At 62.3% G+C, this 57671-nt stretch carries 42 protein-coding genes and 2 tRNA genes (1 of these 44 running past the window's edge); 10 read left to right on the plus strand and 34 right to left on the minus strand.

Going from position 1 to position 57671, the window contains the following annotated elements; genetic code table 11:
• Positions 1-78 precede the first annotated feature (78 nt).
• From Q5Q88_RS04215 to Q5Q88_RS04240, 6 genes are all read right to left on the minus strand, one after another.
• A complete protein-coding gene (locus tag Q5Q88_RS04215; protein WP_302741933.1) occupies positions 79-525 on the minus strand; it encodes a GatB/YqeY domain-containing protein in 447 nt (148 codons plus the stop codon).
• A gap of 9 nt (positions 526-534) precedes the next feature.
• Positions 535-1743 carry a peptidylprolyl isomerase gene (locus Q5Q88_RS04220; RefSeq protein ID WP_294123362.1) on the minus strand — a complete coding sequence of 403 codons (1209 nt, stop codon included), beginning with the start codon at positions 1741-1743 and terminating at the stop codon, positions 535-537.
• A gap of 214 nt (positions 1744-1957) precedes the next feature.
• On the minus strand, positions 1958-6898 hold the full coding sequence (locus Q5Q88_RS04225; RefSeq protein ID WP_302741935.1) for a discoidin domain-containing protein: 4941 nt from the start codon (positions 6896-6898) through the stop codon (positions 1958-1960).
• 518 nt (positions 6899-7416) lie between these two features.
• Positions 7417-8073 (minus strand): phosphoribosylglycinamide formyltransferase, encoded by a 657-nt coding sequence (gene purN, locus Q5Q88_RS04230; protein ID WP_233546015.1) that lies wholly within the window; start codon positions 8071-8073, stop codon positions 7417-7419.
• A gap of 154 nt (positions 8074-8227) precedes the next feature.
• Entirely contained in the window at positions 8228-9334 is a 1107-nt protein-coding gene (purM, locus tag Q5Q88_RS04235; RefSeq protein ID WP_302741937.1) for a phosphoribosylformylglycinamidine cyclo-ligase, read from the minus strand.
• A 260-nt stretch (positions 9335-9594) separates the two neighbouring features.
• Positions 9595-11244 carry an amidophosphoribosyltransferase gene (locus Q5Q88_RS04240; RefSeq protein ID WP_118652171.1) on the minus strand — a complete coding sequence of 550 codons (1650 nt, stop codon included), beginning with the start codon at positions 11242-11244 and terminating at the stop codon, positions 9595-9597.
• Between the two features lie 279 nt (positions 11245-11523).
• Here Q5Q88_RS04240 and Q5Q88_RS04245 point away from each other — a divergent pair, with 279 nt between their 5' ends.
• Both Q5Q88_RS04245 and Q5Q88_RS04250 read left to right on the plus strand, forming a co-directional pair.
• The gene (locus Q5Q88_RS04245; RefSeq protein ID WP_302741940.1) at positions 11524-11979 is read left to right on the plus strand and encodes a hypothetical protein; all 456 of its coding nucleotides are present in this window, start codon (positions 11524-11526) and stop codon (positions 11977-11979) included.
• A gap of 14 nt (positions 11980-11993) precedes the next feature.
• Complete coding sequence (locus Q5Q88_RS04250; RefSeq protein WP_294123370.1) at positions 11994-13454, plus strand: cysteine desulfurase family protein; 1461 nt, start codon at positions 11994-11996, stop codon at positions 13452-13454.
• A gap of 440 nt (positions 13455-13894) precedes the next feature.
• On the opposite strand, the gene Q5Q88_RS04255 is transcribed toward Q5Q88_RS04250, so the two are convergent.
• On the minus strand, positions 13895-15589 hold the full coding sequence (locus tag Q5Q88_RS04255) for a phospho-sugar mutase (RefSeq protein WP_118652162.1): 1695 nt from the start codon (positions 15587-15589) through the stop codon (positions 13895-13897).
• A gap of 281 nt (positions 15590-15870) precedes the next feature.
• On the opposite strand from Q5Q88_RS04255, the gene Q5Q88_RS04260 reads away from it, so the two are divergent.
• Positions 15871-16737 carry a pyridoxamine kinase gene (locus tag Q5Q88_RS04260; protein WP_302741943.1) on the plus strand — a complete coding sequence of 289 codons (867 nt, stop codon included), beginning with the start codon at positions 15871-15873 and terminating at the stop codon, positions 16735-16737.
• A 115-nt stretch (positions 16738-16852) separates the two neighbouring features.
• On the opposite strand, the gene Q5Q88_RS04265 is transcribed toward Q5Q88_RS04260, so the two are convergent.
• The 14 genes from Q5Q88_RS04265 to Q5Q88_RS04330 all read right to left on the minus strand — a co-directional run bounded on the left by Q5Q88_RS04265 (position 16853) and on the right by Q5Q88_RS04330 (position 35348).
• The gene (locus tag Q5Q88_RS04265) at positions 16853-17761 is read right to left on the minus strand and encodes a hypothetical protein (protein ID WP_118652156.1); all 909 of its coding nucleotides are present in this window, start codon (positions 17759-17761) and stop codon (positions 16853-16855) included.
• 3 nt (positions 17762-17764) lie between these two features.
• Entirely contained in the window at positions 17765-19540 is a 1776-nt protein-coding gene (locus Q5Q88_RS04270; protein ID WP_118652154.1) for an ABC transporter ATP-binding protein, read from the minus strand.
• Positions 19541-19723: 183 nt separating this feature from the next.
• Positions 19724-20374 (minus strand): NUDIX domain-containing protein, encoded by a 651-nt coding sequence (locus tag Q5Q88_RS04275; RefSeq protein WP_118652635.1) that lies wholly within the window; start codon positions 20372-20374, stop codon positions 19724-19726.
• 133 nt (positions 20375-20507) lie between these two features.
• Positions 20508-21815 (minus strand): phosphoribosylamine--glycine ligase, encoded by a 1308-nt coding sequence (gene purD / locus Q5Q88_RS04280; protein WP_118652152.1) that lies wholly within the window; start codon positions 21813-21815, stop codon positions 20508-20510.
• A 187-nt stretch (positions 21816-22002) separates the two neighbouring features.
• Positions 22003-23289: an adenylosuccinate synthase gene (locus tag Q5Q88_RS04285; RefSeq protein WP_302741947.1), complete on the minus strand. Its 1287-nt coding sequence runs from the start codon at positions 23287-23289 to the stop codon at positions 22003-22005.
• A 262-nt stretch (positions 23290-23551) separates the two neighbouring features.
• Positions 23552-24946: a replicative DNA helicase gene (gene dnaB / locus Q5Q88_RS04290; protein ID WP_199588915.1), complete on the minus strand. Its 1395-nt coding sequence runs from the start codon at positions 24944-24946 to the stop codon at positions 23552-23554.
• Between the two features lie 579 nt (positions 24947-25525).
• On the minus strand, positions 25526-30904 hold the full coding sequence (locus Q5Q88_RS04295; RefSeq protein ID WP_118654074.1) for a discoidin domain-containing protein: 5379 nt from the start codon (positions 30902-30904) through the stop codon (positions 25526-25528).
• Positions 30905-31386: 482 nt separating this feature from the next.
• A complete protein-coding gene (rplI, locus tag Q5Q88_RS04300; RefSeq protein WP_118654073.1) occupies positions 31387-31911 on the minus strand; it encodes a 50S ribosomal protein L9 in 525 nt (174 codons plus the stop codon).
• Between the two features lie 11 nt (positions 31912-31922).
• Positions 31923-32189: a 30S ribosomal protein S18 gene (gene rpsR, locus Q5Q88_RS04305; protein WP_006721901.1), complete on the minus strand. Its 267-nt coding sequence runs from the start codon at positions 32187-32189 to the stop codon at positions 31923-31925.
• A 62-nt stretch (positions 32190-32251) separates the two neighbouring features.
• Positions 32252-32731, minus strand: coding sequence for a single-stranded DNA-binding protein (locus Q5Q88_RS04310; RefSeq protein ID WP_118654072.1), 480 nt, complete (start codon positions 32729-32731; stop codon positions 32252-32254).
• 55 nt (positions 32732-32786) lie between these two features.
• A complete protein-coding gene (gene rpsF / locus Q5Q88_RS04315) occupies positions 32787-33080 on the minus strand; it encodes a 30S ribosomal protein S6 (RefSeq protein WP_118654071.1) in 294 nt (97 codons plus the stop codon).
• Positions 33081-33479: 399 nt separating this feature from the next.
• A complete protein-coding gene (locus Q5Q88_RS04320) occupies positions 33480-34739 on the minus strand; it encodes a DUF4013 domain-containing protein (protein WP_118654070.1) in 1260 nt (419 codons plus the stop codon).
• Positions 34740-35113: 374 nt separating this feature from the next.
• Positions 35114-35204 (minus strand) — tRNA-Ser (locus tag Q5Q88_RS04325).
• 53 nt (positions 35205-35257) lie between these two features.
• Positions 35258-35348, minus strand: a tRNA-Ser gene (locus tag Q5Q88_RS04330).
• Between the two features lie 720 nt (positions 35349-36068).
• On the opposite strand from Q5Q88_RS04330, the gene Q5Q88_RS04335 reads away from it, so the two are divergent.
• The gene (locus Q5Q88_RS04335) at positions 36069-36923 is read left to right on the plus strand and encodes a trimeric intracellular cation channel family protein (RefSeq protein WP_294122266.1); all 855 of its coding nucleotides are present in this window, start codon (positions 36069-36071) and stop codon (positions 36921-36923) included.
• A gap of 230 nt (positions 36924-37153) precedes the next feature.
• On the opposite strand, the gene Q5Q88_RS04340 is transcribed toward Q5Q88_RS04335, so the two are convergent.
• The gene (locus Q5Q88_RS04340) at positions 37154-38050 is read right to left on the minus strand and encodes an aldose 1-epimerase family protein (RefSeq protein WP_294122264.1); all 897 of its coding nucleotides are present in this window, start codon (positions 38048-38050) and stop codon (positions 37154-37156) included.
• Between the two features lie 407 nt (positions 38051-38457).
• Between Q5Q88_RS04340 and Q5Q88_RS04345 the strand changes: the two genes are divergently transcribed.
• From Q5Q88_RS04345 to Q5Q88_RS04355, 3 genes are read left to right on the plus strand one after another with little or no spacing between them, the layout of a single operon-like run.
• Positions 38458-38934, plus strand: coding sequence for a MarR family winged helix-turn-helix transcriptional regulator (locus Q5Q88_RS04345; RefSeq protein ID WP_302741956.1), 477 nt, complete (start codon positions 38458-38460; stop codon positions 38932-38934).
• Positions 38927-40690: an ABC transporter ATP-binding protein gene (locus tag Q5Q88_RS04350; protein ID WP_302741958.1), complete on the plus strand. Its 1764-nt coding sequence runs from the start codon at positions 38927-38929 to the stop codon at positions 40688-40690. The genes Q5Q88_RS04345 and Q5Q88_RS04350 overlap by 8 nt, the downstream gene beginning before the upstream one ends.
• On the plus strand, positions 40683-42602 hold the full coding sequence (locus Q5Q88_RS04355) for an ABC transporter ATP-binding protein (protein WP_294122259.1): 1920 nt from the start codon (positions 40683-40685) through the stop codon (positions 42600-42602). Before Q5Q88_RS04350 ends, Q5Q88_RS04355 begins: the two co-directional genes overlap by 8 nt.
• 91 nt (positions 42603-42693) lie before the next feature.
• On the opposite strand, the gene Q5Q88_RS04360 is transcribed toward Q5Q88_RS04355, so the two are convergent.
• From Q5Q88_RS04360 to Q5Q88_RS04390, 7 genes are all read right to left on the minus strand, one after another.
• Positions 42694-43062, minus strand: a complete 369-nt coding sequence (locus Q5Q88_RS04360) for a type II toxin-antitoxin system Phd/YefM family antitoxin (protein WP_147352853.1) — start codon at positions 43060-43062, stop codon at positions 42694-42696.
• Positions 43063-43243: 181 nt separating this feature from the next.
• Positions 43244-43435 carry a hypothetical protein gene (locus tag Q5Q88_RS04365; RefSeq protein WP_118654063.1) on the minus strand — a complete coding sequence of 64 codons (192 nt, stop codon included), beginning with the start codon at positions 43433-43435 and terminating at the stop codon, positions 43244-43246.
• Positions 43436-44317, minus strand: coding sequence for a cytochrome c biogenesis protein CcsA (ccsA, locus tag Q5Q88_RS04370; RefSeq protein WP_294122257.1), 882 nt, complete (start codon positions 44315-44317; stop codon positions 43436-43438). It abuts the gene before it with no gap.
• A gap of 45 nt (positions 44318-44362) precedes the next feature.
• Positions 44363-45199, minus strand: coding sequence for a heme exporter protein CcmB (locus tag Q5Q88_RS04375; RefSeq protein ID WP_302741962.1), 837 nt, complete (start codon positions 45197-45199; stop codon positions 44363-44365).
• On the minus strand, positions 45200-45979 hold the full coding sequence (locus tag Q5Q88_RS04380) for an ABC transporter ATP-binding protein (protein ID WP_302741964.1): 780 nt from the start codon (positions 45977-45979) through the stop codon (positions 45200-45202).
• Positions 45976-48174 carry a heme lyase CcmF/NrfE family subunit gene (ccsA, locus tag Q5Q88_RS04385; RefSeq protein WP_118654060.1) on the minus strand — a complete coding sequence of 733 codons (2199 nt, stop codon included), beginning with the start codon at positions 48172-48174 and terminating at the stop codon, positions 45976-45978. Before ccsA (Q5Q88_RS04385) ends, Q5Q88_RS04380 begins: the two co-directional genes overlap by 4 nt.
• Positions 48175-48255: 81 nt before the next feature.
• On the minus strand, positions 48256-48939 hold the full coding sequence (locus Q5Q88_RS04390; RefSeq protein WP_118654059.1) for a cytochrome c maturation protein CcmE: 684 nt from the start codon (positions 48937-48939) through the stop codon (positions 48256-48258).
• Between the two features lie 153 nt (positions 48940-49092).
• Between Q5Q88_RS04390 and Q5Q88_RS04395 the strand changes: the two genes are divergently transcribed.
• Entirely contained in the window at positions 49093-49857 is a 765-nt protein-coding gene (locus tag Q5Q88_RS04395) for a type III pantothenate kinase (RefSeq protein ID WP_118654058.1), read from the plus strand.
• Between the two features lie 111 nt (positions 49858-49968).
• On the opposite strand, the gene folP is transcribed toward Q5Q88_RS04395, so the two are convergent.
• On the minus strand, positions 49969-51699 hold the full coding sequence (gene folP / locus Q5Q88_RS04400; RefSeq protein ID WP_302741967.1) for a dihydropteroate synthase: 1731 nt from the start codon (positions 51697-51699) through the stop codon (positions 49969-49971).
• A 173-nt stretch (positions 51700-51872) separates the two neighbouring features.
• Between folP and Q5Q88_RS04405 the strand changes: the two genes are divergently transcribed.
• Positions 51873-52709: an exodeoxyribonuclease III gene (locus Q5Q88_RS04405; RefSeq protein WP_302741968.1), complete on the plus strand. Its 837-nt coding sequence runs from the start codon at positions 51873-51875 to the stop codon at positions 52707-52709.
• On the opposite strand, the gene Q5Q88_RS04410 is transcribed toward Q5Q88_RS04405, so the two are convergent.
• The 4 genes from Q5Q88_RS04410 to Q5Q88_RS04425 all read right to left on the minus strand — a co-directional run bounded on the left by Q5Q88_RS04410 (position 52687) and on the right by Q5Q88_RS04425 (position 57105).
• Positions 52687-53667, minus strand: a complete 981-nt coding sequence (locus Q5Q88_RS04410; RefSeq protein ID WP_302741969.1) for a cation:proton antiporter — start codon at positions 53665-53667, stop codon at positions 52687-52689. The two genes, Q5Q88_RS04405 and Q5Q88_RS04410, sit on opposite strands and share 23 nt — an antisense overlap.
• 65 nt (positions 53668-53732) lie before the next feature.
• On the minus strand, positions 53733-54494 hold the full coding sequence (locus tag Q5Q88_RS04415; protein WP_302741971.1) for a DUF6580 family putative transport protein: 762 nt from the start codon (positions 54492-54494) through the stop codon (positions 53733-53735).
• A 5-nt stretch (positions 54495-54499) separates the two neighbouring features.
• Positions 54500-56083, minus strand: a complete 1584-nt coding sequence (locus Q5Q88_RS04420; protein ID WP_302741973.1) for an ABC transporter ATP-binding protein — start codon at positions 56081-56083, stop codon at positions 54500-54502.
• Positions 56080-57105 (minus strand): energy-coupling factor transporter transmembrane component T, encoded by a 1026-nt coding sequence (locus Q5Q88_RS04425; RefSeq protein WP_302741975.1) that lies wholly within the window; start codon positions 57103-57105, stop codon positions 56080-56082. Before Q5Q88_RS04425 ends, Q5Q88_RS04420 begins: the two co-directional genes overlap by 4 nt.
• Before the next feature lie 131 nt (positions 57106-57236).
• On the opposite strand from Q5Q88_RS04425, the gene glmU reads away from it, so the two are divergent.
• Positions 57237-57671, plus strand: partial view of a bifunctional UDP-N-acetylglucosamine diphosphorylase/glucosamine-1-phosphate N-acetyltransferase GlmU gene (glmU, locus tag Q5Q88_RS04430; protein WP_302741977.1) — the beginning only. It continues 966 nt past the right edge of the window; only the first 435 of its 1401 coding nucleotides appear in the window; the start codon lies at positions 57237-57239; its stop codon lies off the right edge, out of view.

Consider the following 57671-nt stretch of genomic DNA (forward strand, 5'->3'; position numbering starts at 1 on the left):
ACCTCCCATCTCGAGGACTTTATTTTCCAGTCCAAGAAATGGGAGGCAGTTCATTTGCACGTGCCCTTTTTACACGCGCTATGCCAGGCGGGCTCCCACCATCTGCGCGGCGGCGGACTTGTCAAAGTTCCCGTTCGTCGCCTTGGTAAGCGCACCCATCACACGACCCATATCCTTCTTGGACTCCGCGCCGATCTCGGCGATAACCTGGTCAATCAGGGCCGCGAGCTCGTCGCCGGACACCTGAGCGGGCAGCAGGCTCTCGAGCACGGCCACCTGCTCGCGAAGGTTCTCGGTGCGCTCGGAGTTGTTGCCCGCCTTCTCAGACATCTCGAGTGTCTCGTTGGTCTGCTTGAGCGTGCGCTTGATCTGGGCGGTCGTCTCCTCCTCGGTGATCTCATGCGCCCCGCCGCGCGATGCGGCGTTCTTGAGCTCGCCCAGCACCAGACGGGTGACGCCCAAACGAACCTTATCCTTCGCCTTCATAGCGGCGACCATCTCGGCATGAAGCTCTTCGTACGTCATTACTATCCCCTACTCCTCGGAATCCGTGTCCTCGTCCGCTTTCGCCTTGCTCATATCGACGTTATACGGAGCATCCTCGGGCATCTCGTTAATCTTGATGTCGGCCTTGTCAATGTAATCATTCAGCCACGTGGAGTACTTCGCACTCTCCTCCTCGGTCTTGATCTTGCTCGAAATCGCATCACGGATAGCCTCGGGGATCTCGTCAGCGGAAGAAACGCTCTCGACGTTGAACTGATCGGTGCACAGGATGATGTGGTACCCGTAGGTCGTCTTTACCAGACCGCTCATCTGCCCCGTGGAGAGCGCGCTGAGCGCATCCTGATACTCGGTCACAAAGGTGGTGAGCTTATCCCAGCCCACGTCGCCACCGTCATCGGCGGATGAGTCCTCGGAGTACTCTTTCGCCGCATCGGCGAACTCGACCTCGCCGGCGTTCAGCTTGTCAAGCACCTCCTGAGCCTTGGCCTCAACCTCAGCGCTCTCTTCATCAGTTGCATCGTCGGCGACCTTGAACAGGATGTGGGACGAACGACGGGCATCGTTGTAGGTGTCGAGATTCTCATTGATGTAGGAGACGATCTGGTCGTCGGTGGGGTCCTCGACAGATGCGACCTTCTCACGCAGCTTCTCTTGAGCGAGCGAGCTCTTGGTGTTCTCCTGGTAGGTCTCTTTGGTGAACCCGAACTGGGTAATCATATCAACAAAGGTGTCCTCGTCGCCGCCGTAGTTTTCAACCGCCTCGTCCCAGGCCTCGTCAAGGTCATCTTGGGAGACGGTGATGTCGTACTCCTTCTCCGCCTGCGTGAGCAGGTACTGGCGGGCGATGGAATCGATGACGTTCTCGCGATAGCTCTCGGGCGTAAGCCCCTGTTGAGACAAGTACGTCGCCCAGTCTTCATCGCTCTCATACGAGCTCTGGCGCAGGCTCATGATCTGCTCGGTGACGGTGTCTTCCTTAATGTTGACGCCGTTCACGGTTGCCGCGACGCCACCCGTGAGCTTATAGTCCTCCTGGCTCTGCACCTGGTTGAGCACGCCGGAACACGCCATCGCACTCACGGAAAGCAACATGGCGGCGATGCCAATCACCACGAGCACAATCTTGCCTGCTTTGGAAAGCTTTTCCTTGCGCGCCTGCTTCACCTGCTTTTTGCTTGGCGCCGCCTCGGGCACCGGGTCGCGCTTGATCTTGGCGCTTCGTTTACTCACTGCCATTTGAGGTCTTCTTTCGTAGCTCTGTATGGTTCGTCGCTTGGGCGACGAGTCCCGTGTTCACACATTTGGTTATTGTCTCACACGCACTTTTAGATGCGGATGGTATTCGAGCATTCCCACACACTTCCCTTTACGGGGCCCTCAGCACACAAGGCACGGGGCCCTCCGCATGCGCAGAGAGCCCCGTGCCACCAAGGGAGTGCGGGGGACGACGCTAGCGCGTCTTGCGGCTGTGGGCAATCATGACCGCACCTGCCGCAACTGCGATGACGGCAGCTGCGCCCACACCCACCACCAGGAGCATGGAATTGTCTCCGGTGGTCGGCAGTCCGCCGTTGGGCTTGTTCGCGCCAGGCTCATCGGAAGGATCATCGGGCGTCTCGGGAGCAACGGGAGCATCCCCGTCCTCGACCCACTTGGCCGTGAGCATAAGGTCGCTCGTGACCGGCGTGTCGAAGTCCCACTTGTTCTTCCAACCGCCCTTATAGCCATCGGTGAACCAGCCGTCGAACAGATATCCGGCAAGCTCGGGCATGGGCTGAACGGGGACCTTGTCACCCCTCTTGACCACGATTACACGATCCTCATGTCCGGGAATGCGATCGTCGAAGGTGACGGTGAACTCGTCCTCGTCGGGATCGGCTGTCTTCTCGTCAAGACGCAGAGACTCAATTGCCTGAGCGAGCTCGCCCTTGAGTGCGAAGACGGAGTTGACGTCGCCGCTCTGATCGGCAATGACCTTCTCGGCCTCGGCGATCTTGGCCTGCAAGGCATCCCATGTCTCGGCCGTGAAGGCATCGTGCTCGCACGAACCGTCCTTCTGAATGGCCTTCGCGGCGTCAACCAGCGTCTGCAGGGTCGTGTAGTCGGGCTTTACATCGGCGTTGATCAGATTGAGCTCGGCGGCGCTGCCAAAGCCGCCCTTGCCCTCATCGACAACGAGCTTGATCGCCTTTGCCCTGACAGGCTTATCGAAGGTGATGGTTTGCGCACCATCGGCATCCTTCAAAGAACCCTTAGCCACCTCAACCATCGATTCGTCAGTGCCAGCTTCTGATGCCATAACCGTATACTTGAGAACCGTACCGTTACCGTGGCCGCTGCGAGCGGTGTACACCAGTCCGCCAAGCGTCATGACGTCCTCTTTGCTGGTCAGAGTAATGCTATGTGGGCCACTGGGCTTGCTGGGGCTGTACATGCTGTGCCAGTACGTACCAAGGTTGCCATCGAGAACATTTGAGGCCTTACCGTTTTCTCCTTCAGTCTGCTCCGAGTTGGCGGTTGCTGCAAGCTTGCCCTGATCAACAAGCGTGAGGTCGCCTCCCGTCTTGAGCTCGAGCGCGTCAAGCGCGCTCACGATGGCACTCTCATACGAATCGACCGTGGACTGCATGCCCGCAGGCAGGTTCTCGCGGACTTGAGCCCATGCGGCCTGAACGCGCGCAACAGACGCGTCGGTAAAGAGCTCGTTCAACAGTGCTGCGGCGTCACCGTCAAGCTGAAGCTGCGCGTAGGCGTCAAGGCGACAGTAGTCGGCAGCCTCGTAGGAAGGCTTGCCGTCCTGGTCGGTTAGCAGAGCGTTGATCTGCGCAACCAGGTTGTCAATGTCTGCCTTGGCCGGATTGGCGTTCAGGAACAGGGCATATGCCTGCTCAAGAAGTGCGCGCAGCCCGGGGACGTCCTGCTCGGCAAGAACCTTCTCAGCGGTGATGACCGCGTAGTCGAGAGGCATTGTCGAAGCAAGCGGCTCTTCGGAGGCTTCGGTCACGCGTACATCGTCCACATAGCCCTCAAAGGCGTTCGTGGCAGAGCCCAGCGTATTGACCGGGAGCATGCACGTGGCCTTGAGCTTGCCGCGGCTACCGTTACCGGTCGAGCCGATAGTCTCTACTTTCTCGCCGTTGACATACAGCGTAGTGACTTCGAACTCGTTCTTGAACTCAAGCTCAACCCACTCGTCGACCGGCAGGGTGTAGTTGAAGGAGTAATCGCGGTTCTCGCGGGTGATGCCGACCTTGCCGGTGTCCTTCTGAACCGCCTTGATAGCACCGTACTCGGACTCGAACAGAACCTGCTCGTCAGTCGACGCGCTCGTACGCTTAACTTTCACGCGCAGATCGCTGCCCAAACCGAGGGTGGTAAGGGCGTCGTCCTTGACGGACACGTAGGATTCGCCGCCGTTGAGCTTGAGGGCACTGCGGCCGTCAACCTTCTCAATCTTGGCGTTCTCGCCCTCGACAAGGTCGCGTTTCAGGCCAGAGGCGTCCGACAAGTCGTCCATGTTCCACTGAGCGATGGTGCCATCCTCGGTAGTTGCGACGTCGTAACCAAAGTTGCTACCGGGGGCGTCACCGAGCTTGGCAACGATCTCCTTGGCGGCAGCGGTATCAATCGAGCCGCTCTTGCCCCAACTGTTGGCACCGAACAGACCAGCGGAGCGGTTGATGCGGTCATAGATGTCATACTCGGACATGCCGTTTTCCTGGTTGTCGCACATGTCGTTCCAGACGGCAAATGCACCACCGATCATCTGCGGATCGCCAGCGGGAACAGAGTACCCACTAATGCTGTTCAGTCCGTCGGTGTAAGCAGCATCGCCCAGGTAGTCGTAGTAGTACGTTGCATTCGGAACGACGTAGAAGACACCGTCCTGACAGTCGATAAGCTCGAAGCCCAAATCGTACATCTGCTTAAGATCGGCCCAACCAGGGTTCCAAAGATTCATCTGGCGGCGCTGGCCAGACTCGGAGATGCCGCTGACATTAACTGTACCCTTGATGCTCGTGAGGGAACCCCACACACGAGCAGTCTTTCCGTTCCCTTCGGCATACTTGAACATATCGTTCACGAACGTGCGGTATGCGTTGCCGTCGGCACTGTACTCATCCGCGCCAATATGAATGACATCTGAGCCGGCGAAAACGGCATTTTCGCCACCCTTCACGTACTCGTCAAAGATGCTCTGGACGAACTTGAGGCTATCGTTATACAGCGTAGTGAGATTGAGATGGTCGTTCTGGCGTCCATCGGTGCCGTGACGCAGGTCGGGACGCACCTTGGTCAGCGCCAGCGAATGCGCCGGGGTATCGATCTCGGGAATGATGTTCACGCCAAGCGCCTTGGAGTGCTCGATGTACTCCTTGAAGTCGGCCTTGGTGTACCACACGTCGGTGGAGGTGAGGTCGGCCTGGTTCTTGCCGTCGTTGCCGCCCTTCTTGATGTCGGACTCAAGACGGAAGCCAGAGTACGCCTGGAAGACATCCTTCCCCGCTTTGGTGTACTCCTCGAGCGGAATATAGTTGTCGTTCAGGTGAATCTGGAAGTCGTTCAGCTTGAACCATGCCATCTGCTCGGTCATCTGCTTGAGCCAGTCGAGCGTGAAGGTCTTTCGACCCACGTCGAGGATGAGACCGCGCACCTTGTAGAGGGGGTAGTCGCGGGTGGTGCCCACCGGGAAGGTGGAGTTGCCCGTCTTCATGCCCTGGAGGATGGTCTTGCCGCCCCAGTTGGCGCCCGCCACGGCCTCGGCCTTGACGGTGATGCTGTTGGCGCTCGCCTCGAGCAGGTAGCCCTCATCCTTGAGGCCCTGAACCTTGTCGGCGCCGAGCGTGAAGAAGATGTCGCCAGCTTGGGCTGCGGTGCCCTGGACCACCTCGAGCTTAACGCCCGTGATGATTTGGAAATCCGCGGCAAAGTCCTCGGCCATGACCTTGAGCGAGTCCTGACCGTACACTACGCGCTTGGCGGCAGATGCGGCGAACTGTCCCTCGCCACCAACCCACTCGCGGAGCTCAGGCAGAATCTGCGGCGCGGCATTAGCCTCGGCCTTGGCGGTCATGCTGCCGGGGACCTTGACGTCGAACTCCTTGAACGCGTAGTCCGTGTTGTCCTTGGTGTTCTCGATCTTGAAGGAGGCCTTGACGGTCACGTCGGAGATCGGACGGTAGATGGTGCCATTCAGATCGATGACCTGCTCGTAGTCGGTGCCGTTGTACTTGATCTTGTAGCCCTCGGGAACGTCTTCAGGCAGGGTATAGGAGAGCGTCTTGGTGTCGGCAGTGACCTCGGCGACCTTGATGTCGTTGAGGTAGTCCGCAGGCTGCTTCTCGGGCGCAGCGGGCACTTGGTTCCATGCCTCGAACTCCATGCAGGAGACACCATACCCTGTGCTCATACCGGTGACGCGCAGTAGGAGGTAACGACCGGTCGCAGGAGTCTTCAGGGTAATCTCATTGAGACCCTTAGTGTTGTTCTGCTCATTGACAACCGGGGCGCCCCAGCTCTGGTAGTTGTCGCCCTCGGCGTTCCAGACGCTTTCATCGTTGGAGACGTACACCTCGAACTTGGTTGCGTAGTTGGAGGCATCTTCCCACTGGATGTTGAAGTGCTTGATGGTTTCTTCCTTACCCAGATCAACGCGCAGCCACTGGGTCGGCGCGGTCTCGGTCATCCAGCGATCGTTGCTCTTGCTCTCCTTCTTGCCATCGACTGCACGGGCACCGTTCTTGTTGTGGTAGTCCTTGCTGGCCTTGGTGGCCTTCTTGAGTGCGAGGTTGGTTGCCTCGGTAGTCGGCTCATCAGGCGTCTCTGTCTGCTTGTCGGCATATACCTCGAGCTCGTAAATGGAGACCGCATCCCAATCGACGGCATCGCCATACGGGTCATTGCCCGTGAAGCCGGTGATCAGAAGCCGAACATAGCGCGCAGACGTCGTATCGAAATTGATGACGCTCGTCTTGTCCTTGGGGCGCTCGGTCGTCGTATAGACGTCCTTCCAAGTCCACTTGGTCGAGTCGTTATCCTTTGCATCTTCGGCCTTCGCGACCTGGATCTTGAATCCCGTGGCCTTGCGGGCCTCCCAGTAGACCTTTGCGGACGAGACCTTCTCGTCCTTGCCCAGATCAACGTAAATCCAATGCTCGCCATGGCTGGCGTCAACCGCACTACCCCAACGAGACGACTTCGAAGTCGTGTCGCCATCGGTCGCGTTCTTCGCCTTAACCGAATCGGCCTCTTGGCTGTCGGCAACGGCGTTTTTGTTCAGCGCCAAGTTGCCTTCGGCGGCGTACACCTTCTGCGCAGGCAGGAGCATCGTCGCGGCACACAGCGCCGAAAGGCACCACGCGACGACTCCTCCCCAGCGTAGCTTCTTCATACGCATCCCCTTCCGTTTGCGTATCCCCGTCTCGGCAAGGAACCTTACCGGCTGGCGTCCGAGCGCCAATCCGCAGCAACCAACGCCTTGCCGATCCATGGGCATCCCCAACATAGATTGCTTCACTGTACGGATTCACGTTGGTGCGCGTGAAGGAGAAATCCACTCGGATTATGCATCTTCTATTCGATTTTATTCATTTTCTATTGGTTTTTTCAGAAAGATACCAGCTTTGTTGTTATGCATATACAAATGTGCATTTGACACTGAGGGTCTTTCGCCCCCCAATTGTTTAACCCACTAGACAGGAAGGCATTCTAGGGGCTTTCTTCCGATTTTTCTGATTCCCGCCACATTTATGTGAAATGGCAGACGGACGGAATACATCGGTAAACGGCGCACCTTATGGAAGAGCGGTGCTTCAGAAGGAAGCGAGAAGAGAGCTCGAAGGGTCGACCATGGCGAGTTGCAAATAACGCGCGCCGGATAAGACACCGGCGCGCGCTTCTCGTACACGACTAACGCACTTCGACCGTAAGGTTCTCCCGCACGTGGACACGACCATCGGCGAGCATTTGCACCACCTCGGGATACAAAACATGCTCGATGGCGTGGATGTGCTCTTCGAGGGTATCGACGTCCCAGCCCTCCTCGACCACGAGCGCACGCTGGGCGATGATCGGGCCCATATCGTACACCGCGTTGGCAATGTGCACCGTAACGCCCGTCACCTTGACACCGCGATCGAACGCGTCCTGGATACCATGGGCACCCTGGAAACTGGGAAGTAGGGCGGGGTGGATGTTGATCACTCGATCAGGGAACGTGACGAGCAGTGGTGCATGCACCATGCGCATATAGCCCGCCATGATCACGTATTCGCAACCGGCAGCCAGAAGCTCGTGCGCGATGACTTCATCCGCCTGGATGGGGTCGGCATAGGTCTCCTTGGAGAGCGTGAGGGTCTGAATACCCGCAGCCTCGGCGCGCTTGAGGCCGTACGCGGAAGGACGACTCGCCACCACGAGCTTGATCTCCGCGTTGAGCTCGCCGGCATCGATTGCGTCAATAAGCGCCTGGAGGTTGGTGCCCGAGCCCGAGAGCAGCACACCAATGGGCAACGGGGCACGGTCCGCCTGGTCCTGCGCGGCGCGTTCGTCTTGCAGCTCGTTGATACCGGGTCGCGCATGCGAAGCGGCGGTATTTCCGGCATCCACTTCGCGCTCTGCGGCATCGCCAAAAAACGCGTCGCTCGGAAGCGCCTCGGGGGCGAGGGCCGCCTCCTCGATGAGGCGACGGTACTCGTCGGCGGCCGCCTGGGCCTCGTCCCTACTGCTCATCTGCGTACTTCACCTCGCCGGAGCCCGCAACGCAGGTGCCCACGCGGAAGGGCTTCTCGCCCATGGCGACGAGGGCCTCGGTGACTGCGGCCTCATCCTCGGCAGAGACGATGAGCATCAGGCCGACGCCCATGTTGAAGGTCTTGCAGGCCTCGTTGGGCGCGAGCTCCGCATGCTCGGAGATGTAAGTGATGACCGGCGGGACGGCCCAACCCATCTTGGCACCGTCGCGCAGCACGAGGGCGTCAACGTCCTTGGGCAGGGCGCGGTTAAGGTTCTCGGTGATGCCGCCGCCGGTGATGTGGGCGATGGCGTGCACATGCTTGCCGGCCTCGCCGCGGAGCAGCTCGAGGATGGGCTTGACGTAAATGCGGGTGGGAGCCAGCAGCGCGTCGGCGAGGAGGACGCCGGGCGCGACCTCGATGGTCTCGAGCTCAGCCTTCTTGGCCTCTGCCTCGGGCGTGCCCGGCACGATGCCGTCGACGCCGATGACCTTGCGCACGAGCGAGTAGCCGTTGGAGTGGACACCCGTGGACGGCAAGCCGATGATGACATCGCCCTCGCGCACGTTGGCTGGATCGATCATCTTGGGGCGGTCGACGACGCCGACGGTGAAGCCAGCGAGGTCGTAGTCGTCCGGACGCATGACGCCGGGGTGCTCGGCCATCTCGCCGCCCACGAGCGCGCAGCCTGCGAGCTTGCAGCCATCGGCGACGCCCTTGACGATCTTGGCCATGTGCTCAGCCTCGATGTGGCCGATGGCGACATAGTCGAGGAAGAACAGGGGCTCGGCGCCGGAGGCGAGGATGTCGTTCACGCACATGGCGACAAGATCCTGGCCCACAGTCTCGTGACGGTCGAGGATCTGGGCGAGCACGAGCTTGGTGCCCACGCCGTCCGTGCCGGAGATGAGGATCGGATCCTCCATGTCCTTGAGCGCCGCGGCGGAGAATAGGCCGCCAAAGCCGCCGATACCGCCAATGACCTCGGGGCGGTTGGTCTCCGCGACCATCTGCTTGATCGCATCGACCGCGCGGCCGCCCTCGGCGGTGTCGACGCCGGCGTCCTCGTACGTAACGTGCTTGCTCTCGGCCATGTGAGGTTCCTTTCGACCCAGGGAATTCCTAGTACAGCATGATAGCAGGGCACAGCCCGCATCGACCAAACCCCTCAATTGGGAGCGGATGCGGCCAGTCGCGGGCGCCTCGTTGCAGGGCCGCGCGTGCAACGTCGAAAAAATCGCGATTGAAGCGCGTCATTTTCGACATTACACGCGCGCACCCGTTCTATTCGCATTACGCGTGACGCGTGCCAAAGGGACACGTCCCCAATTGGCACGCGACGGCACGCCTCGTCTTAGCCCTCGTGCGCCTCTTCCCAGCTGCGGTCCTCGGCCTTATCAACAACGCACGTCTCGGTCACGAGCTCGGGCTTGGTCAGGTTGCGCGGCACGTATCCCTTGATGAACTTCTCGCGACCGAAGCTCTCGGGAATCGCGACCGGATACTCACCGGTGAAGCAAGCGGTGCAGTAACCCGCCTTGGGTACGCATTCGAGCAAAGCGTCCACAGACAAGAATGCGAGCGTGTCGGCGCCGATGAACTCGCAGACCTCCTCGACCGACTTGGTCGCGGAGATGAGCTGGCTCTGCTCGCCGGTGTCCACGCCGTAGAAGCACGGCCAGATGTCCTCCGGGCAGTTGATGCGGATGTGAATCTCCTTGGCGCCCGCCTGGCGCAGCATGCGGACAAGCTGGACCATGGTGGTGCCGCGCACAATCGAGTCGTCCACGACAACGATGCGCTTGCCCTCGATCACATCGCGCAGAGGATTGAGCTTGAGGCGCACGCCCATGGCTCGCAGCTCCTGCGTGGGCTCAATGAACGTGCGGGCAACGTAGCGGTTCTTGATAAGGCCGGTGCCGTAGGGGATGCCGCTCTCGAAGGCGTATCCCTCGGCGGAGGGCAGGCCGGAGTCGGGCGTGCCGATGACCATGTCGGCTTCAACGGGGCACTCGAGCGCCAGTTTGCGACCCATATCGTAGCGGCAGGCATAGATGGACTTGCCATCCACGATGGAATCGGGACGGGCGAAGTACACCTGCTCGAAGATGCAGTGGGCGCTCTTCTCGGCGGCAGGGACACCCTGCTCGGACACGAGACCCTCGGCGCTGATGCGCAAGATCTCGCCGGGACGGATATCGCGCACGTACTCGGCGCCAATGATGTCGAGCGCGCAGGTCTCGGAGGCAACGACCCAGCCTGCGGTGGAGGCGAGCACCTCATCGCCCACCAAGTCCTCGGCGGACGCGGCATCACTCGGCAGCGCGGAGGCCGCGGCGGCGGCATCGGCGGCGGCGAGGCCCTCGTCGCTGGTCAGACGGCCGAGCACCAGCGGACGAACACCGTGCGGATCGCGGAAGGCGTACAGTGCCTCCTCGTTGATAAGCGCCATGGCGTAGCCGCCACGAATGAGCTCCATCGTCTTGCGGATACCCTCGCGCAGGTGATGCGTCTCCTGCGTGAAGTAGCCGATGAGCTTGACTGCGACCTCGGAGTCGGAATTTGAGTTGAAGGGAACGCCGAGCTCGATGAGCTGACGGCGCAGCTCGTCGGTGTTGACAAGGGTGCCATTATGGGCAAGGGCGACGATGACCTCCCCGATAGTGGCAAGGTGGGGCTGCGATGCCTCCCAACTCTTAGCGCCGGCGGTGCCGTAGCGCACGTGACCCACAGCGAGTTGACCGGGCAGCGAGCAAATGTCGGCGTTGGAGAAAACGCGGCTCACCAGGCCCAGGTCCTTGCGGACCATGACGGTTCCGCCATCGCCCACGGCGATGCCGGCGGATTCCTGGCCGCGGTGCTGCAGAGCGCGCAGGCCGAAATAGGTGAGACGGGCGACGTCGCGGTCGGGCGCCCAAACGCCGAACACGCCGCACTCGTCGTGCGGATGATCGGTGTCGGAATCGAACGCGGTGAATTCGGACAGGTTGGTGTCGAGAGACATGCGGCTTCCCCTCTGGATACCATGCGCGGTCATACGTTGGGAATTATACGCTCGCAAAGCGTTCTGCCTGCGCGCACGCCGAAACGACATGGCTTCGCGACTCAAATCCCATTCATTCAAATCCCATTCATGGCCTCAATTTAGCGCCTGTCCCTCAATTGAGGTCGCGGCGGTATGGTGAAACGGGGCGTTTTGGAACGAACAGCGGCACCACGGGCGCACTCCCGCATGATTCACCATACAATGGCGGTATTACACCCGCTATCCCACGAGGTGGACATGGACGAGCAGAACGCACCGCGCCCAACGGCAGTCCCGCGCGGAGTCTCCGAGGGCGCGCACCAGCGACCCGGTCGCAAGCACATGGGTATCGCAACCAGCGACCCCACCTATCTGCCGCCCGTCGACAACCCTCGAGCACCTGCGAGCAATCGCGAGACGCACACACCCAGACGCAAGGCATCGCTTGGAAAGGGTGGTTCCGCCCAGGCGAGTGGCGGCACGGCACGCACGGGCGGATACATCCCGCCGAGCAGTCCCACGCTGCAGGTTCGCGGGCGCGGCGGCGAGCAGGGCCTCGGCCAGCCGAGCAGCTATATTTCTCAGCCTAAAAAAGGGCGATCCATCTTCGTGTCCCGGCATGATCGCGCACGCAAACGCGTGCAGCTCCTCCTGTTCATCTTGATACTTGCCGCCATCGCCCTCGCCCTGTTCTGGTTCTTCGTTCTTCGATAGCGCCATTGACCGCCATGACCAACGCCAACGAACCCTATGTGTACGCCGACAGTGCGGCAACCACACCGCTCTCGCCCCGTGCGCTTGAGGCGATGATGCCGTACCTGACCACGAAGTTCGGCAACCCAAGCGGGATCCATCGCATGGCGCGCGAGACGGCCAGCGCGCTCGACGGAGCACGCAACGACATGGCGCGCCTCCTTGGGGCGGCGAACGCGTCGGACATCTTCTTCACGAGCGGCGGATCCGAGTCGGACAACTGGATACTACGCGGCGCCGTGCAGCGCTACCGGGACCTCTACGGAGCGGCTACGCCCGTTCGGATTGTCACGAGCGCCATCGAGCACCATGCGATCCTCCACTGCTGCGAGGCGCTCGAGCGGGAAGGAGTCCAGGTGACGCACCTGCCCGTTGATCGCCAGGGGCTCGTGCACGCCGAGGATCTCGAAGAGGCACTCACCGCCAACGAACGCGCCGCCGCATGCGGTATCGAGGCTCCCGGATTCGCCGCGGCTCCCGGGCACACCACTGCCTCCGCGGGCGGCGATGCCCCTGGACTCGCCACCCCGCCCGCCACCGCCTTGGTCTCGATCATGCTTGCGAACAACGAGGTCGGCACCATCGAACCCATCCGCGAGCTCGCCGCCGTTGCCCACGCCCACGGTGCTCCCTTCCACACCGATGCGGTGCAGGCCGTGGGGCACATCCCCGTCGACGTGCAAGAACTGGGCATCGACGCCCTTTCGCTCTCCGCGCACAAGTTCCACGGCCCACGTGGCGTTGGGGCGCTCTATCTGCGCAAGGGCTTCTCCATTCCACCGCTCATCACCGGCGGGGCCCAGGAACGCGGTGAGCGCGCCGGTACCGAGAACGTCGCAGGCATTGTGGGCATGGTCACCGCCCTCGAGGAAGCGTGCGAAACGCTCCGGTCCGACATCCTGCGCATCTCATCCTTACGCGATGAGCTCGTTCGCCACCTTCTCGGCGAGGTCGAGGACATGGCCCTCACCGGCACGCCAATCAAATGCACCTCAGCCGATGGCACGAAAACTCCGTGCACCCCGGCCTGCGATGCGTCTGCCCTCCCGGACCGCAATGCACCAGTCTCCCGCGCCACGGATGACGGCGCGACCGGCGAACCCAGCGGTGCCTCCGACGGAGAGGCCCTAGACTGCTCTCCCTCAATCGGCCGTCTCCCCTCGATCGCATCCTTCACCTGCGACGACGTTGACGGCGAGCTCCTCGTGGTCCTGCTCGACCGGGCAGGCGTCGCGGCGGCAACCGGTTCTGCCTGTTCCACCGGCTCAACCGAACCTTCGCACGTACTCACTGCCATGGGGATTCCCGCGCAGCGCGCCCGCGGTGCGCTGCGCCTTTCGCTCGCGAGCGACATCACCGCCGAGGACGTCACCCTCCTCAGCAAGCGCATCCCCGCCTGCATCCGCAAAGCGCGCCTCATCAGCTCCATACGGTAAAGGACGGTGGTCGAAAGCGCGGTTGCCGAACGGGCAGCTGTCGGACGACGGCCCTCCGTCCATCAGCTCGCCCATCAACCCGCTCTCATCATCGGGCTTCACAGCCCCTCGCGGTCGGCATGGCCACGCCGACCGCCAAGTTCGATGAGGTTTTTCGTATCAATTTTGCAATTCCGCGAGTACAAGGTAATTTCAGCTGAGTCCGACCTGCGTTTTTCATTGCAAACCATGTCTGCTACCAACCGAAATTAAAAATCAATACGAAAAACCTCACCCAACTCGCGCTCGGCGCGTCTCAACCGCCCGCCACGCGCCCCAAGCGCAGCCGAACATCAAAAGACGGGCCGCCCGCAAAAGCGAGCGGCCCGTCTTCAGTTCCAGGACACGCGCGAAAACGCATGTATAAAACGCACCCGTCCCTAATTGCACATCACTGCGCGCTAGGACAGCAGCTTGCGGCCATCTTCCTCGATTGCGGCAATGAGTGCATCGGCGGCCGCGGCGTCCTCACCCTTGGCAAAGATGTAGAGCTTGATCTTGGGCTCGGTGCCGGAGGGACGCACGATGGCCTTGTTGCCGCCCTCGAGGTCGAACTCGATAACGTCGGCCTTGGGCAGGCCATTCACGCAGTTCGCGTAGTCCACGACCGCCTCGACCTTGGCGCCGGCGATCTCAGAGGGGGCCTCAGCGCGCAGGGCTTTCATGATGCCTGTCATCTTGGCGGCGCCGTCGGCGCCGGGATAGCTCAGCGAGACGGTCTTGTTGTGATAGTAGCCGTACTTCTCATACAGCGCGCGCATGGCCTGAACCAGGTTGAGGCCCTGCAGTTTGTAGTACTGGGCCATCTGGCAGATGAGCATGGAGGCATTGACGGCGTCCTTGTCGCGCACGTGGTCGCCGGACAGATAGCCGTAGCTCTCCTCGAAGCCAAAGATGAAGCGGTCGACCTCGCCGGCATCGGACAGACCGGTGATGATGTCGCCGATGTACTTGAAGCCGGTGAGGCAGCGGCGCAGCTCAAAGCCGTACTCCTCGGCCAGCGCGTCAACCATGGCAGAGGACACGATGGTGGTGACGGCGACCTTGCGGGAGAGATCCTCGCCACGCTCGGCGCGCATCTTGCAGATGTAGTCGAGCAGCAGGACGCCCATCTCGTTGCCGGTCAGCAACGTGTAGTCGTCACCATCGGCACAGGCCACGCCCACACGATCGGCGTCGGGGTCGGTCGCGAGTAGCAAGTCGGGTTTGACCTCCTGGCACAGATCGATGCCCTTCTGCATGGCCTCGCGGATCTCGGGGTTGGGATACGGACAGGTGGGGAAGTCGCCGTCCGGGTCGCGCTGCTCGGGGACCACGGTGATGTCGGTCACGCCAACCTTATTGAGGACGGTGGTGACCGGAATCAGACCCGTGCCGTTGAGCGGCGTGTACACGAGCTTGAGCGGGGCGTTGGCGATCTGCTCGGGCGTGAGGTTGTTCACGGACTTGGCGGCCACGGCGTCGTAGTAGGCGTCCAGCACCTCGTCGCCAATCCACTTGACCAGGCCCTGCTCGACGGCGGCGTCGAAGTCCATGGTCTTGACGTCATGGAACGGGTCGCACGCGTTCATGGCGGCGGAGATGGCGTCAGCGGCCTCAGAGGTGATCTGGCAGCCGTCGGGGCCGTAGGCCTTGTAGCCGTTGTAGGCGGCGGGGTTGTGGCTCGCGGTCATGCAGATGCCGCCGGAGCACTCGAGGTAGCGGGTGGCCCAGGAGAGCGTGGGCACCGGGGAAATCTTGGGGTAGACGTAGGAGGTCACGCCGTTGGCGGCCAGAATAGCGGCCGTGGTCTTCACGAACAGCTCACCGTTATTGCGGCTATCGCGCGCGATAGCGACCGTGGGGTTCTCGAAGTTCTTCACCAGGTAGTCGGCGAAGCCCTGCGTGGCGCGGCCGACGGTGTAGATGTTCATGCGGTTGGTGCCGGCCCCCAGCGTGCCGCGCAAGCCCGCAGTGCCGAATGCGAGGTCCTGGAAGAACGCATCGGTGATCGCGCTCTCGTCGCCCGCCTCCTTCATCGCCTTCAGCTCGGCGAGAAGCCCTTCATCAGTGACATTCTCGATCCACGTGGCGAGAAGCTCATGCACATCAGCCATGGTCTTACCTTTCCCAATCCAACTTACCGTGCGGCGCCCGCCCAAAACGGGCGCGGATATCTGCATCATACGCCCTCATGCCGCCAGGCGTGGCAAATTCCCCGAGTCGCAAGCGGAATATTCGGTGAGGGGTCAAAAGGGTAAATGGCGCGATTTTCCCAACTCACATCTAGCCCAAATGCAAGATGAACATTTGTAAAACTCCTACGTACCTTATCGGGAATTGACCTATCCTGTTGAGCCGTACGCTGGTCCATAAGTCCGCGGAAAGGAATTGAATCATGACCAAACTCTATCAGCGTGAAGGCGCGTACATTCCGCGCGTGGCGGCCGTGCACGACATGTGCGGTTACGGCAAGTGCTCACTCGGCGTGGCGATCCCCGTGCTCAGTGCGGCGGGCGTCGACGTCTGCCCGGTGCCCACGGCCCTCTTTAGCGCCCACACCAAGTTCCCCGTCTTCCACATGCACGACACCACCGACATGCTCGAGGCCTACCTCGACGCCTGGCGCGAGGAGAACGTGGAGCTCGACGGCGTGTATTCGGGCTTCCTTGGCTCGGCCGAGCAGGTCGCCGTCATCCAGCGCCTGTACCGCGAGTACCCGAACGCCCTGCGCATCGTCGACCCCGTCATGGGCGACGGTGGCGTGAAGTACCCCACCTACACCGACGAGTTGTGCAAGGCCATGTCCGCGCTCGTCGACGGCGCCGACGTCCTCACACCCAACCTCACCGAGGCGTCCATCCTCACGGGCATCCCCTACGAGGATCAGGACGTCTCCATTGATTTCGTGCAGAAAAACGCCAGCGCCCTACTCGACATGGGCGCCAAGACCGTCGTCATCAAGGGCGTCGTGCACGAGGGCGAGCCCATCATCCGCAACTACATCGCGAGCGCAGCCGACGGCGGCGCCGTGGAGGAGGTCTCCAGTGAGCTTCTCCCCTACATGCTCCATGGCACGGGTGACCTGTTCGCCAGCGCGCTAACCGCCGCCATCTACACCGGCCGTACCACGCGCGAGGCCGTTGAGTTCGCGGGCGACCTCGTCCGCGACGCCATGCGTGTGACCGTTGAGCAGCCCGATTTCGAGATGCGCGGCGTCTCCTTCGAGCCCACCCTCGGCAAGGTCGCAGCTCTGCTGGGCTAAGCCCGCGTGCGCCGCACCCGCGGTGCACCCCTGGGTGTGCCAAAGGGGCACGTCCCCAATTGGCACGCCAAATGCCCCGGACCGGACTGGCACGGCCGACGCCGCGGCCCGCTCCCTACTCCGCCAACAGGGCGTCTTTGTCGCGCAGGGTGAGTTCCTCGTCGATCTCGCTCTGCGTGGCGCCGGGGTTCTCCGTGAGCGAGCTCACCGAATTCACCTGCTCCTGAATAGCCTCGGCAAGGTCGTCATCCATACCGATGATCTTGAGCTCCCAGTCGATGTTCGTCGGCGTGCTCGACTGCGACTTGGTCCACACAAACGTGAGCATCGCGCGACGCGTTCCACGCGCGGGAACAAAGCCGAACAGGCTATCGTGCTGATACGCGCCTTTGCTATCCACAAGCGCGTACACGTTGTAGACAACACGGTTGATCTTATCGTTGAGCAGCGCGTTGGTCGCCAAGGCGCTCGCCTGAATCTGCGAGTTCGACAGAATCTCAAGCTCGTTGCGCGAATCCGTGTCCACCACGGAGACCTCGACCGCTCCGGTCTTCTCGCTCGCCTCATCCACCGTGAAATCGTCGGGAAACTGCGTGAAGCCGTTACCCCACTCCACGCCCGATTCCATTGCGTGCGAGACCGTGTCGACGTTGGTGCGCTCGGACAGGTTCGCCGTGTTCAGGCGCCTGCTCACGCCGTACACGATCTGCATGCCCATCACAAACACGAATACGCCCAGGATAACCGCAATGGCAGTGCGGGAAATCGCCTTACTTACCTGCGAGCCCGACGGATCTTGCTCTGACAGCGGGTCGATTTTGCCGGCACGCGCCTGCGAGCGCTCGTGGTCGGCGGCATCGCGCTCAGCTTCCGCGGCCTCGCCCGCCGTCCGTCGCGCGAGCAGCCGACGCTTGAGCCTCCCCTCGCGCGCTGCTGCTCGATTGGGATCGAGTACGCCAGAGGAATCGAGTTCGGAAAAAAGCTCCTCCGCCTCGTCGGGTGTCATATTGTGCTTGCTGCTCATCGCCTACCTCACGTCGCGCGCCCGCGTGCCCTCAAACTGCATCCGATAGTAACGGGCATACGTACCGCCGCGCGCGAGAAGCTCGTCGTGCGTGCCGCGCTCCACAACGCGACCATGCTCAACCGTCGCGATTTCATCCGCGTTTTTAATGGTGGAGAGACGGTGCGCGATGATGATCGTGGTGCGGTCGGCAGCAAGGCGCTCGAGAGATTCCTGAACGGCCTCCTCGCTCTCGTTGTCGAGGGCAGAGGTCGCCTCGTCCAAGATTAGGATCGCGGGGTTCTTGAGGAACACGCGCGCAATGGCCACGCGCTGCTTCTGGCCTCCGGAAAGGCGACTGCCGCGCTCTCCCACCAGCGTGTCGTATCCCTCAGGCAAGCTGGCAATGAAATCATGGATGTTCGCTTTACGCGCCGCGTCCTCGATCTCCTTGTCCGTCGCGCCCGGGCGGCCGTAGGCGATGTTCTCGCGCAGCGTGCCGTCGAACAGATAGACGTCCTGCTGCACCAAACCGATGGCGCGGCGCAGGCTCTTTTGCGTCACCGAGCGCACGTCCTGGCCGTCAATGGAAATCGAGCCGGACGTCACATCGTAAAAACGCGGAAGCAGCGAACACGTGGTGGACTTACCGCCACCGGAGGGCCCCACGAGCGCGATCGTCTCGCCCGGGCGAATGCTGAGGCTCATGTGGTCGATGACCGGTCGCTCGCGCTCGGCGCCGTCCTCTCCGATCTCGGCGTCGGGGTAGGAGAAGCAGACGTCGCGATACTCGATGGCGCCCTGGCGTACCTGCAGCTCGGTAGCACCGGGCCTATCCTGGATGTCGGGGGCTGTCTGCAGCACTTCGTCCATGCGGTGGAAACCTGCGGCGGCCTTCTGGAAGTTCTCCGTGGAGTTCACGAGCGTCTCGATGGGTGTGGCGAACAGCGAGATGTACAGCGCGAACGTCGCCATGTCGACGGCCGTCATCTGCCCCTGAGCCACCAGATAGCCGCCGAGCACCACGATGGTCACGTACAGCACGCCAGTCATGAGCGCGCTGGTGGCCTGGTAACTTCCCATCACGTGGTACTGCGCGACCTTGGAGTCGAGATAACGGTCGTTGGAGGCGCGGAACTTGGCGCGCTCCGTTTCCTCGTTGGCAAACGACTTCACCACGCGCATCCCGGCGAGCGAGTCTTGGAGCTGCGCATTCACGTCGGAAATGCGATGGCGGTTGTCGGCGAACACGGCGCGCATATGGAAGTTCTGGCGCACCATGATCACAACGAACACGGCGGTGATGAGTGCCATCGCGCCCGCCAGCACCGGAGAAATGGTGAAGAGGATCACGAAGGCGCCGATGATCTCGATACCGCAGATGATGATCCACTCGGGCACGTGGTGCGCCGCCTCGCAGATGTCGAACAGGTCGTTGACCACGCGGCTCATCATGTCGCCGGAGTTGTGGGCGTCGAAATAGGCGAAGCTGAATCGCTCGTACTGGTCGAACAGCTCCTCGCGCATACGCGACTCCATGCGGGCGCCCATGATGTGGCCCTGCGCCGACACGAAGTACCGGCACGCGCAGCGAATCGCGTAGAGAATGATGAGGCCAGCGGCGATATACCCCAGCGCGCCCATAATGGCGGCCTGCCCCTCGGTGAACAGCCCGTTGGTCAGGCCGCGCAGGATGCTCGGAAACGCCAAGTCAATGCCAGCAAGCACCAGTGCACACAGCGTGTCCGCAATAAAAAGCCCCTTCTCGGGCCCATAATAGGAAAGAAACCGTTTGAACATAGGCAAAGCCCTCAACAAACCCTTCACTCTAGCAAACCCGACCGTCCCACGGGCGCTCTCCCCCGCGCCGCAATCTCGCCGAGCAGGTCAACGCAGGTGGCGGGGGAGGGTTTTTGCGCCTGGGCGATTCCGCAGGAACGAGGACCAGCCCAGGTGTAAATACCCTCCCCCGCCGCCGGCCAGCTACAGCCGATGCGAGATCGCGTCGCAGGCGAGCGCGCCCACGACGGTCTTTGCGTCCTCGATCTTGCCGTCGAGCACCGCATCGATGAGCTCCGCAAGCGGCACCAGGTCCACGTTCACGAACTCGTCGTCATCCGGGTGCGCGCCGGCAAACGTGAGTCCCGTGGCCATGTAGATGTGAATGACCTCATCGCAAAAGCCGGGCGTGGTCGCAATCGTGGTGAGGTACTGAATGCGCGATGCCTTAAAGCCTGTTTCTTCAAGCAGCTCGCGCTTTGCGCATTCGATCGGGTCCTCGCCCGGATCGAGCTTTCCGGCGGGTATCTCAACCGTCACGCGATCAATCGCCGTGCGATACTGACGCACCAGCACAATCTTGCCGCTTGAGGTGAGCGCAACCACGGCGGAGGCACCCGGATGCCGAACCAGATCGCGACCAGCGATGCGCCCGTTCGGCAGCTCGACCTGAGCGCTGCGCACATCGAGGAACTTGCCCTTCCAGGCCTGCTCCTCCGAGAGGATGCGCTCGTGCAGCCCAGCATCGCGCGGATCGTCGTCGCCGAGCACCAAGGCGGGCTCGGTCTGCTCCATCTCGTTAGCCTCCGCTTCAACGACCTCGGCTTCGAACTCCTCGTTCCGCCCTTCGTCCATCATCGTCATCCTCCTACTTGCATCTTTGAAATGAGAGGTAGGAATGTCGAAAAAACGTCGAAATTTGACGCCGATTTTCGACATTCCTACCCTCTTCGTCCCATGAGAGCGGTCAGCGCAAAGTACGGCGACCCTATGCGTCCCAGGCGTCGCGGCCGCGCAGGGCGCGCAGACCGATGTCGTGACGAAGCGTCTTGCCCTCGAAGTCGATCTTATCGCAGGCAGCGTACGCCAAGTCGCGGGCGGCCTCAAAGGTGTCGCCCAACGCCGTCACGTCGAGCACGCGGCCGCCCGAGGTCACGAGCTCGCCGGCGTCGGTCATGGCGGTGCCGGCGTGGTACACGGTCACGTTCTCCATGGCCTCGGCATCCTCGATACCGGTGATGGCCTTGCCCTTTTCGTACGAACCGGGGTAGCCGGCGCTCGTGAGAACCACGGAGACGGCCCACTCGTCGCGCCACTCAAGCTCGATCTCATCCAAACGACGCTCGGCGCAGGCCAGCATGACCTCGACCAGGTCGCTCTTAAGGCGCGGCATGAGGACCTCAGTCTCGGGGTCGCCAAAGCGCGCGTTGTACTCGATCACCTTGGGGCCCTGGGGCGTGAGCATGAAGCCGCCGTACAGGCAGCCACGATAGTCGATGCCCTCACGCTGCGTGGCGGCGATGGTCTCCTCGAGGATGCGGCACATCTCGGCATGCTCCTCGGGCGTCACGATCGGCACCGGGCTGTACACGCCCATGCCGCCGGTATTGGGGCCCAAATCGCCCTCGAGGGCGCGCTTGTGGTCCTGCGAGGTGGCCATGGGGCGAACCGTCTTGCCGTCGGTGAAGGCCAGCAACGTGCACTCGGGGCCGGTGAGCATCTCCTCAATGACCACGGTGCTGCCCGCGTCGCCAAAGGCGCCGTCGAAGCACCCGTGCACGGCGTTCAGCGCCTCGTCGAGTGTGAGCGCCACCACGACGCCCTTGCCTGCCGCAAGGCCATCGGCCTTCACGACCACCGGGGCGCCCTGCTCGCGCACGTACGCAAGTGCCTCATCCTCGCTGGTAAAGGAGCCGTACGCCGCTGTGGGAATGCCGGCGCGGGCCATGAGCTCCTTGGAGAAGCGCTTGGAGCCCTCAAGCTGAGCACCCTCGGCACCCGGGCCAAAGCACGGGATGCCAGCTGCGCGCACCGCGTCGGCGACGCCCACCACGAGCGGAGCCTCGGGGCCAATGACGACCAAGCCGCAGCCGGTCTCGCGGGCGAAGTCCGCCACGGCGGCGGGGTCCTCGGCATCAAGCGCCACGTTCTCGCCCACGGCAAGCGTTCCGCCATTGCCCGGGGCGATGTACAGGGTGCCGCAAAGCGGGGACTCGGCAAGCTTCGCCGCCAGGGCGTGCTCGCGACCGCCGCTGCCGAGCAGCAGGATGTCGATAGTGTTCTCGGTTGCGCTCATGCGTCCTCCTTATGCACGAACGGGCCCCAAACGGAGCCCGCTCAAAATTAACTCAACCAGAGATGTATCTCAGGTCCGAGGTAACGGGCTTTCCAGGTGCCGAAGATCGGGGTGAACGAGGAGGGAGCACGCCTAGCGTGCGGCGACCGACGAGTGAACCCCGAGCTTCGGGTGGCTGGGAAGTCCGTTACCAGTCGCGGACGATGGTCTGTTCACGATCCGGGCCCACGGCAACGAACGAGATCTTGCAGCCGGCGAGCTTCTCGATGTAGGCCACATAATCCCGCGCTGCTTGGGGCAGCTCATCGAACGTACGGCATCCGGTGATGTCGCACTTCCAACCGGGCAGCTCCTCATACACCGGCACGGCGCTCGCGAACGCGGCGGCGTGCTCGGGTACGCTCGTGTAACGAACGCCGTCGCAGTCGTAGGCCACGCAGACCTTGATGGTGTCGAACTCGGACAGCACATCGAGCTTGGTGAGGGCGATGTCGGTCAGGCCGTTCACACGCGTGGCATAGCGGGCAATCACGCCGTCGAACCAGCCGCAACGACGGCGGCGGCCGGTGGTCACGCCGTACTCGTAGCCGACCTCGGTAAGAGTGCGGCCCTCTTGGCTCGTCTCATAGTCGAGCTCGGTGGGCATGGGGCCGGAGCCCACGCGGGTGATGTATGCCTTCATGATACCCAGCACGCGGTCGATGTTCTTCATGCCCACGCCGGAGCCCGTCACGGCACCACCAGCGGTGCAGTTGGACGAGGTCACAAACGGGTACGTGCCGTGGTCGATATCGAGCAGCGTGGCCTGCGCGCCCTCGAACAGAATGGTCTTGCCCTGCTCGACCAGATCGTTGAGCAACAGTCCCGTCTCGCAGATGTAGGGACGCAGGCGCTCGGCCATGGGGAGGTAGGTCTCGGAAATCTGGTCAACCGTGTAGGTGGGCAGGTTGAAGATGCGCTCGAGCTGAGGATTCACGCGGTCGAGAACCGCGGACAGCCTGGACCGGAACGTCTCCTCGTCCAGCAGGTCCTGCATACGGATGCCGATGCGCGTCATCTTGTCCTGATAGCACGGGCCGATACCGCGCTTGGTGGTCCCGATGCTGTTCTTGCCGAGCAGCTCCTCGTACGCGCCGTCGAGGTCGATGTGATAGGGCATGATCACGTGCGCGTTGCCGGAGACCTTGAGGTTGGCGGCGGAGATGCCATCGCCCTCGAACATGTCGATCTCCTCGAGCAGGACCGCGGGGTTCACCACGCAGCCATTGCCGATGACCGAAATGCATTCGGGATACATGATGCCCGAGGGAACCTGGTGAAGGCCGTACTTCTTATCGCCCACCACGATGGTGTGACCGGCGTTGTTGCCGCCCTGATAGCGAACGACGCAATCGAACTCGGGAGCGATCAAGTCGCAGATCTTGCCCTTGCCCTCGTCGCCCCACTGGGTTCCCACCAACACTGTTGACGGCATGACTACTCCTCATTCCGTGCGCGCGGAGGCTTGATCCGCACGAGTCGTCTTGTACGCCGGGGGTTTATCCGGCACGGCCGGGCAAAATCGACCCAGCGTTCCCATTATAGGCGTACTACGGCCCCGCGCCGTCAGCGATGCGGCACGGGGCCTCATTCCACCATTACTCAATAGGGCTAGACACGCCCCCTGCCGGCGAACACGCTGCGACACGTCTGCGACAAAATGTCGCAGACGTGGGGGGGGTTGGGCTGAACGCGCATTACTCGGCGGCGTGTTCGTCAATCTCGTAGAACTTCGTGGAAGCGGGCAGGAACATCAGGTCCACATCTCCGATGGGGCCCGAACGGTTCTTCGCCACGATCACGCGCGTGATGCCAAAGTCCGGGCGGTCTTCTCGCTCTGCCTCGCTCTCGGTGCTCGAGCGGTCCAACAGCATGACGATGTCGGCGTCCTGCTCGATGGAGCCCGATTCACGCAGGTCGCTCATTTGCGGGCGCTTGCCCGTACGTCCCTCGAGCGAACGGTTGAGCTGGGAGAGCATGATCACGGGGACGCCGAGCTCCTTGGCCATGATCTTGAGGCCACGACTCATCTCGGAGACCTCGACGGCGCGGTTGCCGTTGTAGTTCTTGCCCGCCGGAGGATTCACCAGCTGCAGGTAGTCCAGGATGATGACGGCCCGCTCCTTGTTGTGGAGCATACGGCGCGCCTTGGCGCGGATCTCGGTGACCGTGGTGCCCGGCGTGTCGTCAATGAGGATATCGAGGCGGCTGAGCTCGCCGATCGCCTCGTTGATGTTCGCCCACTCCTCGGGCGAGATGCGGCCGGTACGAAAGTTCGACATGTTGACCATGGCCTGAGCGCAAATGAAGCGCTGCGCGATTTCCTTGCCGCTCATCTCCAGGGAGAAGAAGCCGACCGTGTAGCCATCGGCGGCGGCGTTGAGTGCCAAGTTGAGTGCGAACGAGGTCTTACCGACTGCCGGGCGGGCACCCAGGACCACGAGCTGGCCCTCGCGCAGGCCCATGAGCATGCGGTCGAGGCTGGGATATCCGGTGGGGGCGCCATGGACGTCGCCGCCCGCGCGCGCGACCTCCTCGGCCTCCTGATACGCCTCGGTCATGAAGTCCGTGAGACCCTTGTACGAGCTCTTGACCTCGCGCTCGGTGACCGAGAGCAGCATGGACTCGGCGCGCTCGATGACCTCCTTGGTGTCGAGCGGAGAATCGTAGGCGAGCGCGCTGATCTGATTGGTCGCGCCAATGATCTCGCGCAGCATGGCATCGCGACGCACGATCTCGGCATGATGCTGCCAGTGCGCAAGCGCGAGCGTGTTGCCCATGAGTTCGAGGATATAGGCCTCGCCGCCCACCGATTCAAGCTTGTCGATGGAGCGCAGATAGTCGATGAGCGAGATGGAGTCGATGGGCATGCTGCTCTCGTACATGCCGGACATCGCCGTGAAGATCGTCTTGTGCGAGGGACGGTAGAAGTCATCGGGGAGCAGCTCGACGAGGGCCTCCTCGACAACCTCGCCCGAGAGCATCATGGCGGCTAAGACGTTGCCTTCGGCCTCTATGTTGTTGGGCAACCCCTTAAGGGCTCCCAAATCGGCAGAACCGGTCTGCGACCATCCGTCGCTCACGATCTCCACGCGCGCTCCTTCCCCACATTCTTCACGCAGGCACCCAAGGTGAGGCCCGCAATATGGCTGGACAACCAATGGTAGGGTATCCCCACGATTCCGAAAAGCACAATCCCAGCTCAAGTCAAGCGTTTTGTGGGGACAGAGCGCACTCCACAGACGGATGTTGAAAAGTCGGCTTCTCCATCTGGGCGCGCATGGGTTATCAACGTTTTCCACATTTTTGTACGATGACCCGTGATGGTTTTCCACAGATGCAGTTCTGACCTGCAGTTTTCAACGTTTTACCAGCTAGAGAAGGTTTCTTTGCATACAGCTTATATGATGATTCGGTGAACACGCAGGTAAAGGCCACTTTTTGAGTATGTTCGCTGGTAGAGGGCTTGCAACCTTGAAGTGGTACTTGAACTTGAGCCCAGCCCCTTCCAACTGGGACTTTTTCACATGCTCGCACGCCAAGACACAGGCCCTGTGGATTTCTCTCAAGTTTTCCCACGGAAGCGACAGCAAAAAGGACCCCGCACAACGATGCGGGGTCCCAAGGGAATAGGGTTCGTAATGTCCCTATGCTGCAACCTGCAGCTTGAACTACCTCCGGTGCTTAGCAAGCGCGAGGCCAGCAGCGGCAATGCCGATGCCCACGATCGCGATGCCGCCCACCATCAGGAGCGTAGAGTCGCCCGTGCCGGGAAGGCCCGTACCAGGCTTGGAGGGCTCGGTGGTTCCAGAGCCGGGCTTCGAGGGGTCGTCCGGATTGGTGCTTCCGGCCTTCTCCCACTGCGCCACGAGCGTGATGTCACCTGTAACGGCAGCAGAGAAGTCGTAGACCTTGCCGTTGAGCGTCCAACCCTTAAAGACGTAGCCCGCGCGGATCGGGTCGTTCGGCTTGGTAACCGCCTTGCCATCGACAACGGTAACGGACTCGGGCGCCACGCCCTCGTAGCCGTAGTCGAAGGTCACCGTGTGCTCCTGCTGGGACTCGGGCTTAGCGAGCTCCAGCGCGTCGATGGCCTTCTGCAGCGCATCACACGCGGCGTCGAACTCACCATAGGTGGTCTCAAACGTGCCCGCCTCGATCTCGGCGCGGACCTTGGCCGCAAACTCCTCGGCGGATTTCAGCGCGGTCTCAAGTTGCGCCACCGAATCGGCAGTGTAGCTGTCCTTGTTCTCAAGGGCGGTCTTTGCCTGGGCGATGATCGCATCGAGCTTCTCGATGCCAAACGGATCGCCCAGCGTCTGCTGCTCGGGACCCATGACCTCAAGCTCAACGACGTGGTTCGTATTACCGGTATGGCCAGGGCGCGTGTTGCCGTTCATGTACACGCGCACGTACCGCGCCTTCGTTCCACGGGCGACGTCGAACGATTTGCCCTCGGCGGTCTCGGCGTACGCCTCGTCTTCACCCTTGCCAAAGCCGTTCTTGTTGTCGGCATCGGAGTTGTAGACGATCGTGTCGTCCGCGTCGAACGTCTCGTCCTCGGAAAGGACGATGGTGGTGTTGGGATACGTGCGGCCGTCGCTGTAGAAGCGGACCAGGTTGATGCCCGTCACGTCCTCAATGGCCCCCAGATCGACCTGGAGATACGAGCTCTCAGCGCGGTCGTCATGGCCGAACTCGCCATACATGGCGCTCGAGCCCTTCTCGCCATCGACCGCCATGCTCGCAGGACGATCGGGGTTGTTCTCGGCGGCGGAATCATCCGCGGTCCAGTGCGCGGAGGCGTTCTTGCCCTTTGCGTGGTTCACGAACTCGGGCTCGCCCAGGCCGGGAACCAGCTTGGCACGGGCGGCGCGCAGTGCGTCATAGGCAGCCTGCTGGGCAGCGGTGTCGCCACTCTTCAAGGCCTCCTCGGCCTGCTCAAGCAGAGCATCCATGTTCGCCGCGGCCCAGGACTCGGCGGTCACCTTGTCCTTGAGGGCGCGGGTCTCGGCAATAAGGTCCTCGAGCGGAGAGGCCGGAACCTCGTCGTAGCCCAGTGCGCGGTCGTACACCTTGTAATCGGTCGCGGCGGCATCGACCTTGATCTCGCCCGCCTTGATGCTGTAACCAGCGGTCTTCTCGACATCGTAGCCGTTGCCGGAAATCTCGCCGTTCACGTACAACTTGAGCATACCGTTGTTCTCACGGGCACCGCTGATGGTCGTGATGCCGGAGACGGTGCTTTCGGACGTGGCGGTCACACCGTTAACGGTGAAGTAGGCCTTGCCTTCGGCATCGATACCGAGCGCCCACTGATCGCCCTGGGAGAGCAGGACGGTATCCGCTGCGGCGTCCTTGACGGTCGCCACAACGGTAAAGCCATTCGGACCCTCCACGGAACCAGCGGCACGCGTCCCTGTGAGGATGAGGCCGTCGGCATGGAAGGTACGAACAATGGAGCCCTCAAACGTGTTGCCGGCAGAATCGGCACCGGCAATCGCCTTGATCTCGACCGCCGCGCCGTTGGCGGGAGCGGCAGGCAGGGTGATGTCAAAGGTCTTGAGGTCGGCGTAGGCGGTGATGGCGTCCTCGGCCAGCTCCACCTTCTTACCGTCGATCAGCACCTCGAGCTGGGTATTGTACACGTGCTCGGAAGCCTGAACGCGCAGCGTCGTATTGCCCTCGTTGTACAGGCGCTCAAAGGTAGGCGCCGTTGTGTCACCACCCTTGGAGAGGTGCCAAATCTGGGTCTCGCCGGGCTTCAGGGTCACGGAGACCTTCTGGCCCTTGGCGATGGTCCTGGGTGCCTCGGCAGCGCTCTTGCCACCCTGGGTGTACACGTGGTCGCGCACGACCTGATAGGTGCCATCCTCGGTGCAGCCAATGCCGGCGTCGAGGGTGAACTCGATGGTGCGCTCGGCGTTAGCCGGGTTGCGCATGGAGATGATGCCCTCGTTGCCCGCGGTGTTGAAACCTGAGAAGCCGTAGGCCTCCTGCGTACCGGGCGTGTTGACCGTGGGATTGCTCGTCAAGCCAGCGTTCGACGCGGGGTCGCCGCCGATCCACTTGGCGTTGCGGAGCATGTCGAAGTTGCCCTCTTCCCATGCGAGGAAGTCGGCGTTGATGAGGTACTTCTCGTCGTTGAAGAGCGAGTCGGAGTAGTAGAGCTCCCAGAAGGCGGTGCCGCGCGTGCCCTGCATGAACAGGTAATTACGGAACTGCTCGCCGTCCATGGAGTCGGCGGTGATGCCGGTGCCCTCTTTGCCGTAGATCGGATCGTGGTTGTAGAGGTTTGCGAGCGGGAACTGGAACTGGTTGGAGTTGATGAACTCGTAGTAGCAGGCGTCACGGTACGTGAGCATGGTGTTCATCTTGTCGTTGCCCGCGCCGCCGTGGACCTCGCCGCGGTCGCCCACGCACTGGATCCACACGGAGTTGGACCACTGCAGGAACCACGGGCTGGGGTTGACGTAGCAGGTGAGCGAGATCCACAGATCCTCGATCTGCTCGGTGCTGGCGGTCTCCCACACCTTGTCGAACAGGACGATCCACTTCTCCCACAGGTCGGTGGCGTGGAAGTACCCGTTGGGACCACCGTACATATGCTGGTGAGCCTCGTCATAGCCCACGGCGCTCTCGCCCGAGGCAAAGGCGCCGTACTGGGCGCTGTCGGCAAAGCCGTCCCACTTCCAGTAGTTGACGCCGTAATCTTCCATCCACGTAACGGCCATGTCGGTGAAGTTGGTCACGTAGCGCTGGTCGGCCACGTCGATGGAGCCGCCGGCAGAGGAGCCCTTACCCGCATCCTGGATGATCGAGGCAAGGTTGCCGTAGTAGTTGTAGCCGCCGCGCGGGCCGATCCAAACACCAAAGTTGGAGCCGAGCTTGCGCACCAAGTTCGAAGACGGGGTCAGACCGTCGGGGAACTTGTTATTGAACTGCCAGAAACCGGTGTTGTTGACGCCGTACTTGCCGTCAACCGAGCCGTTCCTGCGCAGATCGTCGCCCGTGGTGTACTGCGTCTCGTTCTTGCGGTACTGGTTCCAGCCATCGTCGACCACGTAGGACTCGAGCGGGCGCACGCCGGTCTCGGAGAGCTGCTTATCCACGGCCTTGAACGACTCGATGATGTTCTCGTCGTCGATGAACATCATGTTGTCGAACCAGGAGTTGTACTGGATGCGGAACTCACTCGGCTTGGAGATGCTCGTGATGTAGGCGTAGAAGTCGGACTGGACAACGTTCATGTCGGAGCCGTTCGAGTGGGTGGCACCGCAGACCGTCTGCCACGAGACGTACTTTCCGTCCGTGGTGAGCTGGTTGTCGCGCTTGAAATCGGCGAAGTTCTTGCCCGTCCAATAGCGGGTGCGGCCCAGGCTGTCGGCAATCTGCGTGTCGGTCTCGGGGAACTCCGAGCCCATGAACAGGCCGTTCACGTAGATGGGCTGGCCGAGCGTCGCCTTGGCAGCGTCCATCTGCACGACGCCGGACTCCTTGGGGACCGTCCACATGGTGTCATCGCTCGACGTGACGATGTGCTCGCCGTCGATGAAGTTGATGCGAGCCGTTTCGTCCTCAAGCTTGACCTCGAGGAACTTGCGCATGAAGTGGTCGCCGTCGTACATGACGACCTTCTCCACCACGGTGCCGTCGGCGGAGCCGAACTGGGCGGCGTCAAAGGTGAAGGCGATCATCTTGCCGGGCTTGTCCGTGGTATCGGAAATCGCCACGTCCTTGAGTTTGAGCTTGCTGGCGGCAAAGCCCGAACCCTCGCCCTTGGGAACGGAGGTGAACTTCTCGGCGAACAAGTCGAGCTCAGATCCGGAGACAAAGTTGCCGTTCGCGCCCTGCGTCACGCGGAAGCCCACATAGCGACCGCTCTGTGCCTCATCGAGACCAAAGTAGATCATCTTGGACGTGTTGCCATCGTAGGCACCGGCGTAGTCGACCGTAAAGGAGCCCTTCTTGCTGGTCTCCTTATAAAGGTCGCTCTTGCTGTCCGCAACGTACAGCTCGAACTTCTGCACATTGCCGTTCGAGGTGGCGCTGCCCGGACGACCGGCGTAACCGACGGTCTGGAAGGCGGACTTGGCACCCTCGCCGCGATCGATGGTGATGTCCACGGGCATCTGGTTCGTAGTGCCCGTGCCATCGTTGTTGTAGCGAGAGTGGAAGTAGGTGCCAACGTTGCCGTCGAACAGCGCGGCGACACCGCCGCCGTCACCGTTCTGCACCGAGCTCGCCTCGGCAGACCACGAGGTGGTGGCACTGGCGGTGACCACACTCTTGCCAGCGGCGTCCTTGGCGTCGAACTCAGCGACGTTGATCGCGGTGTTGATTTTGTTAGCATCCCAGTGATGGGACTCAGTCGCCGTGAGGCGAAGCGCCGTGGTGGTAACGGCCTTGTTCAGCTGAACCGCAGTCTTGCCAGTAGCGTTGAACTCGCCCCGCGCAGCCTCAGTCCAAGCGTCGCCCTGCTTATACTCAAGGACGTACTTCTTGATACGACCGGTGCAGTCCCAGTTGGTTCCGCTTACGCGCGGCGTGTATTCAAAGGACGCGACAGTCTTCGCACCGTCAAAGTTGATGATTATCGACTGCCCGCCCTTGGTGTCTTCGGAGCACCAGTAGGTGGCAGGATCGCCGTCAATCGCGTTTGCGGCGGCGTTCCCCGCCTCGTCCATAGTCGACGAAACCTCGACGGTCGCCGTCGCGGGCGCCTTCCCAGCGGGTTTGACACTCGTCAGCGCCTCACTTGGCTCCACGCGAGAACTCTCAACGAGCTGCTCGATATAGAACTCCTCGGAGCCCTCCTGAGGCGTGAATTTCGATTTTCCAAGCTTGTTGTTTATTTCGGTGGTCTTGAGGACACCGTCCTTGATGGACCACGTACGCGATATCGCATCGTTTCCCATTGTGACGGTATCACCGGTTTTATTGGCGATTACGCTACCGTAACCCGCCGCCATTGCCTGCGCCGGAGCAGAAAAACTGAGCACGCCAGCTACTGCAAAAGCGGCAACTGTCGCAAATCTGCTCTTCCTCATCCGCACCCCCCTTTCCTCACTTGCGGACCATCTGCACAGTCCGCCCCCAATTAAACAGATTGACCATATCCCAAGCGGGTAAGTGGTTTAGATACGAGGGGGGGGGGGCACCGCCAACGGCCGATTATCATCGGCAAACGGTCAGTACTGGTTACAACCAGAAGATACCTTCCACATTTTTATCAGGTCTTATTCAGACTGGTATTTGTGATACCTACCAATCTTTCCGTCATGAGCGCAGACTGAAAACACGCTGAACACCGCTGTTGACTGATTCCCGCGCAGGCCCAAGCCGCACACACCGGCACGCGCCCCGATGGCACGCGTGCCTTGAGTCCGGCAGTGACCCCTCGAGCGCCATCGGGGCGCCAGTGGATCACGTCCTCATTTGGCGCGCCCGCATCGGCCCAACAGCAAAATGGGGTCCCGCGCTTGGCACGGGACCCCATTCGAGTCGCTATATGCTATGCGTGCGGCACGTGCTACTCGGCGGCAGCCTCGGTCTCAACCTCGGCAGTCTCCTCGGCAACAACCTCAGCCTCGGCCTCGTCAGCCTCGGCCTCCTCAACGCCCACGAGGACGATGATGGAGGTGCGGATCTCGCGGTAAATGGAGATGGACACCTCGTGAGCGCCGGCAACCTTAATCGGCTTACCGAGCTCGATGCGCTTGCGGTCGACCTCGACGTCCAGCTGGGCCTTGATCGCGTCGGCGATCATGGCGGCGGTGACGGAACCGAAGAGGATGCCCTCCTCGCCGACCTTGGCATCGACGAGGACCTTCTGGCCCTCGAGCTTGGCCTTGAGAGCCTCAGCATCGGCAAGACGGACGGCTTCGCGCTTCTCGATATTCTTGCGGCGCTCCTCGAGCTGCTTGAGGTTACCCTTGGTAGCAGCAACGGCGAGCTTCTGCGGAATCAGGTAGTTCTCGGCATAACCCTGAGCGACGTCGATGATGTCGCCCTCGCCGCCCTTGCCCTTGATCTCGTCAAGCAGAACAACTTTCATGGGTACCCTCCCTACTTCTTCTCGCGAGGACCGCGGGTGGACACCACGGGCACGGCGTACGGCAGGAGAGCCATCTCGCGGGCGCGCTTGATGGCGTTCGCGATGTCGTGCTGATGCTGCGTGCAGGCGCCAGTGACGCGGCGCGGCTTGATCTTGCCGCGGTCGGTCATGTACTTGCGGAGGAGCTGAGTATCCTTGTAGTCGATATACTCAGTGCCCTCCTTACAGAACTGGCAGTACTTGCGACGCGGCTGACGGGCAGAATAATCATTAGCCATGTCTCAATACCTTTCGTGAACGACGGCTCGGCTTATGCCGTGCCGTCAACTACAAATCACCCCTAGAACGGGATGTCCTCATCGTAGACGTCGACCGCAGGGGGAACCGGAGCCGCCATGGGCGCCGGAGCCTGCTGCGGAGCGGACGCAGGAGCGTAGCCGCCCTGCTGACCGTAGGACGGGGCAGGCGCATAACCACCCGCATCGCCCTGCTGACCGCGGGACATGAACTCGATCTCATCGACGATGACCTCGAGCTTGCTGCGGCGCTGACCGTCACGCTCCCAAGAGCTGTAACGGAGCTTGCCCTCGATCGCGACCTTCGACCCCTTCGAGAGATAGCGCTTCACGGCCTCCGCGCGGGTGCCGAACATCGTGCAGTCCACGAAGTTCGGGTAGTCCTCCCACTCGCCCGTCTGAGGATTCCGGCGACGGTCGTTGACGGCCACGCCGAAGCTCAGGACCTGCGTGCCGCCAGAAGTAACGCGCAACTCGGGATCGCGGGTAAGATTACCGGAAATGTTGACTCGGTTGATGCTCATACGTGTTCACTACCTCTCATGCGGCGCATATGGGTGCCGCATCCATACAAATGACCTACTCCTGGTCGTCGCGACGGACGATCATGTGGCGGATCACGGCGTCGGTAATACGAAGCACGCGATCGAGCTCCGCGATGGAAGCCGGGTCTGCATGGAAGTTGATGAGGGTGTAGTCACCTTCGGTGAGCTTGTCGATCTCGTAAGCGAGCTTGCGCTTGCCCCACTCGTCGACGTTGTCAACCTTACCATTGCCCTCGGCGATCGTGGTGTCGATGCGCTTCATCACGGCGAGACGAGTCTCGGGATCGAGGTTGGGGTTAACGAAGAACAGCAGTTCATAAGCCTTCATGTGGTCACCTCCTCTGGACAAACGGCTTCGGGTCGTGAAGGTGCGCCCGAAGCAGGAAAAGACGTGCTAACTATAGCCGAGTCTGCACATCTTGCAAGGTGCCCCATCATCCACCCCATGACCTCCACAAATGCAAGAGCCTCTGCCCCGGCGCTCGCGTGTGTGATCCGCCATGGCACCAGCATGCCACGCCATCCCGACACAATTCTGCGTTTTGCAGCGCAAGCCCTGACCGCCCTTTCCGCATCATCCGACACGACCCACGCCCTCGCAGGTCATCGGCACGTCGACCCCGCCATGCAATGGCCCCCGTACGTGGGTTCTCCTCAGAACTACCACGCACGGGGGCTCACGTCGTCTTCACACGATGCACACAAGGTACCGGGTCTTTTCCGGACCTTATTTGTCCTCGGCCTCATCATCCGAGGTAATGGGGCCCAAAAGGATAGGCTCCTTAGAATCCTCCGCGCTCCCCTGCTCGGACTCGCCCGAGGAGTCGGTGCAACTTGCCGCATCGCTGGACGGGCAAGAGCCCTCCTCCGCGTCCAAGGGAACAACCGGATCGACGGGAATATCGGCATCCTCCGACAAGGGCGTAACCGGGTCAGCCTGCGGGGTCGACGGCTCTACAGGCGATGCGGCGGGCTCCTGCGCCGCATGGGCAGACGGCTCGGCGGGAACGGACGTGGACGGCTCGGTAACGAAATCGGTATTCGTCGCGCCTGCAGGGGTGACGGGGGGAACGGGAGCGGACTGCACGCCAGACGCGTAGCCATCCCGATGCGGCACGTCAGCAGGCAACGGATCGCCCGAAACACCCCAGCGGTCCACGTCAAAGCGGCAGAACCACTGTCCCATCGCGTTCATCGAAACCAGGCTCATTGCGGTGCTGATCACTCCGCCAATAAACGTGAGGGCGATGACGCACAGCAAGAACAGCAGCAGCGGACCAGCGCCGATCTGCAGCAGCCGTTCGAGAATGAAATGCCAACCGCTCATATAGGACCCCGAGATGCCCATGAATGCGGTGGCGCTCATGAGGCTGCCCACGGCAACCAGACCGCAAACAAGCGTGACGATGAACGCATAGGCGCCCGAGATAAGCCCACCTATGAACACGACGCCAAACGTATGTAGAAATCCGCCGAAATCGCGGCCGATCATCTGGAAGAGGCGGTCGAGACGCCAACCCGCGGAAAAGCTGTCGTACAACGTGGAACGAAGCGACGCCGCCTGCAAAAACGAACCCATAAGACCACTCGCGAAGATGGTGAACAACGAGAACGTCGCACCGGACGTTACGGCGAGCATCGTGCTCACCGCGTTGCCGCCCGTCAGGCCGGAGACGAGCAGATACAAAGATCCGGGGAACACGACCTGCAAAATCAGTGCCACCACGATTCCCATCGAAATCGTGACCAAAAACGCACGGCCGCCGGTGGAGAGCACCTTGCCGTAATCGACCCCGCGCTGCTTGGGTGCCGAGTCTACACCCCAAGCGGTGAGACGTGCCCATTCCATTCCATAGCCGAGCAGGGCAATCTGCCCCAAAATGGGAATCCAGCCCACCAGCGTCAGCACCAGGACCGGCTTAAGCCAGCCCTTATCGCGCGTGAGCATATGCCATGAGGATACAAATCCCAGGTTTCGTGCGTTCATCCTGCCTCATCTCCATGTTGGAAATCTTTTTCAAGATGCAGTGTATCCCGATGAACGCCCCCTGTACACGCGCGTGCACGGGATTAAGCAGGGCTTAAGACGAGCGCAAGTCAACCGTAAGGATCCTCGCGGGTTCGAATCCATGCAAGGTAAACGAAAAAGCGAGCCGCGCGGGCTCGCCTCTGTTTCGAAAATGGCGGAGGAGGAGGGATTCGCCGGGCGCTCCGCGCCCTCCCCTCGCTGCGCGCCTACGGCGCTTGCGGGCTACGCTGGAAAACGCTGCCGCGTTTCCTCAGCTCCGCCCCCTCACGGGTTCGAATCCACGCAGGGGATACGAAAAAGCGAGCCGCACGGGCTCGCCTCTGTTTCGAAAATGGCGGAGGAGGAGGGATTCGAACCCTCGTACGGGGAGTACCCGTAAACGGTTTTCGAGACCGCCGCATTCAACCACTCTGCCACTCCTCCGTAAGAAGTGAAAACGGCACGTCACCCATATGGATGCGTGCCGCTGAAAGTTCTGGCGGAGAGTCAGGGATTTGAACCCTGGAGACGCTTTTGGCGCCTACACGATTTCCAATCGTGCTCCTTCGGCCACTCGGACAACTCTCCGTGAATGCAGGGGCTATTGTACCGTACTTTCCCACGCGCGCAAGTGAAATTGTGAGAAAGATTGCCAAACCCGGCGGGCCTCTTGATTTCCAACCTCAGCGAAACACTTAGCACACTCAGCGCAACACGTTTCGATAAGCGCGGGAAGACGGTGACCATGGCGGGAATCCGCAGAGACCCAGCGGGTCGATAGAGCCCTGTCGCCCATCACCCCCCCCCGTTAGGTGCCCATCGCCCCTCCGCAAGTGCCGTCAGGGCTGCGGGCACCCGTCAACGCCAGCAGGATCCCGTCACCGCCCGGGCCCAAGCACCCATCGCGTGCCCCATCTGGCGCCTTGGCCTCTCTCGGCAGCTCGGGTCCTTGGGTAGCTCGAGTCCCATCTGGCCCCCTGGGCAGCCCGAGCTCCGCACTTTGTGAGAAAAGACGGGTTTGAAATGAACGCATCATTTCAAACCCATGATAAATCACATTACCATGCCCCTTTATGTGAGGAATCGTGGGTTTGAAACTCCCATTCTGTTTCAAACCCACGATTCCTCACATCCAAAACGGACCCCGGCCGCGCAGGGCAAATATCGATGCGTACTTCGCCCCGCGCCATACCTCGGCTAAGATTGATAGGCGCAGGCACCGCTGCGCATCGAAGGCGCGGGCGTCGGCGCGCAGGGCAAGTGCACTGCAGGCTCGCATCGCAGGCGCATCGTGAAGGGAGACCAGCCATGAGTCCAGCCGTCTTGGCAGTTACTGCACACGCTGCCAACGCGATGGCCTTGGGCGAAGAGATGGTCCAGATTCCCATTGCGTTCGAAATGGTCGCCGTCATCGTGGCGGCGGCGTCTGGTGTGCTCGCCGCGCGCGAAAACAAGCTCGACCTCATCGGCGCCATCGGCCTCGCCGTGCTTGTGTCGCTGGGCGGTGGCTTGACCCGCGATGTCATTCTTCAGGAGCACAACGTCTACATCCTGCAGCAACCCCTCGCCCTGCCGGTATCCATCGGCACCGCGGCGGCCGTCTTCGCCTTTCCCTGGATGGTCGAAAAGCCCGACCGGCTTATCTCCGTTCTCGACATCTTCGCCGTCGGCCTGTTCGCCGTCATGGGTGCCGACAAAACAATGGCATACGGCTACCCGCCCATCACCTGCGTGATGATGGGCTTCATCACTGCCGTGGGCGGCGGCATGCTGCGCGATATATGCCTTGCGCGCGTACCCTATATCTTCCGGCGCAGCAACCTGTACGCCATGGCGGCAATCGCCGGCGCCATCACCTATATGGTGCTCATCGAAAGCCTGGGAATGTGGAACATCGCTGCTGCGTTCATCAGCGTCGCGCTCACGATGTTCATCCGTTGGTGGTCCATCCGGTTCAACATCATGAGCCCCACGGAATTCGATCCGCACAAGATGCCCGAACCTGTCAAGAAAGTTGCCCGCCCTGTGGTTCGGCCCATCCAACGCGCCGGGCGACGCATAAGCGCCAAGATGTCCCACGAGGCCGAACACGCACGAACCCGGTCGCGCGACGGGTCGGACTTGAAGCGCGGCGGCTCCGCGAGGAACCGGAGATCTCAGTAATTAGATAGGGTGCTTTTACTGAAAGGGAATTTTGCAGCACAACGCTTCAAGCTCCGACATGCGCAGCTGAGCCACGCCACGCCTCGCACGAAAATGGCCCCACGCACGGCGGGCCGCCGCCCCGTGGCAACGACCCGCCCATCGGCACGCTCTCTCATGCGGCACAAAGCTTGTCCCAGTTCACGCTCGGCGCACGCGATTTGCCCGAGTATACGCGATCGGTCCGAGCATTAAAGCGCGGTCATGCTAAAGCTGTACTCCGCGGTCTTGCCGGGCGCCAGGATCGTGATGTCGCGCTTATGCTCAAGCACGTCGTCCTCGCTCGTGAGCGTGGCATGGCCGGTCCAAGGCTCCAGCGCGATGAACGGCGAGTTGCCCTCTTGGGCGGACCACAGACCAATGTACTTGAAGTCGGCGAAGTCGACACGCATGCCGCGACCGCTCTTGGTGCCGCGTAGCGTGAGCGTTCCGCCGGGGACATCGGTGAGAATAACGGCATCGTGCGCGAACAGGCTCCGCGTAACCGGCAGCACGTCCGAATTTTCGACTGGGACGAAGGACTCATCGAAGGTGAGGAGGCCGCCCTCGGCGATGCGAGGTGCGGTGCACGTCCAGGGCTCGGCGAACTCGAAAACGTAATCCTCGAAGTCCTCGCCCTCGGCGCCCGGCGCGGGAACGTTAAACGCGGGGTGGCCGCCAACGGAGAACGGCAGATCAACGTCGCCGGTGTTGGTGACGGTGAACGTCTGCGTCAGCGTGGCATCGCCCGTGATTGCGTAGGTCATGTTGAGCTTGAAGTGATATGGGTAGGCCTTGAGAGTCTCGGGGGTGTCGCGGTACTCGAACGTCACCGCAGACCCATCCTCAGCCATGCCGACGACGGCGTGCTCCGCGGTGCGGGCGAGGCCGTGGCGTTCCATGCGGCAGGCGCCCTCTGAGCACGTTGCCTCCCCGCCACGGATGGAGCCCACGATGGGAAACAGCACCGGTGCGTGCTTGCCCCAAAACGTTGGATCAGCCTGCCACAGATACTCCCTGTCATCTACGACGAAGCTTGTGAGCTCGGCGCCCATGGATGATATCTGAGCGGTGACGTTGCCTTTGGCAATGGTGGTGACAGTCGACATGGCAGGACCTTTCAATCGAGGGCGAAGCGGCGCACATGGCAACCCCGCCAGGCTGGCGCCTCCAATCGGGCGCCGTTGCATCCATTATCCCCGTTTTTCGCTCTGCGAAGCCCCTTTACGGAGCCCGGTGCCCCACCATCGAAAGTCTGTCGCAGTTTTGCGCGAATTCCCAAGCATTCATAGCCGTAGAACCTCTTCTACCTGCGTGTTTGCGAGTCTAATCAATCGGCCGCTCAGCGGGGAGTCAAAATGCGGCAAAACCTCAAGCTTGACGGAATGCTTCTAAAACGGGTTGCGCACGAACCAAAAATTAATTCGGTTCCTGATTATTTGGTACCTTGACTGTTGTTCGCAAGAGTCCTAATCTCTACACGGCCAAACAACAATGACATATATGGGAGGTGGAGATGACAGACCATGAGTACCACGAGGCGCTTGACGCGAGCGCCCCGGCGAAGACTGACGAGGACATTGCCCGTGCCAAGCGCATCCTGCAGGGCCTGGGTTTCTGCGGGCACTATATGCACTTTCACGGCGGTGGGCGATCGGGGCAGGTGCCCATCCTGTGCATGCTCGACCGCTGTGGGGGCCGACTCTCGCAGCAGGAACTCGGATCTCGCTTTGAGATCAAGCCCGGCTCGTTGTCGGAGATCCTATCCAAAATGGAGTGTGCGAGGCTCATTGAGCGTACGCGCGACACCAAGGACCGCCGTCAGCTTTTCGTGCACCTCACGCAGGCGGGTCGGGAGCTCGCCCAGCACGAGCACGACAAGCGGGAGGCCTTCAGACGCGCCGCGTTCTCGGCACTCACCGTCGAAGAGCAAGAACAACTCGCCGAAATGCTCGAGAAGATCCGTGTGACCTGGGAGGAGTTAGATGGTTAATACGCTTGCTGCATCCATTCGAAACTACAAGTGGCCCACAATCGCCACGCTAATCTTGGTGTTGTTCGAGGTCGCCTGCGAGATGGCGATCCCCTTTGTGACTGCCAACCTCATCGACGTCATCAAAGACGGCGCAACGGTCGCCGAGATCCTGCCCACGGCCGGGGTCCTCGTCGTCATCGCTCTCATATCGCTGCTGTTCGGTGCCGCTGCGGGCATTACCTGTAGCTACGCGAGCTGTGGATTCGCCAAGAACCTCCGTCACGACCTCTTCTACAAGATCCAGACGTTCTCGTTCGCCAACATCGACCGCTTCTCCAGCTCCTCGCTGGTCACACGCCTCACCACCGACGTCACCAACGTCCAGCAGGCGTTCATGCTCATCATCCGCATCGCCGTCCGTGCGCCGCTCGTGCTGGTCTTCGCGTTCGCGATGGCTTACGCCATGGGCGGTTCCATCTCCTTCGTGTATCTCGCCATGATTCCGCTGCTCGGTGGCGGTCTTGGTTTCATCATCCACAAGGTCGGCCCCATTTTCACCCGCGTGTTTCACAAGTACGACGCGCTCAACGAATCGGTCGAGGAGAACGTCACCGGCATGCGCGTGGTAAAGAGCTACGTGCGCGAAGACTACGAGAAGCAGAAGTTCGCGCACGCCGCGCAGGACGTCTGCGCCGACTTCACCCGCGCCGAAAAGCTTCTGGCTTTCAACAACCCGATGATGAACCTGTGCGTCAACGGCGCATTCGTCCTCATCATCTTCCTCGGGTCCAAGCTCATCATCACGAGCCAGGGCGAGCTATTCGACGTCGGCCAGCTCTCGTCCACCTTCACCTACGGCTTCCAGATTCTCATGAGCCTCATGCAGCTCTCCATGATCTTCGTCATGGTGACCATGGCCGAGGAAAGCGCCAATCGTATCGTCGAGGTGCTTCACGACGAGCCCACCATCGCCAATCCGAACGAACCCATTTATGAGGTCGCGGACGGCTCCATCGACTTCGACAACGTGAGCTTCAAGTATTCCGAGCATGCCGAGCGGCAGGCGCTCGATGGCATCGATCTTCACATCGCCAGCGGCGAGACCATCGGCATCATCGGCGGTACCGGATCCGCGAAGTCCACGCTCGTCAACCTCATCGCACGCCTATACGACGTCACCGAGGGCACGGTCCGTGTGGGCGGGCGTGACGTTCGCGACTACGACCTCGACTCCCTGCGTCATCAGGTCGCCATGGTTCTGCAGAAGAACGTGCTCTTTAGCGGCACCATCGCCGACAATCTGCGCTGGGGCGATCCCGATGCCACCGACGATGAGGTCCGAGAGGCGGCACACCTGGCCTGTGCCGACGAGTTCGTCGACGGCTTCCCCAAGGGCTACGATACGTGGATCGAGCAGGGGGGCTCCAACGTCTCCGGTGGCCAGAAGCAACGCCTCTGCATTGCGCGCGCCCTGCTCCGCCGCCCCAAGATCTTGATTCTCGACGACTCCACGAGCGCCGTCGACACCAAGACGGACGCCAAGATCCGCGCCGGTCTGGCCGAATACCTGCCCGAGACAACCAGGCTCATCATCGCGCAGCGCATTACGAGTGTGCAGGACGCCGACCGCATCATCGTCATGGAGGGCGGCCGCATCGCCAGCATCGGTACGCACGACGAGCTCATGGAGAGCTCCAAGATCTACCGCGAGACATTCGTCTCTCAAAACAAGATGAGCGAGGAGGCTCAGGAAGGAGGTGAGGCGCATGAGTAAGGCAACCACCGCAGCTCGCGCAAAGAATCGCCGCCCCGGAACGCTCAAGCGTCTCGTCAAGATGCTGTTCTCGTTCTACCCCGTCCTGTTGCCGTTGGTCATGGCCGGCGTACTCCTATGCGGCCTCATCAACTCAGTTGGCTCGCTCTTCCTGCAGAAAGCCCTCGAAGTCATCTCGTCCTCTTGGCAGACGGGTGACTGGGCGGCGGCACAGCCCAAGATTGTGAGCCTCGTGACCGTCCTCGCCATTATCTACCTCATAGGCAACCTCTCCTCCCTGTTCTGGAATCGCTACATGGCCGTCATCACGCAGGGCTCTCTCGAGAAGCTCCGTGAGAAGATGTTCAATCGCATGCAGGACCTTCCCATCAGGTATTTCGACACCAACCAGCGCGGCGACATCATGTCGCACTACACCAACGACATCGACACGCTGCGCCAGATGATCTCGCAGTCCCTTCCCAACCTCCTACAAACCGTCATCGTGCTCGCCACCGTCTTGTTCATCATGTTCTACTTCTCGGCATGGATGGGCTTGGTGATCATCGCCGGTGTAGCCGTCATGACGTTCCTCACCAAGCTGCTCGGCTCCAACTCCGCGCGCTTCTTCATCGCGCAGCAAACCGAGCTCGGCGTTGTTGAGGGACACATCGAGGAAGTCATGAACGGCCAGAAGGTCGTCAAGGCGTTTTGCCACGAACATGCGGCGGAGGAGGACTTTGACGAGCGCAACGAGAAGCTCTTCGAGGTCTCGCAGAAGGCCAACATGTTCGCCAACATCCTCATGCCCATCCTGATGAACCTCGGCAACCTCATCTATGTCGTGGTTGCGCTTGCCGGTGGCGTCTTTTTGGCGCTCGGCGTGCCCAACCTCTCCTTCTCCGGCCTTCCGCTGTCCATCGCCGTGGTGGTTCCCTTCCTCAATATGACAAAACAGTTCTGCGGCCAGATTGGACAGGTCTCCCAGCAGATCAACGCCGTGGTCATGGGTCTCGCCGGAGCGGACCGCATCTTTGAGCTGCTCGACCAGGAGCCGGAGGTTGACGAGGGGTACGTGACGCTTGTCAACGCCCAGGTCAACCCCAGCACCTGGGAGATCGAAGAGGCTGATCACCGCACGGGCCTCTGGGCGTGGAAGCATCCGCACAAGGCCGACGGCACCGTGACGTACGTTCCGCTGCGCGGCGATGTCCGCATGGTCGATGTCGACTTTGGCTACACCCCCGACCATGAGGTTCTGCACGGCGTCTCGGTCTACGCCAAACCCGGTCAGAAAGTGGCGTTTGTCGGTGCTACGGGCGCAGGCAAGACCACGATCACCAACCTCATCAATCGCTTCTACGACATCGCGGACGGCAAGATCCGATACGACGGCATCAACGTGAACAAGATCAAGAAGGCAGACCTTCGCCGATCCCTGGGCGTGGTGCTCCAGGACGTCAACCTGTTCACCGGCACCGTCATGGACAACATCCGATACGGCAAGCTCGATGCGACCGACGAGGAGTGCATCAAGGCAGCCGAGCTCGCAGGTGCCGACGACTTCATCCGCCGCCTGCCCGATGGCTACAGCACCATGCTTACCGGCAACGGTTCGCAGCTCAGCCAGGGCCAACGCCAGCTCGTCTCCATCGCCCGTGCCGCCGTCGCCGATCCGCCCGCGATGATTCTCGATGAGGCGACGAGTTCCATCGACACGCGCACCGAGGCGATTGTCCAGCGCGGCATGGATGCCCTTATGCAGGGACGCACCACGTTCGTCATCGCGCACCGACTCTCGACGGTCCGCAACTCCGATGTGATCATCTGCCTCGACCACGGTCGCGTAATCGAACGCGGCACGCATGATGAGCTCATCGCCAAGAAGGGTTACTACTACCAGCTCTACACCGGCGCATTCGAACTCGAATAGCGGACAAGCCCCCGCATCTTTGCCCAATCCCTCGCCTCGCCCACCCGAACCGCGCTTTGCGGGTACGGGTGGGCGAAGTTTTTGCGTGTGGCTACACCGTCGACATGAAATCGGCGGCAAGGGGTCGTATCTCGAACCAGGGGATGCCGTTTCTCACCACGGTGATCGTCTCCCCCGTACTGTTGGCATACGCCGCCAACCTGCTTAGATGCGTCTTTGCCGCTCGCATGGGAACACGGCCCTCATCGCGCAGCCATCTGCCGAGCGGTACTCCGCACCAACTGTCCCCACCCGCCTGCTCATCGCTCACCGAATCGATGAGTGCTTGTTCCAAAAAGCCCCGCGGTCCCGCATTTGGATCCGCCTTCACGCACAACCCGGTCATCTCGTCCTCCTTCTCTGTGTGGAGCACGAGCGTATCAGGCGCTTCCGACCAGTTCTCCAACGGCTTCTCACGCATGGCTTGCACCTGAGTCCGCATGTCCTGACACCCCAGCTCAGCACCCCTACCTTCGTTCACAAGGGCATCGTAAGGCACACGCATCTTCACGTGATATACGGAAAACGACCCTTGACAGCCACCTGCCAAGGGTCGTTTTGGCTTTTAGGGGTTTAAGCTTTCGCAGAAGAAGGAATGTGCCCTATCGGGACTCCCGTTCCCGCTCCTCGAGCGCGCGCCTGAGCGCTTCGATGTCGGCCTCCGTGCGCTTTGATTTGCGCCACAAGGAGAGTACGAACACAAACAACGCCAGCAAGATGCCCACATATGCAGCCAAGACAAAGGGCGCTGCAGGCAAAACAGTCGAATAGACCTCGGAAAGAATCGGATCCATTTAGCCCTCCTCAGGCTCGTTGGTTGCGGGAGAAACGACCGCGGCGCAGCTGGCGCCATCGCGGCCATCGGCAACGACGGTCGCGGCCTTTGTCCGCAGGCGCTCAAGCGCCTCGGCGGCGGCCGCACGGGACGCGGCGGAATCGAGATCCTCAAGGCGCCGCTTGAGCTCCTCAACCTCATCGGCGGCGGCATTCACACGCAGCGCATAGCGATACAGAGCAAACGCGACCATGAGCATACCCGCCATACCCAGCAAAAACGGAATGAGCATAAGCGGCGGCAGACCAGAATCCGTCCTGAACACCACCGGATGCACCGAGCTCGGCACCAAGCGCGTGATGAGGAACGAAATGGGCGCATCCACAAACGAGACAACGCAAAACACTGCGGCGAAGCGTGCGATCTTCTCGGGATCATCGAGCGCGTTGCGCAGCACAAAGTACCCAATCACCAGCAGCATCAGGATGAAGTACGTAGTGAGTCGAGGCTCCCACACCCACCAGACGCCCCACTCGAAGCGCGTCCAAAGATCGCCCGAGATCATGGTTGCCACGATGAACACAAGCGTGACCTGCATGGCGGTGCGCGAGCGCACATCGCGCGCACGGTCCTTGGTCACGAGGAACCGCAGGGCGTGGTAAGCCGCCACCCCCATGAACACGAACGAGGCAATCGCAACGGGAACATGCAGGTAGAAGATCTTTTGGCTCAGCAGCAACTTGGTGGTGACCATTTGCCCCGCAATCACCACGGATTCGGACAATCGCGCACCCTGCACGAGCGGCGCCAAGGTGAACGTCCATACCACGTCAGTCGCGATGAGCAGCGCGCCCAGCACGAGCAGGGCGGGCACCATTGCATTAGATTTCTTCAAGGTCACAAGACCCCCTTCCTTTTTGATTAGGTATGGTACCAGCTCGTTGGATCACGAATCGAGAACGAACTCGTAGAGGCCCCAAGCGGCTGCAATCATCACGACATCGTAGGTGCCGGCGAGCGCAAGGCTCCTCCAGAACGTGGCAAAGGTTCCCTCAACGCCAGCGAGCGCGACGCCGGTGGCCGAGACGCATGCATACAGCAGCGGAAACGCCACCGGTATGAACAGGATGGCGAGCAAGACGTCCTTGCCGCGCGTGTCGATCGCCATGGTCGACAGCAAGGTGCCCACACCGGCGACGCCCACCGTGCCCACCAACAACGGCAGCACGATCATCGGCGCAGTGGCGGACAGCGGTGCACCCGAGAGGAAGAAGACGAAGAACAGCGGTACGGTCACCAGCTCAACGGCGAGCAGGAACAGCAGATTCGAAGTCGTCTTGGCCAAGAACACGACCGCGCGGTCAACCGGCGCCAGCAGGATGCCCTCCAGGCAGCCCGACTCGGTCTCGTGCGAAAAACTGCGATTGAGACCAAGCAGGCTCGTAAACACGATAAGTGCCCACAGCAGACCGCCGGAAAAGGAGACAACCTGCAGTTTGTCCCCCACCTGCGCCAACGCGGCCCCGTACACCGTCAGCACCAAAAGCGAGTACACAACCATCGAGGTGAGCATCTCGCGCGTGCGCAATTCCTGCCGCACGTCCTTGCCCAACAGGGCGCGATACTGGGCGAACGCCGAGGGTTTGGAGGTTGAGGGCTTGGCCGGGGCGTCCGAGGCGCGCGGGGCGCCGACGGCACCCGCGCTAACGGCGGCACCCAGGGCAACAACGGCACCCTGCGCCCCCGCGTCGCCACGACGCAGGCTCTCCCGCTTCTCCTCCATCTACGCCATCCCCATTCCCACGGTCGCCAAATACAAGTCGCGGAATGCCCCGCGGTCCACGTCGGCCTTCTGGGCGCACACCACGACCGCGCCCTGCGCCAGGATGAGGGCATGGGTGCATAGGTCGTAGCCCTTCTCGAGGTCATGACTCACCATCACGAAGGTCCGCCCCTCGCGCACACGGTCGATAAGCTGGTCGAAGAGCTCCGCCGCATGAGGGTCGAGTCCGGAATAGGGTTCATCGAGCAGCACGATCTCGGGGTCGCTGATAAGTGCCCGGGCAATCGAGAGCCGCTGCTGCATGCCGCGCGAGAACGTACGCACGCAGTCGTTCCGCCGATGATCGAGCTCGACCAAACGCAGCAAATCGTCGATGCGCGCCTGTGCCGCAGCACCCGCCATGCCGTAGAGCGAGGCGAAGAACGCCAGGTTCTCTTGGGCGGTCAGGTCTCCATAGAGCATCGGCTTGTGGGAAATGAGCCCTACGCGAGCGCGCAAGGCATCGGGCTCCTCCAGGGCATTTACGCCGAGCATACGCAGTTCGCCGCATGTGGGGCGCGCCAGCAAGGCGAGCTCGCGCAGCAACGTGGTCTTGCCGGCGCCGTTGGGGCCAAATATTGAGAGGAAGGCGCCTTGAGGCAGCACGAGGTCGACCCCATCCAACGCGCGCCTGCCGCCGAACTGCTTGACAAGGCCACGCGCCTCAATGGCGAACGGATCGCACGCTCCCAAAGCCCCATCGCGGGAACCGGGGGCAAACGGCAGGGGACGGGCCGTCATCGCGCATTCGCCTTCGCTTGGGCACGAGTGCGCTCGTCTGCCGCCAGCAGCGGCGTGGCACGACGCGGCGCGAATGCCAAGGCGATGCCTAAAGTCGAGATGGCGCCGCCCGCCCAGGTCAACAGGATGAGCGGGTTGACCTTGACGTTGATGGAAAGCGTGCCGTCGGCGTTCAGGCCCTGGAACGCCACGAACAAGTCTTCGAGCGGACGCGTAAGCACCGCGGCATCGAGGGTCGACTGACTCGTTGCGGCGGCGACCTTCATGGAAGGCGCCACGTGCCCCATTAGGCTCCCCTGCTCATCAGCCACATCAAGTTCCACGCGCATGACTTCGTTATCCTGGCTGTCGGCATAGCGCTCGGTATCGGTCAGGGTCAGCACGTAGCCCCCCACCTGAACAGACTCGCCCTTCTCGCCGGCAAGGCTCACCGTCACATCGCGCACGTACATCATGGAACCCACCAGACCGAGCGCGGCGATCGCAATGCCCAGGTGGCACAGGTAGCCGCCAGCCTGCGCAGGCGAGCGACGGAACAGGTTGAACGCGGCGGCCGGCGCGCCCTCTCCTTTGTTCCGCATGCGGGCCCGCACCCCGCGCACCAGTAGATAGGCCGAAGTGGCAATCAGCAGCGAAATAGCCGCGAGGGCCACGATTGTCAGCGCGAAGTAATACACCGCGGGCCCCTGTTCGGCCAAAGCGTCGGCAGCCGATCCGCCATCGGTCAAGATGGCACTGTAGGTGGGCATCAGCTTCGTCCCAAAGAGCACAAGTCCGGCCACAAAAAGGCAGGCGGCCACCACAAGCGGGCGGCGCATATGCCCCCAAAACGCAGGGCCCTGCGTCTTGCGCCAACCAAGGAGCGGACACACAGCCATGAGCAGTAGCACCACGACGGCGACCGGCCGCGCCACGGCGTTATACGCACCCGCCGCGACCACGGCGCCGCCCAGCGGCATCCATGTGGGAAGGGCGCTCGACACCGTAAGGTAGGCCACGAGCGCGCCCGCCATCACCATGATGATGTTCGTGAGGTAGTACGATCCGTTCTTGGAGAGCATCGACTCGATCTGGTCGTCATCCTCGCCGATCTCGCCGTGACGGTACAGCAGGCCAAGCAAAAACGCTAGGCCACTTGCCACCATAATCGCCAGGAAGAAATATGTGGACACCGGGTCCTCGGCAAACGCATGCACACTTTGGACCAAGCCCGAGCGCGTGATGAACGTGCCAAGCACCACGAAAATGAACGTGATGGTGGCAGTGAACATGCTCCAACGCTTGAAGATGCCGTGCTTGCGGTACATCGTAAAGCTGTGGATCATCGCCACGCAGGTGAGCCAGCTCATAAGGCTCGCATTCTCCACGGCGTCCCATGCCCAAAAACCGCCCCAGCCCAGGACCACGTACGCCCACACGGCACCCAGGCCCATGCCGATGGACAGGAAGATAAAACCGAACACCGCAACGCGGTCGCACAGTTCGACCCAGCGGGCCGAAAGATCGCCCGTGATAAGAGCCGCCATGGCGTACGCGAACGGCAACGTCATGGCGGCGTAGCCGATGAAGGTCGCCGGCGGGTGGAGAATCATCGCCCAATGCATGAGCAACGGGTTCATGCCGCCGATCTTGCTGGCGAGCGTGCCGTCGGCGTTGAGGTGCTCGGCGGCGGTGGGCATGAACGGATTGTTGGAGCTCGAGAACACGAGCGCTGCGACGAACAGGGCGACGATGACCTGCGCCACGCCCAGGGCCACCAACGTGAGGTCCTCATGTGCGCGGCGGCGACGGCACGCCTGCACGGCAACGAAGGCGGAGATGAGCCACGTCCACAACAGCAGCGATCCCTGGCGACCGGCCCACACGGCACTCACCCGGTAGAGCGGCTGCAGGGGGCTGTCCGTCGCGGGGTAATTCGAAACCACATACGCTAGGCTGTAATTCTCCGTGAGCATGCACACGAGGATGATGCCCACACATGCCGTCAGCAGGGCAAAGCTCGCGTAGACGAACGCCTGCCCAGCGTGGCGCATGCGCGCAATCGGCACCGAGGGTTCCGGGGCCGTTGAGGGTGCGGCGCCGGAGCCTGCCGCCCCCGTACTTGCCACTTTGCCGCTCGCCACGAGCAGCACTGCCGACACCAGCGCGAATACCAGGGCGAGCGCCTGGAATACATTACCTATCGTCGATACCATGCAGCACCTTTCCCGTATCTCGACATCCCGCGCGTCGACGCCATGCGCGCCCACGGGCCCATTTCGTTGTCCTTTACGTCCCTACTTGGTGATGGAGGCATCAATTGCAGGCTGCTCCGTCGCCACGAAGTTGCCATCGGAATCAAGATGACCGGACACGACCACGGCGACGCCGTCCGCGATCTGCTCATCAAGCCCTCCGTTATACACCACGTTGAGCGTAGCGCCCTGGGATTCGATGGTGAATCGAATGGCGGAGCTGGCATCGTTGACGTCACCCTCAACATAACCGCACACCTTGGTGTCCTCGAACAGCATGGCGTCCGCCTGGTCGAGCAGACCCTTCACCGTGAGGGATCCCTCGGCGCTCTCGTACTTGGACGGGCACTTGGTGACCATCTCCGTGCAGTTGAGGAACGGCGGGTTGTCCACGTCACCCGTGCAGATGGCCACAACACCCGCGCCAAACGTCGCGGGCAGCGCCCCCTCGTAGCCAACGCGCAGACGAACCGAGGGGTTCGGCGCGCCCGACTCATCCTCAGGCGCGATGTCAAAGGTCACACGCGCGCCGTCCTTCTCGATGGAATCTGCCACGACCACGCCGCTCACCTGGACTTTTTTACCTTGGTACGACCCAGTTGCGACGTCGGCGACCGTAACCGACGAAGCGGAACCACCCGCCCCCGCAATCGCCACGATCACCAGCATGGCAATGGCAATGATGCCGCCCATCACCACTAAACGACGCTTGGCCTTCTTGTTCATGTCGCTCCTCATGCCCTCGCCACGCGGACGCCCCGACGCGGCGGGAGCCCATGGCGGCGCTCTTTGCGTTTTTGACAGCCAATAAGTATACAATGTGCGCTGGCAGGCCGCATCGTGCGGCAATTCCTCCCCGTTAACGGAAGGTTCATCATCATGCTGCTAGCCATCGACACGGGTAACACGCAAACCGCCCTCGGCCTGTTTGACGGCAACGAGCTCCTGCATGCCTGGCGCATGCCCACCGACCGCGCCTTCACCAAAGACGAGATACACGTGCGCCTGCTCGGCTATTTCCGCAAAGACGGACTCGAGCTCTCCTGCGTGGATGCCATTGCCTTCGCCGGAGTCGTCCCTCAGCTCATGCGCGAATGGGAGGGCGTGGCCGAAGTGATTGGCGCGCGTCTTATCGTGGTCGGGGCGCAAACCTCCGCCGTAACCGCAATTGAGGCAGCCTCACCTGCCGAGGTCGGCGCCGACCGCATTGCCAACGCCACCGCGGCAGCGGCGCTCTATGGCAGCCCGAGCATCGTGGTGGACTTTGGCACAGCGACCAACATCGACGTGGTGAACGAACATGGAGCGTATATCGGCGGGTGTATCGCCCCCGGGATCCGCGTGTCACTCGATGCCCTTACCGCCCGCGCGGCCCGTTTGGCCAGCGTGCCCCTCGAAGCTCCGGCGCATGCCATCGGGCGCAACACCGTCGAGGCGGTGCAGAGCGGCACGGTGGTGGGTGCCGCCGCGATGGCGGAGGGGCTGGTCGCGCGCATCAAGCGCGAGCTGGGGCGCGACGACGCGTGCGTCATAGCCACGGGCGGACTTGCGGGCATCGTCTCCGAGGCCACCGACGTCTTCGATGTGGTCGACACCCAACTCACCATCAAGGGCATCTGCGAGATCTACCGCCGCCTGGCCTAACCCGGCCCAAACTGGGTCAGGCTGGCCTGGGCTGGGTCCGTTCAGCCTGACCCAGTTCAGCCCAGCGCGGTGCCTGCATGCGCTCCCCCACCGCGGACGCGAGCGGGCGGCTTACAGGGTGCCGAGCTCCGCCACTACGTGGCCCACGCGGTCCTCGGGCTCCTTGACGTCGAGGCCCTCGTAGCGGAAGAAGCGCGCCGGGTTATGCATGAGGTCCTCAAGCGGAACCAACACGAAATCGCGCTCGCCCAGGCCGGGATGCGGGAGGCGTAGCTTTTCGCCGCCATGGATCTCGTTATCCATCCACAGCAGATCGCAGTCGATAACGCGCGGGCCGTTGGGGCGTGTACCCTTGCCGCGTGTGCGGCCGAGCTTCTGCTCGATCTTCATGAGCTCTTCGAGCAGGATGAGCGGAGCGAGCTCGGTCTTGATCTCAACCACGGCGTTGGCGAATGCCGGCTGGCGCGTCTCGTACGCGGGCTCGCTTTCGTAGATGCGCGAGCTGGCAGAGACACACGTCATGGGAATCTGCGCAATGAGGTCGCGGGCGGCGCGGATGTTCTCCTCTCGCTGGCCCTTGTTCGATCCGAGCGCCACGTATGCGCGGCGAGGCTGAGGGCGCGCAATGGCCCAGAAGCCGTTGAGGAACTGGTAAAAGCCCGCAACGTCGTGCACGCGAACAATGTTGGCACCCTGCTCGATAGCTCCCAGGCACACGCCGAAGGTGGCGATGTCGCGGTCATGTGCGTCCTCGACACCGGCGATGGCGCCCACCAGGCGCTTGCGCGACACGGCGCACAGCGTGGGATAGCCGAGCGAGGCGATCTTGCCCATCTCGCGCTGAATCACGATGTCCTCGTTGGCATCCTTGCCAAAACCGGGGCCGGGATCGAGGCAGATGCGCTCGCGGTCGACGCCCGCGTGAATGAGCGCGCGGGCCTGATCGGAGAGGAAACCCATGACGCGACGCATGATGGGGGCGGAATCGGGCAGGGTGAAGCGGCGGAGCTGCGACGTGCGGTTACCCGAGCCCGTGCGAGCGGCGGAACGTGCCATAACGGAGGCGAGGTCGTCACCGGCTACTGCGGGCTCCGCGGCAACGGCGGCGGACTGGGGCATATCGAGCGCGACGACCTCGCTCTCGGCGGCGGGAGACTCGTCGCCGAGCGCGGCGGCGTCGCCGTTCGGGCCAACCGCCGCGGCATCGAACGGGAGCTGCGGCTGCAACGGCTGAATCATGCCCGAGATAAGCTTGGCCTTGGCAGCGCGCTTGGACTTGCCGGTTGCACCCAAGGCGCGGGCCGCGGCCTCCGCCTCACGAGCCTTCTCGGCCATGAACGCGGCGGCCGAGGTGTCAAGCTGCACGGCGGTGTGGGTGCGCGGACGCTCAAACTCGCCCACCTCACCTGCATGCATGACCACGAGGCCGCAATCGCTATCCTTCACAAAATCGACCATGCGCGGGTCCGTGAAGCCCGTCACGTCGTTCACGATCGACGCGCCCACGCGCACGGCGGCCTTGGCAACCTCCACGTGACGCGTGTCGATCGACACGATGGCACCCGCCCGCGCAAGGGCCTTGACCACGGGCAACACGCGCTGCGCCTCGGTATCGGGATCGACCGGGGTAAAGCCGGGGCGTGTGGACTCGCCACCGACATCGATGATGTCGGCACCGTCGTCGAGCATCTTGAGCCCGTGCGCAATCGCGGCATCGGTGTCGAGGTGCTCGCCGCCATCGCTAAACGAATCGGGGGTCACGTTCAGGACGCCCATGATGCGCGGGCGATCGAACTTGAGCTCGTACTTGCCGCAGCGCCAGACTTTGGAATCGCGTGCCATGAGGATCCTTTCGAGAACGTTCGAGTCCCTCTATTGTATCCAGCGAGGGCAGGCGCGTCACACTCGCACGCGATTTCCCATTTCCTCTAGTATAGTTACCCGAATGAAACCTTACATCGCCCTGCAGATGTAGCTCGTTGACGCACTCTGCAGGTGCAGAAATGGAGCCCTCTATGACCGCCACCCGGACTTACCGCCTCGCCTCTTGGAACGTAAACGGCCTGCGCGCCGTCCTCAAGAAGGACCCGAGCTTCACCGACATCGCCGCCGAGCTCGACGCCGACGTACTCGCTCTGCAGGAGACCAAGCTGCAGGAGGGCCAGGTCGACATCGACCTGCCCGGCTACCACCAAACGTGGAGCTACGCCGAGCGCAAGGGTTACTCGGGCACCGCCGTGTTCAGCCGTGAGGAGCCCCTCTCCGTCCGCCACGCCGACGCCGTGCTCGCCGCGGGCCGCGGGGCGGGACTCGACGACGACCGCCTCGAGCTGGTTGCCGCGGCGGCAACCGAGGGCCGCGTGTGCGCGCTCGAGTTCGAGCACTATTGGTTCGTGGACGTCTACACGCCCAACGCCCAAAACGAGCTCGCCCGCCTGGACGTGCGCATGGCATGGGACGACGCCTACCGCGCCTTCCTGCGCTCCCTCGAGGACGAGACCGGAAAACCCGTCGTGACCTGCGGGGATTTCAACGTCGCCCATAACGAGATCGACCTCAAGAACCCCAAGTCGAACCGCGGCAACGCGGGCTTCTCCGATGAGGAGCGGGCCAAGTTCGGCGAGCTGCTCGACGCCGGCTACACCGACACCTTCCGCGCCGCCAACCCCGGCCTCGAGGGCGCCTACAGCTGGTGGAGCTACCGCTTCAACGCACGCAAGAACAATGCGGGCTGGCGCATCGACTACTTCCTGGTGAGCGATTCCATCGCCGACCGCGTGCGCGCCACGGGCATCCGCAGCGACATCTTCGGCTCGGACCATTGCCCCGTCACGCTGGAGATCGAGCTGTAAGCAACGGCGGCAATCGCGGGCGGGCGGGCGCATGGCGCGCGCCCCCGAACAACTCCAGGCCGCCGCGAAGCGCGTTATCCGCGCGCGGCACCGAATCCCGCAATCCGCCAGCATCGACCCCCTCGGGCGCGGCACCATCGAGCAAGACCTTGCCGGACGAGAACCCATCCAGCGCGCCCGCGCCGGGCGCATCAGTGCCGACGGCCTCGCCATACAGCCGCGCAAGAGCGGGAACCCCACCCAACGCGTGCTCAAGCGGCATGCGCGCCTTGAACACAAAACTGTTCAGCGCAATAGACAGCACCGCCGCGCCAAGAATCAGGCTGTACTGATCCTGCGTGAGCACGCCGAGCGCCATGCCCGTCTGTCCAATGAGAAACGAGAACTCGCCAATCTGCGACAAACCCGCCGCAATGGTGAGCGAGCTTGCGAGCCCCGCGCGAAACGCCACCGGGAGCACCACCAAAATCACCACCGTGATCAGGTCCTCCACGATGAGCCATCCCGTCGCGATGCGGCCGCCCTCGGTGTCGGCGAGGCCCGCGTCGGCCAGGTTTTTGATGAGCACGACCGTCGAAGCGATGGATACGGACAGGCCGAGCATGACGCCTGCCTCGATCGGCCAGCCCAGAGCAAGGCCCAGCCCACAGCCGGTGAGTGTGCCGAGGGCTGTTTGCAGCAAGGCACCCGGCACCGCAACGCGACGCACGGCCACGAGGTCGTCGAAGGAGAAGTGCAGGCCGGTGCCGAACATCATGAACATGACGCCCACCTCGGCAAGCTGGCTCATCGCATGCGAATCTCCGATGAAGCCCGGGGTGAACGGCCCTACCGCAAGACCGCCGAGCAGGTAACCCACAACCGGTGGGAGGCGCGCGGCACGGGCGAGGATGCCGCCCAAAAACGCCGCGACGAGGGCGATGACAAACGTGGCGAGGAGAATGCTGTCTCCGTGCATGTGGACCTCCGGGTGGGCACGCGCCCGGTCGAATCAGCTACATACGATGTTTGCATGGGATCAGTCTACCCACGCAGGCCGTATTTGCGCGCCACGCGGTTGATGCGGCGCGTCCACGGGCCATACAGGACCGCAAGAAACACCGCGGTCGCCACACCGTGAATGACGTCGAACGGCAGAGATGCCGCCACATACGTCAGAGCGCCAGGCCAGGTAAACGGGCGCACGAACCCCAAGACGCCGTAGGCGTTGATGATCACGCCGTAGAGGGCCCCAGAAGCAAGTCCGCATGTGACGAGTGTCACCATACGCGGCTTACCCGTGGCGCGGTTGTCGAATACGCCGGCGCTTGCGAGCACTCCGCCCAGGTATCCGACCATGCCCCAGGCGTACATCTGCCACGGACTCCACATGCCCTGACCAAAGAAGAAGTTACTGGCGAGCGCGGCGAGGGCCCCAACCATGAAGCCGTTTCGGCGGCCCAGGGTGGCTCCGGCGATGATCGCGATGGCCGAGACCGGCTTGAAGTCCGGCACCGCGGCGAACAAGATACGCCCGGCGGCCGCAAGGGCGGAGAGCACAAGCGTGGGCATAATCTGCCTCAGCGCCGGACGACCCGCCTCGTACCCCGCGAAGAACAAGGCGAGCACCACCGTCACCACCAGCAACATGAGCAGCGCCGTTTGGGCAAAGCCCGCAACGAGGGCCAATCCCATCGCAAGCGGAACCGCAGCGAGGAGCACGACCTCGAGCAGGGCTCCTCCGGGATAGGCGGCCAGCCCGTCAGGCGATGCCGCAGCACGCTGTTTCTCGTCGTCAAACCTCATGTACATCACAGCCGGTAGAAGATGTTGTTGCGGAAGAACTCGTCGGCAGGCTCCGTGCAGGCAACCTCGCCGTCAAACAGCAGCGAGACGCTGTTGGCAAGGCTCGAGACGAGCTCCAGGTCGTGCGTCGCCATAACGATGGTGGCACCCCGCGCGCGTTCCTCCTCGAGCACCTCCGCGACCCTGCGGCGAGCCGCGCGGTCGAGCCCCTTGGTGGGCTCATCGAGCAGCAGCAAGCGCGGCCGTACCAGGAGCACCTTGCCCAAGGCAAGCAGCTGACGCTGACCGCCCGACAAATCATACGGATGCGCAGCAGCGCGGTCGGCAAGGCCGAGCCTCGAAAGCATGGCCTCGACCTCTTGCGGCCCGTAAGCTCCAACGCTCGACCATTCCATAAGCTCGTCTAGCACGCACTCCTCGGCGAACAATGCCTTGGGGTTCTGCGGCAGTAGGGCCCTCTCGCGCACATCGATGCAAACGGCACCCTTCTGTACGCGTTTCGTTCCCGCCATCAGCGCCAGCAGCGTGGACTTTCCGCAGCCATTGCCACCCACCAGTGCGTGCAGATCGCCCGTGCGCACGGACAGCTCGGTGCCGCGCAGGACCCAATCTTCGTCGCGTCCATAGCGAAACCACGCACCACGCACCTCGACGGCAGTGCCGCCGTTCGCGGCACCGGCGCGCATCCGACCAGCGTGCGTGGTCGTAGCAGCCGCCTCGCCTGCAGCTCCTCGTATGGAAACGCGGCGGCCAAACTCCTCGAGCGCCACCTCGTGCACGCGGCCGCTCCGCAGCTCGAACGCGCACGTGGCGTAATCTGCCATGAGCTCCGGCGCATGGGTGGCCACGATCACCGTACAGCCCAGCTCGCGATTCACGCGAAACAGCGCATGCAGGAAATTCTTGGTCGCAATGGGATCAAGCTGCGCGGTGGGCTCGTCGAGCAGCAGCAGGCGCGGCTGCATCACCAGCGTGGATGCCAAGGCCAGAAGTTGTTTGCGCCCGCCCGAGAGCGCGTCCGTGGCGCAGCGAAACCAGTCGCCCATGCCAAAGAAATACCCCGCCTCCGCCACGCGACGCCGCATCTCGGCCTGGGGAACGCCCAGGTTCTCCAGGCCAAACGCCATCTCGTGCCATACGCTGTCGCACACGATCTGGTTGTCGGGATCCTGAAAGACAAACCCCACCGTACGGGCAGATTCCTCGTCCGAAAGGTCGTCCACCGGATGCCCGAATACCCGAACCGATCCTGCCCGGCGGCCAACTGGCGCAATCTGCGGCTTCACCAGCGACAGCAGGGTGGACTTGCCCGAACCGGTATCGCCCACCAAAAGGGCAAACGCGCCCGGCTCGATACTCAGGCAGACATCCTCTAGAACAGGCGCGGGCGAATCGGGATAGGAAAAAGTCAGACCTTGGAAAGAGAGCGCCGGGGCAAGCGCATGTGCGGGGGCTTCGGCCTGCGCGCGAGCTCCGCCGTCGTCCGCACGACACCCCGTGCCGCCCGTGCAAAGCCCATCGTCCGCACAGGGCCCTCCGTCATCCACGCCGAGCCCCCTGTTGCCCGTACCGGCTTGGCAATCGCTCATGTGAATCTCCTCATCTCATATATATGGAGCACGGCGGGCGTGAACATCCAGGCTGCGTACGGCAGGTACCCCCACCACATATCAATAGGGCTAAGACGCGGGTAGAACGCGTAGGGCGCGGTCAACGTCCAGGAGACCCACGCGCACAGGAGCCCTCCCATCAGCAGCATCGCCGCCGCGGCGGCATCGCGCGGCGTGAACCGATACGGCATGTAGGTCGTCCTGTGCTTGCAGGCGCCCCAGCCCCGGGCGCGCATGGCGTCGGCCGTCTCAAGCGAGTCCTCCATAGCCCACCCCATGAGCACGGAGCTCTGACGCAACCGGCTCGCAACGCCGGCGGGCAGCCCTCGACCCCGGGCAGCGCGTCCCCCCGATCTCAACGGCAGGTGCCACTCCGACGCGCCGACAACGGCCTCCGCGCTCGCCCGCGACGCACGCGGCCCCTGCGAACCGTGCTTCTTCGACCTCGCCTCTGCACCGTTCTCAGCACCGCCCCCCGCAGACACCGCGCAGCTCCGCGCCACATCCTGCGCTGACGCAATCGCGCGACCCTGCCTCAAAAACCTCGGCACCAGGCGCATCGTCATCGAGACCATAAGTGCCACAACGGGAATCGAATTTCCCAACAAGCCCAAAACCTTGTCATACGAAAGCATCGCGGAGGCGGCGGCGAACCACTGAACGCTCGCGAGGAACAAAAGCGCCATCGCGCAGCCGTAGAGCAGGCTCTCCATAAAGACCGGTCGCCCAAAGAACACGAACAGCTCGGTCGACCCCATGTGGACGAACAGGGGGTTCACCAGGGTGATCACGAGAACCACCGGCAGCTGCCAGCGCAGTGACCCCAGCGCCGCCCAGATGCCGCGCGCGCACGCCGCGTATGCAAATCCGCCGGCGAACGAGATAGCCACCAAGACCGGATGCATCGAAAACATGGTAAGAGCGAGCGTGATCGTGATGAACACCGCGGGCACCACGGGGTGCATGGCGTCGAACGCCGTGTGTCGTACTGCCCGAGCCAAGAGCGCACCTCCCCTGTGACAATTGCACGCGCATCCCCCGGTGCGCACCATCCGCCTCCCACGCTGCGGTATCATCGCATTACGCGCGCCATGCGCGCGTGGAACCTGCAACCAATCTTTGGGAGCCATATATGGATGTTACCGCGATTGTAATGGCCGCCGGCGAGGGCACGCGCATGAAGTCAAACCATGCCAAAGTGTCTCACAAGATTTTGGGAAAGCCCATGGCCTGTTGGGTCATCGACTCCGCGCTCGCGGCGGGCTGCAACCGCGTCATCGTTGTTGTGGGTAGCCACTCCGATGAGGTCCGCGCCATGATCGCCAGTGCCTATGAGGGCACGCCTGCCGCCGGTGTCGTCGAGTGCGTCGAGCAGGCCGAGCGCCTCGGCACCGGTCACGCCGTCCGCTGCGCGCTGGAGGCCACCGGCATCGATGCCGGACCCATCGTGGTCCTCAACGGCGACCTGCCGCTCATCCAGGCCGACACCATCCGCACCTTCGCCAACACGGTCGCCAACGGCACACACGCCGGTGCGGTGCTCACCTTCACTCCGCCTGCGCCCTTC

The organism is uncultured Collinsella sp., from assembly GCF_959026545.1.
Lineage (GTDB): Bacteria > Actinomycetota > Coriobacteriia > Coriobacteriales > Coriobacteriaceae > Collinsella.

What these genes read in the sequence shown, in the direction of transcription:
- Q5Q88_RS04215 (WP_302741933.1), bottom strand. Translation starts at nt 525, where the DNA reads ATGACGTACGAAGAGCTTCATGCCGAGATGGTCGCCGCTATGAAGGCG.
- Q5Q88_RS04220 (WP_294123362.1), bottom strand. Translation starts at nt 1,743, where the DNA reads ATGGCAGTGAGTAAACGAAGCGCCAAGATCAAGCGCGACCCGGTGCCC.
- Q5Q88_RS04225 (WP_302741935.1), bottom strand. Translation starts at nt 6,898, where the DNA reads ATGAAGAAGCTACGCTGGGGAGGAGTCGTCGCGTGGTGCCTTTCGGCG.
- purM (WP_302741937.1), bottom strand. Translation starts at nt 9,334, where the DNA reads ATGGCCGAGAGCAAGCACGTTACGTACGAGGACGCCGGCGTCGACACC.
- Q5Q88_RS04240 (WP_118652171.1), bottom strand. Translation starts at nt 11,244, where the DNA reads ATGTCTCTCGACACCAACCTGTCCGAATTCACCGCGTTCGATTCCGAC.
- Q5Q88_RS04245 (WP_302741940.1), top strand. Translation starts at nt 11,524, where the DNA reads ATGGACGAGCAGAACGCACCGCGCCCAACGGCAGTCCCGCGCGGAGTC.
- Q5Q88_RS04250 (WP_294123370.1), top strand. Translation starts at nt 11,994, where the DNA reads ATGACCAACGCCAACGAACCCTATGTGTACGCCGACAGTGCGGCAACC.
- Q5Q88_RS04255 (WP_118652162.1), bottom strand. Translation starts at nt 15,589, where the DNA reads ATGGCTGATGTGCATGAGCTTCTCGCCACGTGGATCGAGAATGTCACT.
- Q5Q88_RS04260 (WP_302741943.1), top strand. Translation starts at nt 15,871, where the DNA reads ATGACCAAACTCTATCAGCGTGAAGGCGCGTACATTCCGCGCGTGGCG.
- Q5Q88_RS04265 (WP_118652156.1), bottom strand. Translation starts at nt 17,761, where the DNA reads ATGAGCAGCAAGCACAATATGACACCCGACGAGGCGGAGGAGCTTTTT.
- Q5Q88_RS04270 (WP_118652154.1), bottom strand. Translation starts at nt 19,540, where the DNA reads ATGTTCAAACGGTTTCTTTCCTATTATGGGCCCGAGAAGGGGCTTTTT.
- Q5Q88_RS04275 (WP_118652635.1), bottom strand. Translation starts at nt 20,374, where the DNA reads ATGGACGAAGGGCGGAACGAGGAGTTCGAAGCCGAGGTCGTTGAAGCG.
- purD (WP_118652152.1), bottom strand. Translation starts at nt 21,815, where the DNA reads ATGAGCGCAACCGAGAACACTATCGACATCCTGCTGCTCGGCAGCGGC.
- Q5Q88_RS04285 (WP_302741947.1), bottom strand. Translation starts at nt 23,289, where the DNA reads ATGCCGTCAACAGTGTTGGTGGGAACCCAGTGGGGCGACGAGGGCAAG.
- Q5Q88_RS04295 (WP_118654074.1), bottom strand. Translation starts at nt 30,904, where the DNA reads ATGAGGAAGAGCAGATTTGCGACAGTTGCCGCTTTTGCAGTAGCTGGC.
- rplI (WP_118654073.1), bottom strand. Translation starts at nt 31,911, where the DNA reads ATGAAAGTTGTTCTGCTTGACGAGATCAAGGGCAAGGGCGGCGAGGGC.
- rpsR (WP_006721901.1), bottom strand. Translation starts at nt 32,189, where the DNA reads ATGGCTAATGATTATTCTGCCCGTCAGCCGCGTCGCAAGTACTGCCAG.
- Q5Q88_RS04310 (WP_118654072.1), bottom strand. Translation starts at nt 32,731, where the DNA reads ATGAGCATCAACCGAGTCAACATTTCCGGTAATCTTACCCGCGATCCC.
- rpsF (WP_118654071.1), bottom strand. Translation starts at nt 33,080, where the DNA reads ATGAAGGCTTATGAACTGCTGTTCTTCGTTAACCCCAACCTCGATCCC.
- Q5Q88_RS04320 (WP_118654070.1), bottom strand. Translation starts at nt 34,739, where the DNA reads ATGAACGCACGAAACCTGGGATTTGTATCCTCATGGCATATGCTCACG.
- Q5Q88_RS04335 (WP_294122266.1), top strand. Translation starts at nt 36,069, where the DNA reads ATGAGTCCAGCCGTCTTGGCAGTTACTGCACACGCTGCCAACGCGATG.
- Q5Q88_RS04340 (WP_294122264.1), bottom strand. Translation starts at nt 38,050, where the DNA reads ATGTCGACTGTCACCACCATTGCCAAAGGCAACGTCACCGCTCAGATA.
- Q5Q88_RS04345 (WP_302741956.1), top strand. Translation starts at nt 38,458, where the DNA reads ATGACAGACCATGAGTACCACGAGGCGCTTGACGCGAGCGCCCCGGCG.
- Q5Q88_RS04350 (WP_302741958.1), top strand. Translation starts at nt 38,927, where the DNA reads ATGGTTAATACGCTTGCTGCATCCATTCGAAACTACAAGTGGCCCACA.
- Q5Q88_RS04355 (WP_294122259.1), top strand. Translation starts at nt 40,683, where the DNA reads ATGAGTAAGGCAACCACCGCAGCTCGCGCAAAGAATCGCCGCCCCGGA.
- Q5Q88_RS04360 (WP_147352853.1), bottom strand. Translation starts at nt 43,062, where the DNA reads ATGCGTGAGAAGCCGTTGGAGAACTGGTCGGAAGCGCCTGATACGCTC.
- Q5Q88_RS04365 (WP_118654063.1), bottom strand. Translation starts at nt 43,435, where the DNA reads ATGGATCCGATTCTTTCCGAGGTCTATTCGACTGTTTTGCCTGCAGCG.
- Q5Q88_RS04375 (WP_302741962.1), bottom strand. Translation starts at nt 45,199, where the DNA reads ATGGAGGAGAAGCGGGAGAGCCTGCGTCGTGGCGACGCGGGGGCGCAG.
- Q5Q88_RS04380 (WP_302741964.1), bottom strand. Translation starts at nt 45,979, where the DNA reads ATGACGGCCCGTCCCCTGCCGTTTGCCCCCGGTTCCCGCGATGGGGCT.
- ccsA (WP_118654060.1), bottom strand. Translation starts at nt 48,174, where the DNA reads ATGGTATCGACGATAGGTAATGTATTCCAGGCGCTCGCCCTGGTATTC.
- Q5Q88_RS04390 (WP_118654059.1), bottom strand. Translation starts at nt 48,939, where the DNA reads ATGAACAAGAAGGCCAAGCGTCGTTTAGTGGTGATGGGCGGCATCATT.
- Q5Q88_RS04395 (WP_118654058.1), top strand. Translation starts at nt 49,093, where the DNA reads ATGCTGCTAGCCATCGACACGGGTAACACGCAAACCGCCCTCGGCCTG.
- folP (WP_302741967.1), bottom strand. Translation starts at nt 51,699, where the DNA reads ATGGCACGCGATTCCAAAGTCTGGCGCTGCGGCAAGTACGAGCTCAAG.
- Q5Q88_RS04405 (WP_302741968.1), top strand. Translation starts at nt 51,873, where the DNA reads ATGACCGCCACCCGGACTTACCGCCTCGCCTCTTGGAACGTAAACGGC.
- Q5Q88_RS04410 (WP_302741969.1), bottom strand. Translation starts at nt 53,667, where the DNA reads ATGCACGGAGACAGCATTCTCCTCGCCACGTTTGTCATCGCCCTCGTC.
- Q5Q88_RS04415 (WP_302741971.1), bottom strand. Translation starts at nt 54,494, where the DNA reads ATGAGGTTTGACGACGAGAAACAGCGTGCTGCGGCATCGCCTGACGGG.
- Q5Q88_RS04420 (WP_302741973.1), bottom strand. Translation starts at nt 56,083, where the DNA reads ATGAGCGATTGCCAAGCCGGTACGGGCAACAGGGGGCTCGGCGTGGAT.